The following is a 55,003-nucleotide window of genomic DNA, read 5'->3' as shown; positions in this document are numbered from 1 at the left end:
ATGCCGCCCATGCCGCCCATGCCACCCATGTCGGGTGCGCCGCCGCCAGCCGGTTTCGGCTCGGGCTTTTCGGCGATCATGGCTTCGGTGGTGATCAGCAGCCCTGCGATCGAGGCTGCATCCTCAAGCGCGGTGCGCGTCACTTTGGCCGGATCGATTACGCCGAACTTGAACATGTCGCCATAGTCTTCGGTCTGCGCGTTAAAGCCAAAGTTCAGATCATCGCTTTCGCGGACTTTACCAGCCACGACAGCGCCGTCGACGCCAGCGTTGTCAGCGATCTGACGCAGCGGAGCTTCCAGAGCGCGGCGCACGATGGCGATACCGGCTTCCTGGTCGCTGTTGGCACCTGCGAGATCGTGCAGGATCTTGGCAGCCTGAACCAGCGACACACCACCGCCCACAACGATGCCTTCTTGAACGGCAGCGCGGGTTGCGTTGAGCGCGTCATCGACGCGGTCCTTACGCTCTTTCACTTCGGTTTCGGTCATGCCGCCAACGCGGATGACAGCCACACCACCGGCGAGCTTGGCCACACGTTCCTGCAGCTTCTCACGGTCGTAATCCGAGGTGGTTTCCTCGATCTGGGTGCGGATCTGCGCAACACGTGCGTCGATCTCGGCCTTGTCACCAGCGCCGTCCACGATGGTCGTGGCTTCTTTGGTGATCGTGACCTTTTTCGCGGTGCCCAGCATGTCCATGCCGACATTTTCAAGCTTCATGCCAAGATCTTCCGAGATCACTTGACCACCGGTCAGGATCGCGATGTCTTGCAGCATCGACTTGCGACGATCGCCAAAGCCCGGAGCCTTAACGGCTGCGATTTTCAGGCCGCCACGCAGCTTGTTCACAACGAGAGTCGCAAGCGCTTCGCCTTCGACGTCTTCGGCGATGATCAGCAGCGGTTTTTGCGACTGGATCACTTGTTCCAGCAGCGGCACCATCGGCTGGAGCGAGCTGAGTTTTTTCTCGTGCAGCAGGATCAGGCAGTCTTCCAGATCCGCAACCATTTTGTCGGGATTGGTCACGAAATAGGGCGACAGATAACCACGGTCGAACTGCATACCTTCGACGACTTCAACCTCGGTCTCCATGCCTTTGTTTTCTTCGACGGTGATCACACCCTCGTTGCCAACTTTTTGCATAGCGTCCGCGATGAAACGACCGATGGTTTCTTCGCCATTGGCCGAGATCGTGCCGACCTGGGCCACTTCGTCCTGGTCCTTGACCGGACGCGAGGCGGATTTGATCGCTTCGACCACTTTCGAAGTCGCCAGATCAATGCCGCGCTTGAGGTCCATCGGGTTCATGCCCGCGGCCACAGCCTTGAGACCTTCTTTGATGATGGCTTGTGCCAACACGGTCGCGGTGGTGGTGCCGTCGCCGGCCTCATCATTGGTGCGCGAGGCCACTTCTTTGACCATCTGTGCGCCCATGTTTTCGAACTTGTCGCTCAGTTCGATTTCACGCGCAACCGACACACCGTCTTTGGTGATGCGCGGCGAGCCGAAGCTTTTTTCGATGACCACGTTGCGACCTTTAGGGCCCAGCGTAACTTTCACTGCATCTGCGAGAACGTTGACGCCCTTAAGCATCCGGTCGCGTGCATCGGTGGAGAATTTGACGTCCTTGGCTGCCATGTCTTTTGGCTCCTTGACTGAGAATTTCGTTGGAAATCAGGGTATCTGCGAAAGGCTCGGGCCTTACGAGATGATACCCATGATGTCGCTTTCTTTCATGATGAGAAGTTCTTCGCCGTCCAGCGTAACTTCGGTGCCCGACCATTTGCCGAACAGGACGCGGTCGCCCGCCTTTACGCTCGGCGCGATCAACTCGCCCGAATCTTTGCGTGCGCCTTCACCAACCGAGACGATTTCGCCTTCAGCCGGTTTTTCTTTTGCGCTATCGGGGATGATCAAACCACCTTTGGTTTTTTCTTCGCCTTCAACGCGTTTGACAAGCACGCGGTCATGCAGCGGTTTAAATGCCATCTGGCTCACTCCCTAAGGTTCCAGGTTCAAAGATTTTAGCACTCCTCTACGTCGAGTGCTAACGATGGCGGAGTTAGTCACTGCCCCCCCGGTCTGTCAACACCCGAATGGCGAAAATTTTGCGCGTCTGGTAAACAGCTTTGTCACTTTGCGCGGCGCGCGCCGCGTGGCACTGTGCGGGCATGATAAACCTTCGCCCCCTGCGCCAGTTGCTGGCCCCCGTTTTAATGCCCATGCTTTGGGTGGCCCTTGCCTTGCCCGCCAGCGCGCAATGCACCGGCAGCGATATTTTCGACGCTTTGCCCAAGGCCGAACAGGCCCGGCTAGAGGCCGCAGCCCATGCCGTGCCGTTTGCGCAAGGTCTGGTGTTCGCTGCCACCAAAGGCGATCAGAAAATCACGCTGGCGGGCACCTATCATCTGCCGGACTCGCGCCACACGCAGTTGGTTGCGCGGGTGCAGGATGCGCTGAAACGGGCCAGCGTGCTGTTGGTCGAGGCAGGCCCCGATGAAGAGGCGCGGCTGCAAAAGGCGATGATGGCCGATCCGACGCTGATGTTTTCAAAGGGCAAGACGCTGCCCGAACTGCTTTCACCCGCCGATTGGGATCTGACCAAAACGGCACTGGCGGCGCATGGCATGCCCGCCTTTCTGGCCGCCAAAATGCGCCCGGCTTTCGTCGCGATGACGCTGTCGCTGCCGCCCTGTGCGGTCAAGGATATGGGGGCAGGGGGCAAGGGGCTGGATAAGGTTCTGATGCAGGCCGCCCAAACCAACGAGGTCACGATTCGCGCGCTGGAGCCGTGGGACACCGTGTTCACGTTGTTCAATTCAATCAGCGAAAAAGATTCGCTTGAGATGCTGCGCTCGGCAGTGATCGGCGCGCCCTTGGCCGATGATATGGGCGTCACGATGGCGGATCTCTATTTCCGTGGCGAGCCGCGCATCATCTGGGAACTGGCGCGCGAGCAGGCGATTGCGGGGGGCATGTCGCCCGATGAGGTCGAACGGCAAATGAAGCTGTCCGAAGACCTCTTGATGGTGACGCGCAACCACAATTGGCTGCCCAAGATCGAGGCCGCCGCCGCCAAAGGCCCGGTCGTTGTTGCCGTGGGCGCGTTGCATCTGTCAGGCGATCAGGGCTTGCTGTATTTGCTGCAACAAGACGGCTACACGATCACACGCCTTGATTGAGCCACGCGGCGCGCAGGGCAGGTGACAAAGCTGCCATGCGGCCCTATAAAGCGCGCAAAATCACGCCCAATCCCAAGGATTCTTTCATGAGCACCAAAGTTTTCGGCCACAAAGCCCCCGACACTGATTCCACCGGATCGCCCATCGCTTGGGCGTGGTATCTCTCTGAGGTCAAAGGTATTCCGGCTGTGCCCTGCCTGCTGGGCGAACCCAATACCGAAGCCGCTTTCGTGATCACGCACTGGGGCCTGGACAAGCCTGAAATCATCTCGGACGTGGCTGAGGGCGACAAAGTGGTGATCGTGGACACCAACAACCCCGCCGAGCTGCCCGCAGGCATCAACAGCGCCGATATCATCCAGATCATCGATCACCACAAGCTGGCCGGCGGGCTGGAAACCAAGGGGCCAATCGACATCACGATGCGCCCGCTCGCCTGCACCGCCACAATCATGTATGACCTGATGGGTGACGATATTGCCAAGGCCCCCAAGGGCATCAAAGGCGCGATGCTGAGCTGCATCATCTCGGACACGCTGGAATTCCGCTCGCCCACCACCACCGATCACGACCGCGCCGTTTGCGACGCGCTGGCAAAGGATCTGGGCGTCGAGATTAGCGATCTGGCGGCCAAAATGTTTGAGGCGAAATCGGATGTTTCGGAATTCTCCGATGCCGAATTGCTGCGCATGGATTCCAAGGAATACGCCGTCGAGGGCACCAAGTTTCGCGTCTCGGTGCTCGAAACCACCGCGCCGAAGATGGTGCTGGATCGCAAGGATAGCCTGATGGCGTCGATGGGTGATGTGGCGCGCGAAGACGGCGTCGATCAGGTGCTGCTGTTCGTGGTGGACATCCTCAACGAAGAGGCCACCTTCCTGATCCCGAACGACCTGGTAAAAACCGTCGCCGAGAAAAGCTTTGGCACCACCGTCTCGGGCGACACGGTCGTTCTGCCCGGCGTGATGAGCCGCAAAAAGCAGATCATCCCGTCGCTGAAACTCTGACGCGACGCGGCGCTGCCCACACCCCCCCTAAACCCAACATAGAAAGGCCCCGTCATCCATTTGGCGGGGCCTTTTCACGCCCCAAACCCGCCGCCCCCTTCGCTCTTGCCCAAATATCCCGGGGGAACCTGCGCAGCAGGTGGGGGCAGCGCCCCCGGGCCCAACGCATCCGTGGCTTTGCCTTCGCGCCGTTGCGTGCCATATGCTGTGTGTCAAAGATCCGGGCATCGCCCGGCCAATCCACCGCTTGCACAAAGGCCGCCCATGACCCAGATCGTTCAATCGCTCGCCGAGATTTCCAAACCCTATGACGCGCTGTTTTGCGATCTTTGGGGCTGCTTGCATAATGGCGTGGCCCCGTTCCCCGAGGCGGTCGCCGCCCTGCAAGCGTTTCGCGCGTCAGGCGGCAAGGTCGTGCTGCTGACGAACGCACCCCGCCCGGCAAAATTCGTGATCGAATCGCTGGAGCGGATGGGCTGCCCGAAAGATGCCTATGATCTGGTCGTCTCGTCCGGTGATGCGGCGCAGGATGCGATGTTTGCGGGGGCTGTCGGGCGCAAGGTCTGGCATCTGGGGCCGTCAAAGGATGACGGGTTCTTCACCGAGATTCCGGCGGAATGGCAGGGTCAGGCCGATATCGAGCGCGTCGATTTCGACGATGCCGAGGGGATCGTGTGCACGGGCCCGTTTGATGAGATCAACGAGGTGCCCGAAGATTACCGCGCCAAGTTCCTTCTGGCGAAAATGCGTGACCTGCCAATGCTTTGCGCCAATCCCGATGTGGTCGTGGATATGGGCGACAAGCGGATCTATTGCGCGGGCGCGCTCGCGGTTCTTTACGAAGATATGGGTGGCGAGGCGATGTATTTCGGCAAACCGCACCCGCCAATCTATGACATGGCGCGGCGCAAGCTGGCGGCGATCGGCGGGGTCGAGGACGGGCGCATCCTCGCGATTGGCGATGGCATCAACACTGACGTGCCCGGCGCTGCGGGCGAGGGAATCGACTGTCTGTTCGTGACCGGCGGTCTGGCGCATGACCAGTTCGGCGCGGATCAGAAAAACCCCGATCCCGAGCTTGTGCGGGCCTGGCTGGGCGCGCGTCAAACCGATCCGCGCTATACGATTGGCACCTTGCGCTGAAAATCCACGTGGTAACTTTGTTGCGCGCTTGATCCGCTTCCGGTAAATAAGTTGCGCGGGCATCTTGCGCGCGCGCTGCTGCATGTGCTATGCCGCAGTGCAACATAACTTCAGGCTGGGACCGATGGATATGCTCGACAATATGCCCCGCGGCACGATCTGTATCGAAGATCTCGAAATCGGGATGCTGCGCTATCTGCGCAAGGAAGTCACCGACCGCGATATCGAGCTATTCGCCGAGGTCTCGACCGATCACAACCCCGTCCATCTTGATGACGCCTACGCGCAAGACACGATCTTTGAGGGGCGCATCGCGCATGGGATGCTGACGGCGGGGCTGATTTCGGCGGTGATTGGCGAACAGCTTCCCGGCCATGGCACGGTCTATCTGGGCCAGTCGCTCAAGTTCATGGCACCGGTGCGGCCGGGCGATGTGGTTTATGCCGAGGTCAAAGTCACCGCGATTGATCACAGCCGTCGTCGTGTCACGCTTGAAACCCACTGCGCGGTGGGCGATACGGTGGTGCTGAAAGGCGAGGCGCTGGTTCTGGCACCCTCGCGCAAGTTCGACTGATCCGGCCCCACGCCGGAAGGCGGGGTGATGGAACGCTACTCAGACTGGAAATCGCTGCCGAAACCGGCTCGGGGGGCCTCGGTTGCGATGGGCAATTTCGACGGTCTCCATCTTGGCCACCAATCGGTGATCGATCAGGCGCGGGACCGTAACGCCCCCTTGGGCGTGATCAGTTTTGAACCTCATCCGCGCGAATTCTTTGCTGCCCGCGCGGGCAAGACGGTCGCTCCGTTTCGCCTGATGAACCCAGAGGCGCGGGCCAACCGGCTGGCCAAGCTGGGCGTCGATTACCTGTATGAACTGCCCTTCAACGCCGAACTGGCCGATCAAACTGCCGAGGCCTTCGCACGTGACGTTCTGGCAGCGGGGCTGGGGGTAAGCCATGTGGCCGTGGGCGGGGATTTTCGCTTTGGGAAGGGCCGCGAAGGCTATGCGGCGATGCTGGTCGATCTCGGGCAGCGCTACGGGTTTGATGTGACCATCGCGCCTTTGCTGCATGTCGATGGGGTCGAGGCGTCATCGACCGCGATTCGCACAGCCCTGGCCGAAGGACGCCCGCAAGAAGCCGCCGCGATGCTGGGCCATTTCCACCGTATCGAAGGCGCGGTGCTGCATGGCGAGAAACGCGGTCGCGAGCTGGGCTATCCGACGGCGAATATGTCGGTGGCCGGCCTGCATCTGCCCAAGCTCGGGGTTTATGCGGTCAAACTCGATGTGCTGAGCGGTCCGCATCAGGGCGGCTATCACGGCGCGGCCAGCCTTGGTGTGCGCCCGATGTTTGGCCAGAACACACCTAATCTTGAAACCTATATCTTTGATTTCAAAGGTGATCTTTACGGCGAGCACATTTCGGTCGCCCTTGTGGATTATCTGCGCCCCGAGATGAAATTCGACAGTCTTGAGGGGCTGGTGGCGCAGATGGCGCTTGATTGCGAGCGGGCGCGGGCTGTGCTTTAGCGGCTTGTCACGAGCGGTTTGTCACGCGGGTTCAAGTTTCCTCACGAATTCGGGAACCATCCTGCGCGCGTGCACGTTGAGCCCCGGTCAACAGGAGGACAGATTATGACCCATTCCACCGCACGCCCCAACCGCTGGGCGCGCAATTTGCTGGGCGCTGTTGCGCTTGTTTTTGCAGCCAGCCCCAGCTTTGCCGAATATATTGAGGTGCCCGCAACTGGCTCGGTTGCTGAGGTGGCGGATCGCCTTGAGGCGGCAGCGCAAAAGGCGGGGGCCACGGTGTTTGCACGCGTCGATCATGCTAGCGGCGCGGCGGCTGTCGATATGGAACTGCCTGACGCGACGCTCGTGATTTTTGGCAACCCGATGCTGGGCACGCCTGCGATGCAGCAAGATGTGCGTGCCGGCGTCGTGCTGCCGCTGCGCGTTCTGGTGGCGGATGAGGATGGCAAGACCATGCTGATCTATCAAAGCGTCGATGCGATGTTTGCGGACACCGATGTCGATACAGACGCCGAATTCGCCAAGAAAATGACGGGCGCTCTGGATAAATTGACGGCGGCTGCGGCCAAGGAATAAGCGCTTTGGCAGGGTTTAAGCGATCCCTGTTTGGGGGCGCACAGAGGCGTGTTCATCGCGCCGCTGCGTGCCCCCTTTCCATTTGCGCGCATTTCGGTCAGGTTCCGCGCCATGAACAAATTGCGCCCCGAATTCTGGACCAAACCGCTTAAATCGCTCAATCCCGCCGAGTGGGAAGCGTTATGCGATGGCTGCGGCAAATGCTGCCTGAACAAGCTGGAATATGAGGACACGGGCGAGCTGGTGTTCACCCGCGTCGCCTGTCGATTGCTTGACGGCGAGACCTGCCGTTGCACGCAATATGACATTCGCCACCAATTCGTGCCCGAATGTGTGACGCTGAAACCCGCGAGCATCGCCGATATCGCTTATTGGATGCCCAAGACCTGCGCCTATCGGCTGCGATTTGAGGGCAAGCCGCTGGAAAGCTGGCATTATCTGATCTCGGGGTCATACGAGACGGTGCATGAGGCGGGGCAATCCGTGCGTGGTTGGACTGTGCCGGAATTTGAGGTACCCGAGGAAGATTGGGACGACTACACGATTGAGGATCTGTCATGAATTTTGCCTCCGACAACACCGCTGGCGCGCATCCCGATGTGATTGCCGCGCTCGGCGCGGCCAATCACGGGCATGTGCCCTCATACGGGGCCGATCTGCTAAGCGATGGCGTTCAGACCCGCATCCGCGAGATTTTTGAGGCCCCCGAGGCGCGCGTCTATCTGGTGGCAACGGGCACGGCGGCCAATGCGCTGTCTTGTGCGGTGCTGACCCAGCCTTGGGGCGCGATTTTCTGCCATCGCAACGCCCATATCGAGGAAGACGAGTGCGGCGCGCCGGAGTTCTATACAAACGGCTCCAAGCTGGTGCTGGTGGATGGGGCCGATGCCAAGATGGACCCGACGGCGCTGGAACGCGCGATTTCGCACACGGGGCGCGGGGGCATTCACAACGTGCAGCGCGGGATGGTGTCGATCACCAACGCGACCGAGGCGGGCGCGATCTATGCCCCCGCCGAGGTGGCGGCGCTGAGCGAGATCGCCAAGCGCTTTCACCTGCCGGTGCATATGGACGGGGCGCGCTTTGCCAATGCGCTGGTCGCCGCCGGATGCACGCCGGCCGAGATGACGTGGAAGGCGGGCGTGGATGTGCTGTCTTTTGGCGGTACGAAAAACGGCTGCATGGGCGTCGAGGCGGTGGTGATCTTTGATCCCAAACGCGCTTGGGAATTCGAGCTGCGGCGCAAGCGTGGTGGGCATCTGTTTTCCAAGCACCGCTTTCTGGCCGCGCAGATGCAAGCTTATCTGACCGATGATCTGTGGCTTGATCTGGCGCGCCATGCCAATGAGATGGCGGCCAAGCTGTCGGCAGGTCTTCAGGCCATTCCCGGCGCGAAACTGGTGCATCCGACGCAGGCCAATGCGGTTTTCGCTGCCTTCCCGCGCGGTGCGCATAAGCGCGCACAAGGGGCGGGGGCCTATTATTATCTCTGGCCATTCGATCAATCGCTTGAGGGGGACGAAAGCGTCGCGCTGGCCGCGCGATTGGTGTGCTCTTGGGCCACCACGCCTGAGGAAATCGACGAATTTCTCTCCCATCTAGGCTAAGACGCCGCGCCAGACATGAGCCATAAAAAACGCGCCGCAGATCGTCTCTGCGGCGCGTTTCGTATGTTCAGGGCAGGGCGCGATCAGCCCTTGATCAGCCCCATGCTTTCAAGCTTGAGGATCACCTGATGGGCGCAGTGATCGACATCCACGTCCTTGGTGTCCACGACCAGCTCGGCATTGGTGGGCGCTTCGTAGGGGTCGGAAATACCGGTGAACTCCTTGATCTTGCCTTCGCGGGCCAGCTTATACAGCCCCTTGCGATCACGCTTTTCGCATTCCTCCAGCGAGGTTGCGACATGGATTTCGACGAAAGCCCCGAACGCCTCGATCATCTCGCGCACGCTGCGCCGCGTTGCGGTATAGGGCGCGATCGGCGCACAGATCGCGATGCCGCCATTCTTGGTGATTTCGCTGGCGACATAGCCGATACGCTCGATGTTGAGGTCGCGGTGCTCTTTGGAAAAACCCAGCTCGCTCGACAGGTGTTTGCGCACCACATCGCCATCGAGCAACGTGACCGGACGCCCGCCCATCTCCATCAGCTTGACCATCAAGGCGTTGGCGATGGTGGATTTGCCAGACCCCGACAGGCCGGTGAAGAACACCGTAAAGCCCTGCTTGGCACGGGGCGGAGAGGTGCGGCGCAGTTCGTTCACGACCTCGGGGAACGAGAACCACTCGGGAATCTCCAGACCCTCGCGCAGACGACGACGCAGCTCGGTGCCCGAGATGTTGAGGATGGTGACATTGTCGCGATCTTCGATCTCGTCATTGGGTTCGTATTGGGCGCGTTCCTGCACATAGACCATATGTTTGAAATCGACCATTTCGATGCCGATATCGGCCTGATTGGCGCGGAACAGGTCTTGCGCATCATAGGGGCCGTAGAAATCCTCGCCCGCCGAGTTCTTGCCCGGACCCGCGTGATCGCGCCCGACGATGATATGGGTGCAGCCGTGGTTTTTGCGGATCAGGCCGTGCCAGACCGCCTCACGCGGGCCGGCCATGCGCATTGCAAGGTTGAGCAGGCTCATCGTGGTGGTCGATTGCGGGTATTTGTCCAGCACCGCCTCGTAGCAGCGCACGCGGGTGAAGTGATCGACGTCGCCGGGCTTGGTCATGCCCACAACGGGGTGAATCAGCAGGTTGGCTTGGGCCTCTTTGGCGGCGCGGAAGGTCAGTTCCTGATGCGCGCGGTGTAGCGGGTTGCGGGTCTGGAACGCCACAACCTTGCGCCAGCCCATCTTGCGGAAATAGGCGCGCAATTCGTTGGGCGTGTCGCGGCGGCCTTTGAAATCGTAATGCACGGGGGGCTGGATGCCGGTGATCGGGCCGCCAAGGTAAACCGGACCCGCCTGATTGTGCAGATAGTTCACCGCCGGGTGGGCCAGATCATCGGCACCAAAAACCTTTTCGGCCTCATGCGATTTGTTGGGCACCCATTTGTCGGTGATCGACAGGATCGCAAGGATCACGCCCTCTTGGTCGCGCAGGGCAATGTCCTGACCTTCCTCAACGCCCTCGGCGAATTTCTCCGAGACATCAAGGTTGATCGGCATCGGCCAAAGCGCGCCATCGCTCAGGCGCATGTTATCGACGACGCCGTTGTAATCTTCTTCGCTCATGAAGCCTTTGAGCGGATTGAACCCGCCATTCATCAGCAGTTCCAGATCGCAGACCTGACGCGCGGTCAGATCCCAGCTTGGCAGTTCTCCCGCCTCGACCTTCAGCTTCTGCGCCGACTCATAGGAGACATAAAGTTCGGGTATCGGGGCGTGAATGGGAGGCTGGCTCATAATATGATCTGTCCTGCTGCTAGAGATGCGGTCTGGATTGAAATCCACACCCGCGCGGCTTAGCCCCGAAGGACGCGCGATTTCAAGCAAAACTGTGGCCATTGAGCAGAAGTTTCAGGCTAATTCGCCCGTTTCGCTGCAACTGTGCCTATTTTGGCGACTATCGCGGCGGTAGAGTGCGGAAGGCAATTTTCTCCGGCGGTCCGGACCATTCAGGGTGTTCGACCTGCGCGGCGCGCAGTGCTGCACGAAACCGCCGGATCGCCCCCAGTCCCGGCAGGCGCGCAATAGCCCGACCGCTGCGCTCACTTCAAGGGGCGGGCAGCGGCGCGATGGTGATGGGGGTGCCGTTGGGCACGCGCGACCAGATTTCGTCCATCTGATCGTTGCTCACGCCGATGCAGCCATTGGTCCAGTCATGTAGAAGGTGCAACGATCCCAGCGCGCCCCAGCCGTTGGGTAGGCCATGGATCATGATGTTGCCGCCCGGATCAGCGCCCGCCGCCTTGGCACGCGCGCGGTCCTCGGCGTTGGGATATGAGATGTGCAGGCTAAGATGGGCAACTGAACCAGAGTTGCGCCAGTCAATCACATACGTGCCCTCTGGGGTGCGTTCATCACCCTCGCGCAGCTTGTGTCCCCGGTCCCAGTTTGCCCCCATCACGATCGGGTAGCTGGCTAACTCTCGGCCCTCGCGCAGCAGCACCATCCGCCGTTCGGCTTTCGATACTAGAATGCTGTCGGCCTGCTCACCAAGAGGGGCAGGGGGCGGCGGAGCGTTCGCGCCCAGCCGCGCCATCACCTTCGTATATCCTACTCCGGCCACCGCCAGCAGCCCTGCCACAAGCAAGATTGTCAGGGTTCGGCGTATCCTCATCTGCGCGGTCTCGGACTATTCCGCTTCGCCCTGCTCGGCCAGCCATTTCTCGGCGTCTAGTGCTGCCATGCAGCCCATCCCGGCACTGGTGACAGCTTGGCGATAGGTGTGATCGGTCAGATCGCCCGCAGCAAACACGCCTTCAACCGAGGTGCGCGTCGAGCCGGGATCAACCCAGACATAGCCGCCCGAATGCAGTTTCAGCTGCTCGGTAACCAGTTCGGACGAGGGCGCATGGCCGATTGCCACGAAAAACCCGTCACAGGGCACGACCTTTTCCGCACCATCCACGGTGGATTTCACCCGAACGCCGGTCACGCCCAGCGGGTTCTCATCGCCCAGAACCTCCTCGACGGCGTGGTTCCACAGCACTTCGATCTTGGGGTTCTTGAACAGGCGCTCTTGCAGGATCTTTTCCGAGCGCAGCGTGTCGCGGCGGTGGATCAGCGTCACCTTCGAGGCGAAATTGGTCAGGAACAGCGCCTCTTCGACGGCTGTGTTGCCGCCACCGATCACCACGACCTCTTTGCCGCGATAGAAAAACCCGTCGCAGGTCGCACAGGCCGACACGCCAAAGCCCTTGAACTTCTCTTCCGAGGGCAGATCGAGCCATCTCGCCTGCGCCCCGGTGGCGAGAATCACGGCAGCCGCCTCATACACCGTGCCCGAATCGCTTTGGGCGATGAAGGGGCGCTTGGACAGGTCCAGATCGGTGATGATATCGGTGATCACCTCGGCCCCCATCGCTTTGGCGTGGGATTCCATTTTCACCATCAGATCGGGGCCTTGGATTTCCGTCTCGCCGGGCCAGTTTTCGACCTCGGTGGTGATGGTCAACTGCCCGCCGGGCTGAATCCCCTGAACCAGCACCGGCTCCAGCATCGCGCGTGCGGCATAGACCGCCGCCGTATAGCCCGCAGGCCCCGAGCCGATGATCAGAACCTTGGTTTTTTTCGTCTCGCCCATCGCGGCCTCCATCATAGTTGTTGATTGGATATAGAGCGCGAAAGACGCGGCGAAAAGCCCTGCCATGCGTGACGAATTGCCCTTGCTCTTGGCGGCGCGAAATTTTATTGCGCATGTTCGCCCTCGCAGGTAAGTTCCGCAACAAGCGACGAAGGATTGTTTCAAAATGCCCACTACCCGGCTCGACGATATCGACCGCAAGATCTTGGCCGAGCTGCAGGGCGATGGTCGCATGACCAATGTGGAACTGGCCAGGCGCGTCGGGATTTCCGCGCCGCCCTGTCTGCGTCGGGTGCGCACGCTGGAAGAGGCGGGCTATATTCAGGGCTACCATGCCGATGTGAATCCGCGCGAGCTGGGCTTTGAGGTGCAGGTCTTTGCGATGGTGCGGCTGCAAAGTCAGGCCGAAAGCGATTTGTCGGCGTTTGAAGGCCGTTGCCGCGACTGGCCGCTTGTGCGCGAATGCCACATGCTTAACGGCGAGATCGACTTTGTTCTGAAATGCGTCGCCCCCGATCTGTCGAGTTTCCAGACCTTTCTGACGGGGCAGTTGACGGCGGCGGAAAACGTGGCTTCGGTCAAAACCAGCCTCGTGATCCGCTGTGCCAAGGACGAACCCGGCGTGCCGTTTGATGTGCTTGAAGAACGCTTGGCAAAACGCGCCTGAGCGCGGTTATTTCGAACGGCTAGCGCGCCTCAAGGCGCAACCAAATCCCGTCACGCCCGCGCACGGTGAGATGGGCGACCGGCACCGGCTTGCGTCCGGTCACGGGGGTTATGCGGAACGCGCGCACGATCATGGACAGCAGCAACGGCCCCTCGGCCATCGCAAAGCCCGCGCCGGGGCAGGCCCGCGCGCCGGTCGAGAACGGGATATAGGCGCAGCGCTGCCCATTTTTGCCATTGGGCGTGTCCCAGCGCGCGGGATCAAAGCCGTCGGGATTGTCCCAGATCCGTTCGTGGCGGTGCAGATGCCACGGGCTGATCACCACCTGTGAGCCCGGCTTGATGGGGCGATTGCGAAAGGTCTCGGGGCATTTCGACTCGCGCACGAACATCGGCACGGGGGGGTAAAGCCGCATCGTCTCGCGAAACACGGCCCGGCTAAGCTTTAGCTTGTTGAGGATTGAAAAATAATGGATTTCATCGGCCAGAACCGTTTCGGCCTCGGCCGCGATCCGGTCTTGCCAATCGGGGTTAGTGGCGAGCAAATACAGCGACCACGCCAGCGCCGAGGCCGAGGTTTCATGCCCGGCGAGAAAAAAGATCGCGACCTGATCGACCATTTCGGCGGTGTCAAAGGTTTTGCCCGTTTCGGGGTCGGGCGTGGTCATGATTTTGGTGGCCAGATCGTCGGGGGCCGTGCCTTGCGCGATCTGCGCGGCGCGCTGCGTCGTCAGGCTTTCGATTAACGCGCGGATACGGCGGGCGGTGCGTTTCGTCTGGCGGGAATGAAAGCGCGGAAACCAGCGTGGCAGCGGCAGCAGCGCGCCCAAGTTGACCACAGGCGAGGCCCGTTGATGGGATTTGAATTCGGCAAAAACGGCACTCGCGGTTGCATCCTCAATCGGGATCGAAAATAGCGTGCGAAAGATGATATCAGCGGCGGCGTGGGAGGTTTCCGTTTCGATATCAATCTCTTGCGCGCCAATGTTCACGCGCATCCGATCCACGCAGGCCACACCCGCATCCCACATTGCCGGGAAGGTCTCGCGCAGCTTGCCGCCCTCGAATGCGGGATCAATGATGCGACGTTGGGCCAGCCATTGATCGCCATTGGTGATGAATACGCTGTCGCGCAACAGCGGCTTTAACCCCTCGCGCACGCGGTCGGATTTCGGGAAATCCATCGGGCGTTCCTTGAGCACAAGATCGACCAGTTCGGGATCGTTGCACAGATACGAGCGGAAAAACGGCGTGCGAAACTCGGCCATCCACGCGCGGTAAAGCCGCGCAGGCTGCGCCGAGAGAATGTCGGATTTGAACAGCCGGAAATAGCGCCAAAGCGAGACGCGATCAGGGCGGGGCGTGGGTTTGGGCGGCAGGCTCATGTGGTGTTGGTAAAGCGGTTTGCGCGCGTTGTAATTACGCTTTTCGACGCAGCCCGTCCGGCAAAGCGCGCGCCCAACGTTTGCGGCCCGGCGGTAAGGCGGAAATAGTCGTAATCACCGGGGCGATCAAAGGCGCAAAGATATTGAAAATGCAGCCGGAAAAAGCGCCAACGCAATTCGCGCCACCGCGCGGGCGAAAGGGTTTGCGTGAAGGCTGCCGAGATCACCAGCGGGTGGATTTGTCCCGCAGGCGCCACGCCCGATACCGCCACCGGATCACAGAGCGCAAACGCGCAACCATCGCCGGGCGCGGTCACGTCGAGCCAGAAAAGCTCGGGGCGGGTGGAAAGATAGGCGAGATCGGCGCGCAGGCGTGTGGCGCGGGGTAGGTAGCTGACCATCGGCACGACTTGGCCAAGCGAGAGGAAGGACAAAACGGGGGGCGCTGCCCCCCCTTGGCCTGCGGCCAATTCTCCCCCGGGATATTTTCCCAAGAGCGAAGGGGGCAGGCGGTTTTCGCGGATTAGATCGGCGAGGATTGAAACCGCCAGATGCGTGCCCGAGCTGTGCCCGACGACCAGAACCTCGTCCCAATCCTCGGTCATAGCGTGTTCGATGCGGGTGGCGAACGCGGCCATCCGGGCTTCGAGTTCGGGCGGGTTGGCGCCCCCCCGGCGCGCGGTGAACGCGTAGTCATGCATCAGGTAATAGGCGAAAAACTTGCCGTCATATTTGCGAAACCACCGCAGGGTGAGCGCGAGGGTCGCGGCGGTGAGGGCGGTGGAAATGGTCCAGATGGGTGTGGAATCTGGTAGTATTTTCCAAAGGATAGCGGATATAGCTAATCCAGTTCCGATGCCGATCAGCGCCTGCAGGATCAGTGCGAAGATCGGATAGAGCGCGGCAATCACCGGCCCCTTGCGCAGCCGCATCAGGCCAAACAGCGCGCCGGAAAAGATATAGGTCGTGGCGGTCTGGATCAGTTGGCCATAGGTCGCAGCGATGGATTTGCCCATCGAATCGCGCACGATATCGGACCAGACAAGCACCTCGATATCGGCCTCGACCGCTGCGCCATCTTGCGTTGAACTGACATGCCAGCCATAGGGCCCGCCCGATGACTTGGGCGAGAGTGCGATGTCATAGCCAGAGATCGCAGCCTGCGCCGCGCCCTCTTTGCGATAAAGCTCGCGGTAGCGGCGGGGGTGAATCGGGTCATAGCCGGGGATGTAGAACACCCGGCGTTTGCGCACCTGATCGGAGCCGTGATCTTGCATATCTGCCCTCATCTTGGTGCCAGATTAGCGGGCAAGCGCGGCGAAAGTAAGGAAATTCAGCGTTTTGGAGCCATCCAGCGTGCGGAATTGGCCTCGATTGCGGCGACGCGTTTCTGGGTTTTGGGATGGGTCAGCAGCCACGCCGGAACGCCTGCGCCTGCGTTTTTCGTCAGCGCGTCGAGCTTGTGAAACAGCGAGATCTGGGGCTGCGTTCCGATACCCGCCTTGATCAGCAGGGCTGAGGCGAATTCATCGGCCTCGAACTCGTCGCGCTGGCTCAGGCGCGCGGCCAAGGCGGTCGTGATCAGGTTCGCGATCCAGACGCCTAAAAACGGGATCATCCGCCCCAGTACCGTCATCAACACTGCCCGCAGCGCATTCTGGCCTGAAAAATCTATCATCCTGCGGCGCGAATGGCCCAAGGCGACATGGCCCAGCTCATGCGCGACGACCGAGGTGATCTCTTCGGCCGTGACCTCTCCGGCGCGGTATTTCGCCATGAAGCCTTCGGTGATGAACACCCGCCCGTCGGGCGCGGCCAGCCCGTTCACGGGCTCGACCTGATAGACATGCACGGGAACTTCCGCCACCTCAAGTGCTGCGGCGAGCCGGTCCAGCAGCGGTGCGAGCCGCGTGTCGCGCAAACGGCGTGAATTGGCATCAAGCTGGCGTTTGAGTTGCCAGCTTGAGAAATGCCACATCGCAAAGCCGTAAAGCGCAAGCAGCAGAAGGGGGAGAAAGCGGATCATGGGTTAGATATGGTTCCTCGCGCGGGCGTGATCAAGCTTTGGGGGCGGCGCGCGCAGCGTTCCAAAGCCACCAGCCAAATGCCAGCGCCGCAGCGCCTGCCGCCATCAGACCCAACGCGTTGCCCGCAAGCTGGGCCGCAGCATCCAGATTTGCGCCAAAGGTGATGCCCAGCCCGACATAGAGCGTGACCCAAACCGCTTCGCCGGCCAGATCGGCCAGCGTAAAGCGGCGACGGCGAAACCCGGACGCCCCGGCGGCCAAGTTCACCCATGGCCCCAGCGCCGAAAACAGCCAGCGCGAGAAAAACACCGTCACCGCGCCGCGTTTGCGCAGGGCCGCCATTGCCTTGGCCACCAGTGCGCCGCGTTTGCTGTTGGGATGGGGCAAAAAGCGTTCGGCGCGCTGGCCCAAGGTGAAGCCGACCTGATCGCCCAGCACTGCGCCGCTATAGGCGGCCCCCATCACCGTCAGCAGCGACAAATCGCCCGAGGCCACGAAGGCCCCGCTTGCAATCATCATCAGCGACGAGGGCACAGGGAGCGCGAGGCAGGACAGAAAGGTGGTCACCCCCAGCAGCCAAGGCCCATAGACCGGAACAAGCGAGAGCAACCAGTCGCTAAGATCGCCCAGCGTCATTGGGGCGCGTCTGCGTCTTGTGGCGCTGTGGCTGCGGGCAGCCCGGCGGCGAGGCGGTCAAGAAGTGCCTCAACGGATTGGTTGGTGGCTGTGGCGATGCGATCAAGGGTCGGGCGGCCAGAGCCAACCAGAGCGCGGCTGTTTTCAATGCGCAAAATCGCCTCGACCTCGGGGATCGGCAGATGCCAGCTGCGCGCAATATAGCCCGGTGTCATCCAGGGTTCGGGGATTTGGCGGTGATGGGCGGAGTCGGACCAATAGATCGCGCGGCGCACGAAGCTGACGGAAAAGAACAGCGCCGCGATCAGCGCCACCGTAAACCCGATCGAGGCAATCCGGTGATGCGCCCAAAGATAGCGCAGCTTGGTCATCCCAGCTCCTTCATCGCGGCCGTGATGCCCTCAAGGGTCAGCGGGTGCATCCGGTTGGCGAAAATCTCGCGGATGAGGGCAATAGATTGCGTGTAATCCCATTGCCGCTCGGGCAGCGGATTGAGCCATGTGTGATCGGGCCATTGCTCGCGCGCGCGGCTTAGCCAGACATGGCCAGCCTCGTCATTCCAATGCTCATTCGCGCCGCCGCGATGGGTGATCTCGTAGGGTGACATCGACGCATCGCCCACGAAAATACATTTATAATCAGGGCCGTAGCGATGAAGCACGTCCCATGTGGGCGTCACTTCCCCCCAGCGCCGCGCATTGGATTTCCACACGCCCTCATAAAGACAGTTGTGGAAATACCAGTGCTCGAGATGCTTGAACTCGGCGCGTGCGGCGGAAAACAACTCCTCCACCAGCTTCACATGCGCGTCCATCGAGCCGCCGACATCGAGAAACAGCACGACTTTCACAGCATTGCGCCGCTCGGGGCGGGTCTTGACGTCGATATATCCGGCCTCGGCAGAGGCACGGATCGTGCCGGGCAAATCCAGCTCGTCCTCGGCCCCGTGACGCGCCCATTGCCGCAAGCGTTTCAGCGCCAGCTTGATGTTGCGCGTACCCAGCTCGACGCTTTCGTCAAAATCGCGAAATTCGCGCTTGTCCCAGACCTTTACGGCGCGCTGATGGCGGCTTTTATCCTGCCCGATCCGCACGCCTTCGGGGTTGTAGCCATAGGCGCCAAAGGGCGAGGTGCCCCCGGTGCCGACCCATTTGTTGCCGCCCTGATGGCGGCCCTTTTGTTCCTCAAGGCGCTTTTTAAGCGTCTCCATCAGCGCCTCAAAGCCGCCCAAAGCCTCGATCTGGGCTTTTTCCTCGGGGCTGAGATGTTTTTCCAACTCGCGGCGCAGCCACTCTTCGGGCAGATCGACGGCGTTCAGGACATCATCGGGCGTGATCGCCTCTAGCCCCTTGAAGGCGGTGGAAAAGGCGCGGTCAAAACGGTCGAGAAAGCGCTCGTCCTTGACCATCGTGCAGCGCGCGAAATAGTAGAATTGCTCGATATCGTAGGTGCAAAGACCCGCCGATAACCCCTCGAGAAAGCTGAGATATTCGCGCAAAGAGACGGGAACACCGCCGCTGCGCAAAGCTTGAAAGAAGGGCAGGAACATCGCCCCGCCCCTCAGGCCCAGATCCGGTTGATGACGATCGTGACAAAGATCCCGACCAGCGCCAGAGCAATCGCATGCACAGCCGCATATTGCGCGCGGTCCAGCCCGTTGCCATTGCGCTTGCGGGCGCGCCAATCGCCCAAGATCGCGCCAATCACGATCCCCGCCAAAACATACATCGCGCCCTCCCGGCATCGAGCGGGCAGGGCCCGGCTCAGTTCACGCGCGCGCCCGCATCGGCTAGCGCGGCCACTTCGCTTGCACGGCGTTTCACCGCCGCGTCAGAGCCAAAGCCATAACGCGCCCATTGCGCCATGTCGAGACGGGCTTGGTTGGATTGGGCGGCATTGCCAAGCTGATCGTAGCCCTCGGCACGGATCATATAAAGCGTGGCCATCAGCGCGGCGTTTTCCCCTGAGATCGCGGGCGAGAGCGAGCGGTTCACCAGTTGGATCGCATCCTGCGCGCGCCCCGAAGCCAGCGCGAAGGCCGCCATCTGCATATCGACATGGGCGGCCTGAATGCCCGCACCGGGAGTGCGGCGATAAATGGCACCAGCTTTCATAAAGGCGCGGAGCGCGGCTTGCGGATCGGTTTTCAAGCTGAGCCGCCCAAGCGCGAACCAAGCGAATGCCGCGCGGCTGTCGGTCCAGCCCTGAGCAGCGGCGATCTGGGTCGCTTGCGTGGCGGCAGCGCGCCGACCGCGCTCGCTTGACGATGCCCCAAGAGCGCGGGTGATCGCCTTGACGTAGCTGCGCGGCGTCGGATCGTCGCGCAGGCCACGCATCTGGCCACCGCGCGGATTGGTGCGCGCCAGCACGCCGGGCAGGGCGGCCAACACTTCGGGGCGGCTCATGCCGGAATGCAGCGCCGGATCATAGGTTGCACGCAGTACGGCTATGTCAAAGCGCGTCAGCACCGTGTGGAAATTGTCGTCATTCCAGACCGTGTCGGGCAGACGATACAGGTCATTGACCGGCCCCAACCCTTGGCTGATTTCCTCATGCAGGCAGTCGCGAATTTCCTGCGGCGTTGCGGGCTCGGGGATGAAAACGGTCGCATGCTGGCGCTGGGTCAACTGCGCCCAATCGGTGCGCGCGGTGCCGCGCGAGGCGCGGTAATCGGCCCAGTCGGTGACGTTGGGGGCCACGAAACACGCGACGTTAGGCACCGCGTGGCGCATCTTGGCTTTGGGTACGAATTGCACATTGATCGTGTTGGTATTTCCCGGCTGCGTCGTCACGTTCAGCCCGGCTTCACGCTGCAAACGGCTGACCAGACGGCTCAACTCGGTTCTGGCCACGGGCGGCGCATTGCCTGATAGCGTGATCGAAACCGGCCCTTCAAAGCGGGTGAAGCGTGGCAAGGCACGCCCGGATTCCAGATAAAAGCTCAGCTCCATGAAATCGCGGCCCAGATGGGTATTGTCAGGCAGCGCGGCGCGGGGCACGGGAGCGGACAGGCCCGGAACCGGATCGGCCAGCGGCAGATCAATCGTCGCAGTCGAGGCGCGCGCAGCCGTCACCTCGGGCTCGCTCTGCATACACGCAGAGAGCGAACTCGCGATCACGAAACCGCTAAGCACAGACAGAATTCTCCCCGACCGCTTGGCAGCATGGCGGGGCCGGGCGGGCTTTGCGGTGGCAGCCGCAAAGCCCGCCGCGGACGGCAGACATATATCGCGCATGGCAGTGCGCCTTCCCAGGTTTTGAGTGCCCAGACTAGGCAGATTACATTAAGTTCTCCTAGTAAATCTTTGCTCTGCAATCGGAAATTTTTGTGGCGCTCCCAGATATAGTGTCCAGCCCCGGTCGCACACACGCCTTATTGTTGCCACATTTTCCGCTTGATCCCGCGATTGGCCCCGATCTGGAAACGGAACGGTCACGAAATCGCGAATCGTCGTGATCTCGGCTGGGGATTCGGAAACAGACTGTCGCGCAGATCGAAACGTGTTTTTTCACGCAAACGCGAGATTGACGTGAGATTTGTCGCGGTGGGGGTCTTGGTCGCGACGATTTCGGCAAGGCCGCGCGTGAGATTTGGCGAAATGCGGCAGGATTGGCCACAATCTGGCAACACTGCCGCGCGCTTATCCCAGAATGTCGCGTGCGATTTGTGCGAAGATGGCGGGGCCGATTGCGATCAGATCGTCGGGAAAGTCGTAATCGGGATTGTGCAGCGCGGGATGGGTTTCGCCCGCGCCAAGACACAGCAGGGCCGATTGGGCGCTGTGCCCGAACAGCCCGAAATCCTCGGATGCGCGCATCGGGACGCCGTCCTCACCACAGGGAATGCCAAGCGTCGCCAGCGCGTCTTGGGCGATCTTCACCGCCTCGGGGGCGTTGAGGGTGGCGGCAAAGGGCTCGACGATCTCGATCTCAAGGCCGAGCCCGTCTTGCGCCGCCGCTTTCCGCGCAAGGTCGCGCACCTGCGTCTCAAGCGCGGCCAGCGCAGCGTCTTGCGCCGCGCGCAGCGTGACATGCAGCAGCGCTTCGCCGGGTGCCACGCCAAATGTCGGCTCGCCAAGCTGGGCATGCGTCACGGTGAGCAGGCGAAAGCTGTCATCCAGCGCGCCGCCCTGCGCCAAATCAGGCAGGGCGCTGAGCAGCCGCGCCAAGGCGGGGCCGGGCGAGAGGCCCGTGTCTGGCGTCGCGGCATGGGCGGTCTTGCCCGAAAGACGGATCGCCAGCCCAAGCGAGGCGCAATTCATCAGCCCTGCGCGTAGCCCGACATGGCCCAGCGGCAGACCCGGCAAGTTATGGATCGCAAAGGCAAAATCCGGGGTGATCGCGGCAAAGGCAGGATCACTGAGTACCGCGCGCGCGCCGGAACCGATCTCTTCGGCGGGTTGGAACAGCAACACGACACGCCCCGATTTGGGCGGGCCGCGCGAGATGAGACGACCCAGCCCAAGCAGCATCGCCATATGCCCGTCATGGCCGCACAGATGCCCCTTACCTTGGATGTCAGAGGCCCAAGGCAGATCGGAGGTCTCGGCAATCGGCAGCGCATCGAGTTCAGCGCGAAACAGAACCGTGGGGCCGGGGGTGGCGCTGTTGAAGACCGCTGCCACGCCATGCCCGCCCAGCCCGGTGATCACCTGCGCGGGGGCGAAGGCGCGCAGCGCTTCGGTTATAGTCGCGGCGGTCGCACCCTCATCGCCCGACAGTTCGGGGCGGTGATGCAGGGCGCGTCGCAGCGTTGTCAGATCGGCTAGATCAGTGGGGGTGAGCATGGACAAATTGGCGCGCCATTACAGCGCGCCCCCTAAATCACACGCGCGCGCGACGACGGCCCGAGCGCCCGCCGCGCGTGCTGGCCCCCGCCGCCACCGAGGCCTCGGCCAAAGTCGCGCCCTCTTTCATCGCCTCAAGAATGCGCGCGAACCGGATCCAGTCGGCACCGTTATCATCGTGGTTCATCAGCAGATTGGCGGCGCGCACGGCCTCCATTTCCGCCGGGCGCACCGGGTTCATGATCGCGCTGGTCATCCCTGCGCCAATCGCCATCGGCAAAAAGGCGGCGTTGATGCCATGCCGACCGGGCAAACCGAACGAGATATTGGACGCGCCGCAGGTCGTATTCACGCCCAGCTCATCGCGCAGCTTGGCGACAAGTTCGAACACCTGACGCCCCGCCGTGGCCTTGGCCCCGATCGGCATCACCAGCGGATCGACCACGATGTCATGCGGCTTGATGCCAAAATCAGCCGCGCGCTGGACGATCTTTTTGGCCACCGCAAAGCGCACCTCGGGATCGTCGGAAATACCGGTATCGTCGTTCGAGATCGCCACCACCGGCACGTTGTATTTCGCAATCAACGGCAGCACGGTTTCAAGGCGTTCTTCTTCACCGGTCACGGAATTGACCAGCGGGCGACCCTCGCAAGCCTCAAGCCCGGCTTTAAGCGCGGCGGGAACCGAGCTGTCGATGCACAGCGGCACATCGACCAGCGCCTGCACCCGCGTGCACAGTTCACGCATCAAGGGCGGTTCGACAAAGTTGTTATCGGCATAGCGGGGATCTTTCGCCATGCGGTTGGTGAACACGGCCCCCGAGTTGATATCGAGCACCGAGGCCCCGCAGGCCACCTGTTCAATCGCGTCGCGTTCGACAGTCGAGAAATCGTCCAGCTCCAGCTCGGCGGCGAGTTTTTTGCGCCCGGTGGGGTTGATCCGCTCGCCGATCACGCAGAAGGGCTCGTCAAAGCCGATGGTGACGGTCTTGGATTTCGATTCAAGGACGGTGCGGGTCATTCAGGGTCTCTCTGTTGGGCAATCCAATTGGCTGAGGTGGTGATACCGCCCAGCGGAAAGAAATGCACGGATTGGATATTGGTGGGGCGGTTGGCGGCCAGATCGGCCAGCAACTCGGTCGGTTCAAAGGGCAGCAGCAGCTTGGTCACATCGCGGGCGCGCTTTTGCAGCACTTTCAGCGACGGGCCGACGCCGCAGGCAATGGCGAATTTCACCAGCGTTTGCAGCTTGGCGGGGCCAGCAATGCCCAGATGGATCGGCATGGTGATGCCATTGGCGGTCAGCCGCGCGGCCCAGTCGCGGATCGGGCCAGCCTCGAACGCGAATTGCGTGGCAATCGCCATCACAGCATCGCTGCGATTGGCGAAATCCTGTTTCAGACGTAGCGCGGCCATCACCTCGGCCTCGCCACCTGCGGGGTCGATATCGCGGTTGCCTTCGGGGTGGCCCGCAACGTGCAGACGCTTGAATCCGTCAAATGCGCTGGTTTCGATCAGTTGCATCGCGCAGTGGAAATCGCCCACGGGTTGCTTGACGCCGCCGCCCAAGATCAGCGCCTGCGTGACGCCAGCCTCACCCGTGTAACGCGCGACCCAATCGCGCAACTGCGCGGCGTCGCGGATGATGCGGGCGGGGAAATGGGGCATCGGTTCGAACCCCTCATCATGCAGGCGGCGCGCGGTGGCGAGCATCTCGTCGAACGGCGTGCCCTCGATATGGGCGATATAAACGCGGGTGCCGGGGCGCAGCAGATCGCGAAAACTCTCGACCTTGGCAGCCGTGCGCGGCATCACCTCAATCGAGGCCCCTTCCAGCAAAGCCGCCATCTGGCCATTGCGCGGCGCGCGCGCTGCCTCTCGGCGGAAATTTACCAAAGCCATTCGCGTCTCTCCCTTACGATGACGGGGTGTTCCAACCGTCATTGGCAATCAACTCACGCAACCGCGTGTCGTCATAGTCCGAGAGAATACGCGCCAGCGCTGCCTCGGCCGCCTCCGCATCATCGCCCGGCTCTTCGCCCGCAGCCACTTTGCGCCACTCGGCCAGATAGCTGTCACTGTCACGCGCCCCGATCTTCATCGCGGCGCGGTCAATCGCCTGCTCAAAACGCTCGGGCAGGGGCTTTTTGACCCCGCGCCGTCCCTTGCCCGCAATGATTTGGGCCGGGATGTCGCGCCAATAAACAAGGGTGATCTGTGCCATATCGACTCTCTCCTATGCCCAAGTGTGCGCAGGTTTTGCGCCCGCGCGCGGTGCGATTTCGACATTCCGTCGCAAAGGACCGACGCGCAGGGCCTGTCTAGCAGCTTGCATGGCAGGCGGGCTACTGTCCGGGATCGGAAAAATTCGGGGGAAAAAGATGAGCGGCGCTCAACTGCGCCCTAGCTATCGGCCCAATCGGGTTTGCGTTTCTCGATGAAGGCTTGCAGGCCCTCTTCGGTGTCGCGCCAAAGCATGTTTTCGACCATCACGGCGGCGGTGTGTTCATAGGCCTGCGCGAGATCCATGTTCGCCTGATCGTAAAACGCCTGTTTGCCGATCTTCACCGCCGCGCCCAGTTTCGCCGCCAAGGTCTCAGCCAGCTTGTCGGTCTCGGCGTCAAGCGCGTCATGGGGCGCGATGCGGTTGATCAGCCCGACCTCGCGGGCGCGGCCAGCATCAATGAACTCGCCGGTGGTGAGCATCTCAAACGCCACCTTGCGCGGCACGTTGCGGCTTAGCGCCACCATTGGCGTGGAACAAAACAGCCCGATATTGACGCCGTTCACGCCAAACCGCGTGCCCTCGGCTGCCACCGCCAGATCGCAGCTTGCCACCAGTTGGCACCCCGCTGCCGTGGCAATCCCATGCGCCTGCGCAATCACCGGCTGGGGCAGGGCGGGGATCATCTGCATCACCTCGGCGCAGCGGAAAAACAGATCGGCGAAATAGGCGCGGCCCTTGTCGGCGCTTTCGCGTCCGCGCTGCATTTCCTTCAGGTCATGGCCCGCGCAAAACGCCTTGCCCGCGCCTTTGAGCACCACGACCTTGATCGTGTCATCGCTCGCCAGCTCAGAAAACCGCGTTTTCAGCGCCGCCAGCATCGCATCCGATAGCGCATTCAAGCTGCCCGGCGCGTTCATCGTCAGATGTGCCACCGCGCCTTTGTCGTCCCGGATTACCAGATCGCTCATTGAATCTCCTCCTCTTTGGGGCAAACACTAGGACGGCAACGGGAGAGAGGGAAGAGAGTATGGGGCTGGTTATGGATCGCGCGGAACTGGCGGAGTTTCTCGATCAGGCGTTTCCGCAGGTGAAGGGCGATTTCGCGATTGATGCGCTTGATGAGGACGAACTGGTGGTGCGCCTTTGCGTGGCCGAGCGGCACTTGCGCCCTGGCGGCACGGTCTCGGGGCCAAACATCTTTGCGCTGGCTGATGTCGGCATCTATATGGCGATCCTTGCGCGGCTTGGCCCGGTGGCGCTGGCGGTGACGACCAATGCCAGCATCGACTTCATGCGCAAGCCGGTCGCGGGGGTCGATCTGGTCGCGCGGGTGCGGTTGCTAAAACTGGGACGCGTGCTGGCGGTGGGCGAGGCGTTGATGTTTTCAGACGGTGATACGCGTCCGGTGGCGCGCGCCAGCATGACCTATTCGATCCCGCCGAAGTAACGTTATCGTTACGATGTTGCCCGATCACAAATTTTTAAGATAGAGGGTAGTTTCTAATATATTCAATTGGATACGGAGGAAGTAATGAGGTTCATTTCGGTCACAATGACTGTGATGCTGTTGTTGGTCGCCGCATGTGCGCAAACCAATATTCAGCCAATGGCACAGGATACGTTCAAGGTCTCGACCATGGCCGCGCCTGCATGCGGTCCGAACGGAGCGCGTAATGTCGCGTTTAAGACGGCTGCCATTGAGGTCATCCGTCGCGGCGGTGACAAATTTGTTCTCATCGGCGATGCTGCACAGTCGGATTTCTGGAGTGGAAACCACAATCAGTCTATGGTCGTGAAATTGGTTCCCGAGGGCAGTGCCGAAGCGCGCAATGCGCTTTCCGCGCGACAGCAGCTAGGTGCAAACTGGCAAGAGATCCTTGCGAAAGGCGCGCCGACCACCTGCGATTAAGATGACCCCGACTCGAGGTCCTGAGGGGCCTCGAGTTCAAATTTGGCTAGGGTGAGGTGGGGTATTTATATACCTATTTTGTAACGCTTTGTATTTGCTTAATTAAATTACGCTAAAGGGGGTTGATGTATGCGCTTAAATCGTCGAAAAGCCGCCATCAGAATTCGAGAAACCCCTACAAGGGCCGTTAAAAATGAAAACCTACACCGCAAAACCCGCGGAGATCGAAAAGAAATGGGTCATCATCGACGCTGAAGGCGTCGTGCTGGGCCGTCTCGCCTCGATCGTCGCAATGCGTCTGCGTGGCAAGCACAAAGCCACCTTCACGCCGCACATGGATATGGGCGACAATGTGATCATCATCAACGCCGATAAGGTACAGATGACGGGTCGCAAGCGCGAAGACAAAACTTACTACTGGCACACCGGCCACCCCGGCGGGATCAAATCGCGCACCGCGCGTCAGATCCTTGAGGGCGCGCATCCCGAGCGCGTTGTGATCAAAGCCGTGGAGCGCATGATCTCGCGCAACCGTCTGGGCAGTGCGCAAATGTCGAACCTGCGTGTTTACGCTGGCACCGATCATCCGCATGAAGCGCAACAGCCTGAAGTTCTCGACGTCAAGTCGATGAACAAAAAGAACACCCGGAGCTGATCATGTCTGACGATATCAAGACTCTCGACGACCTGAAATCGGTCGTATCCGGCTCTGACGCTGCACTGGCGTCCGACACCGAAACCGCCGCTCCGCGTGAGCCCGTGCGCGACGCGCTGGGCCGTTCCTACGCGACCGGTAAACGTAAAGACGCGGTCGCTCGCGTTTGGATCAAGCCGGGTACGGGCAAGATCGAAGTGAACGGCAAAGAGATGCCGGCTTATTTCGCACGCCCCGTGCTGCAGCTGATCGTGAACCAGCCCTTCGATGTGGCCAATGTTCGCGGTGAGTTCGACGTGTACGCCACCGTCGCCGGTGGTGGCCTGTCGGGTCAAGCTGGTGCGGTCAAGCACGGCATCTCCAAAGCGTTGCAGCTGTATGAACCCAGCTTGCGTGCCGCGTTGAAAGCCGCAGGCTTCCTGACGCGCGACAGCCGTGTGGTGGAACGTAAGAAATACGGTAAGCGCAAAGCACGCCGTAGCTTCCAGTTCTCCAAGCGCTGATCTTTCAGCCAATATCTTTGCGGAAGCGCCTCCATTCGGGGGCGCTTTTGCGTTTCATATGGGCGGCGCCAGGCGGTGTTGCTGGTAAGGGGGGCGCTGTGTCGCTAACCTGACAGGACAAAGCAGGGGGTCACATGTCGCGCGTATTTACCGGGCCGGACGGGCAGGATCGGTGTTTCTGGTGTGAGGGCTGGGCGCCCTACATCGCCTATCACGACGAGGAGTGGGGCTATCCGGTCAGTGACGATATCCGCTTGTTCGAGAAGATTTGTCTCGAAGGGTTTCAGGCAGGCTTGAGTTGGCGCACGATCCTTGCCAAGCGCGAGAATTTCCGCGCCGCGTTCGATGGGTTCGATTACAACAAGGTTGCGCGCTACACCGAGGCGGACGTTTTGCGCCTGCTCGGGGATGCGGGCATCGTGCGTCATCGCGGCAAGATCGAGGCAGTCATCAACAACGCGGCGCGCGCGCAAGCCGTGGTGGCGCGCGAGGGCTCGCTTGCCAAATGGATCTGGTCTTTCGCGCCCGAGCAACCCGAACATGCGCCGGGTGACGTGCCCGCCAAGACACCCGCCTCAGAGGCGCTGTCCAGGGCGTTGCGCAAGGATGGCTGGAAATTCGTAGGCCCGACAACCGTTTACGCCTTTATGCAGGCGATGGGGATGGTCAATGACCACATGCCGGGTTGCGGTCATCACGCGCGGGCCGAGGCAGCCCGCGCGGCGTTCCTGCAGCCCTGAGCCGCGCTTAGCTGGAGGGGCCGATCTTGGCCAGCAGCCCGTCAATATTGGGGTCAAATCCTGCGATCTCTTGCGCCTTGCCAGCGGTGTCCTTGTAAAGAACGTAGGGCGTGCCGCCGATGCCCTGGGCCTGCATCCAGGTGTTGTTGGCCGTGACTTTCGCGACCGCATCCTTATCCGACATATCGCCTTTGATGCTGCCTTCTTCCTTGGCCGCGTCGAAGTTTTTCTCATCCGTGGCAAGTGCTGCGGCGGGGTCTTTCGCGGCCATGATTGCGGCGGCTTTGGGCATCGAATCTGCCTTGAGGAAGCCGGCCTGAATGACATGGACCTTCACCTTGCCCGCGCTCACGGCGGGTTTGAGCGCGTCATAGGCTTTGTGGCAATAGATGCAGTTGGGATCAAACAGCACCCACATCTCTTTCGGCGCCGATGCCTTGCCCCAGAGGTAGCTGTGGGTCTTGTCGAGGGAGGCGAAATTCGCCGCCGCATCGGGCGGTTGCGGCAGCATCTGCTTGGCTTCGGCTTGCGTCATGTTCTCGCCATCGCTCGAAACGATCATGCCCTGTATCACGTATTTCCCGTCCGGCGTGGCATAGAGGATCGCGTTTTTCTGCGGGCCAAGCGAGACGGCGAGGCCGATCAGCCCGGCCGGGGCCTCAAATGCGCTCAGAACTTTAGTCGTCCCGCCTGTCAGCTTGTTAAGCGTGGCTTGCACTGCGTCAGGCACATCGACCGATTTCGGCATCGGGGCCGGGGCCGGCGTGGCGGCGGTGGCCGCAGGTTGCGTGGCGGTCTGCGCCAGCGCGGGCAGGGCGGCAAGCGCGCCGATCAGGCCTAGCGAGACACCAAGCGCGGGCAGGGGGCGCGTCGCGCGATAGAGAGAAAAAAGCATATAGGTTTCGACTTTCGTTTGCGATTGCAAGGTCGGTCGCCGCGAGGGGCAACGCTCCCCTCTCTTGGTAGACTGGTGCGCGCTCACGGCAATGCACGATCTGATGAGGTGGCGTTGAGGGCGGCTCGCCCGGCAGAGGGCCGCCCGGAAAAAGCAAAGGGTGCGCAGACCCCTGCGCACCCCAATAGGTCATGTGATAATCGTAGAGATCAGGCGGCGTTGGTGCGGCGCGGGCGGCGGCGTTTGCCCTGACCGTTTGCGCCCGCCGGGCCGCCGTGATTGGCCTTGGGCGCGCCGAATTTCTGACCGCCCCCGTTACCGCCATTGCCACGACGTCCGCCGCTGGCTTTACCCGCCGATTTGCCGCGCTGGTTGCGCGTCGAGGGGCGGTTGACGGCGTTGGGACGCTCGCCCGAGGCCGTTGGGATCTCGATCTTCATCAGCTTTTCGATCTGCACCAACAGGTCCACATCTTCGGGCGTGCAGAACGACATCGCCTCACCCTCACGACCCGCGCGCGCGGTGCGTCCGATACGGTGAACATAGGCGTCAGGCACTTCGGGCAGATCGAAGTTGATCACATAAGACACGCCGGGAATGTCGATCCCGCGCGCTGCCACATCGGTGGCCACCAGCACGTTGATCGAGCCATCGCGGAACGCCTTGATCGCGCGATCGCGCTGGCCTTGCGATTTGTTGCCATGGATCGAGGCGGCGTTATAGCCATCAGCGACCAGCCCCTTCATCAGCTTTTCCGCGCCATGTTTGGTGCGCGAAAACACCAGCGTCAGCGCATCCATATCTGCGGACAGGATATCGCGCAGCTTGTTGCCTTTGGCCATTTTGCCATCAAGGTAGTGCACCGATTGGGTGACCTTGTCGGCGGCTTTGCCGGGGGGCGTGACCTGCACGCGCTCGGGGTTGACCAGATAGGCGCGCGAGAGCTCGTCCATCTGTTTGGGCATCGTGGCCGAGAACAGCATGGTCTGGCGCGGCGTGCCCAGTTTCGGTGCAATCCGGCGCAGCGCGTGGATAAAGCCCATGTCGAGCATCTGGTCGGCCTCATCCAGCACCAGATAGCGCACGGTCGACAGATCCACCGCGCGGCGGTCCATCAGGTCGATCAGACGGCCGGGCGTGGCGACGAGAATGTCATTGCCGCGATGCATCAGCCCGATTTGACGGTTGATCGACTGGCCGCCCACGACGGTTGCGACCTTGACTTTGGTGTCTCCGGTCAGCGTGCGCAGGCTGTCGGCGATCTGGTTGACCAGCTCGCGGGTGGGGGCAAGGATCAGCGCCTTGACGGTTTTCGGGGCGGGCTTGCCGGGTTCGGCGAGCAATTGATCAATCAGCGGCAGGCCGAAAGCCAGCGTTTTGCCGGTGCCGGTCTGGGCCAAGCCCATCACGTCACGCCCACCAAGGGCAAGCGGGATCGCGCGCAGCTGGATCGGGGTGGGTTTGGTCAGGCCGTTCTTGGTGAGGGCTTCGATCAGGGCCGGCGCAAGGCCGAGAGTGGTAAAGTCGGACAAAATAAATCCTTTGGCGCAAGCCGGACTGGCGCGCGCAATGTGCTGCACGTCCCGATCATGCGGGAGGCGGGCAACAGGGTTGGTGGCGCGCGGCGCATCTCGCCGTTTGCCTTGAGAACCCTGCGTGATGGGGAACGGAAGTTTGGCGGTTGCTGATGCGCCTTAAGGGAGGGGCGCAGGCTTACTCACGCGGCAGCGCAGCAACCATTGAGCGTCAAATGGGGGAGTTTGAGCGCAAAGTCAAGCCCCTGCGCGAGCGGTTTACAGTTGGGGCCGCGCGGCATCGCGTGAAAACGGATGCCGCGCGGGCGCGGATCAAGCAGCGTCCAACGCGGCGATAATCGCGCCGAAATCAGCGGCCTTGAGCGAGGCCCCGCCGACCAGCGCGCCATCGACATTGGAGACGGCGAAGATCTCGGTGGCATTGGAGGGTTTGACCGAGCCGCCATAAAGCAGCCGCATCCCGTCGCCCTCAGCGCCAAAGCGTTTGACCAAGGCGTTGCGCATGAAGTCATGGACCTCGGCGATCTGTTCCAGCGTCGGCGTGCGCCCGGTGCCAATCGCCCAGACCGGTTCGTAGGCCACGACGGTATTGGCGGCCGTCGCATGATCGGGCAGCGAGCCTTTAAGCTGATTGCCAATAATCGTTAGCGTTTCGCCCGCGTCGCGCTGGCTTTCGGTCTCGCCAACGCAGATCACGGCGATCAGACCGCCCTCGATCGCGGCCTCGGCCTTGGCGCGCACCATCACATCGCTTTCATGGTGATCAGCGCGGCGTTCGGAATGCCCGACAATGGCGTGGCTGCCTCCGGCATCGGCGATCATTGCCGCCGAAATATCACCGGTATGCGCGCCCGAGCCCTTCATGTGACAATCCTGCGCGCCCACATCAAGGCTTGCGCCTGCCACCTGCGCCATCGCCGAAATCAGCGTCGCGGGCGGACATAGCAGAACATCGCAGAGCGGCGAGGGATGTGCGGCGACCAAAGCCTCAACCTCGGCCAGATCCGCCTTAAGCCCGTTCATTTTCCAATTGCCAGCGGCCAGTTTCGTGCGCATGCGCTCTCTCCCTCAATGATTATGCGGGCAGATTAGGGCAGGGCGCGGGGCAGCGCAAAGGGCAAAAACGCGCAGAGGCTTAGGCCTTGGCGTCTGCAGCGTCCATATCGGCGAATTTGATCGATTCACCGCAGCCGCAGGCCTCGACGACATTGGGATTGCGAAACTTGAAGCCGCTTTCAAGCAAGCCCGTTTCGTAATCAATCTCGGTGCCCAGCATGAACATCTGCGCCATCGGGGCGATCAGCACGCGCGCGGGGCCATTTTCCACCACGATATCCATCGGGCCTGCCTCGGCGGCGATTTCCATCGTGTATTCCATGCCCGCACAGCCGCCCTTTTTGACGCCAATGCGAAAGCCAGCGGCGTTTTCACGCGCCATCAGCTTGGCGATTTGGGCCACGGCGGCGTCGGTCATCGTGACGGGGTCTTGTCCGGGAACGTTGAACATGGGGGCTCTCCTTGTGAGTCAAATCTAGTTCGCCGAGGGCAGAATTCCAAGGGGGGCGAGGTGGGTCATCAGCGCAAGCGTGGCGTAAGCGCCGCCCAAAGCCCAACCAAACGAGGCCAGCGTGCCGATGATGACATATTCGCTTTTGGGATTGGCACCGTCTTTCGACACCGCCTCAAAGCGCAGGATCGACTTGGCCGCGATCAAAAAGCCAATCGCACCGGGTTGACCGGCCAGTACCAGCAAAAAGATTACGCCGCGTTCAAGCTGGCCAATCAGGCGACCGCCTTCGGGGAGCCCCTCGGGCGGGGCTTTGTCGTCAAAACGCGCCATCAGCAAGCCAACCGCAAAGCCGCCTGCGCGGATCGTCACTATCCCACCGGAAATCAGCGCCAGCGTGCCGGGCAGCCAGCTTTGGCCCGCCCAAAGCGCGTTGGCAAACAGGCCGGGGAAGGCGGCGGCAATGGCGGCGGTGGCGATCAGATGCGCGCCTTGATCGGTGATAAACGCCATCAATGCGCGGTTTTTGGGGGCAAAGGTTTTGGCGATGTCGATCAGAAAATGGCTGAGCCCGACAAGGATCAGCGCGGCGAGAAAGGCGGCAGAGAACTGCAGCAATGCCAGAGCGCTCAGCGCGATAAGAATCGCCAGGTGAGTAGCGAAAACGGGCATGTCACGACGCGCTTTGCCTGCAACCATCGCATTGCTTTGCAACGCGAAATCGGCCAACACATGGGCGCAGATCAGGGCGGTGAAGGTTTCTATCATGCGCGCTCCTCAATCATCTGCAACGCCGCGAGGATCGCCTCATAGCCCGCGCCGTGCAAGGCCTGAGCCAGCGATTGGCGGGTAATGCCGATCTCGGCGCTCGCGGCGGTCTGGGTGGGCGGATCGAGGCGCAGCATCGGCACCATCGCGCGCGCCTGCGCCTGTGTCCAGCCCTGCGAGATGTGGTCAAACAGGCGCAGCGCCGCGCCCAATGCACCGCCCCCGGCATAGGCGATGCGCGGCCCCTCAAGCGTATCAAGCAACTGCCCCGAGGCGGTAAAAACCGGTCCGTGCGCTGCGTTCAGATCCGCCGTGTCGGGTAAGCTGCCTGCGCCCCGCGCAATCGCGATACGGGTTGAAAGCTCGGGGCCAAGCGCGCGCAGATCGGCGCGGATCAGCAACGCAAGACGGGCCTGAAAACGCGGCGCGTCCAGCGCGATTTGCCAGCCATCGCCGCGATTGCGCGCAAACCGGGTTGCGCCAATGGCTGGGCTCAAGTCGCCACACGCCTGTTTCACAGCCCCAAGGGCTGCATCCAGCGCGTGGCTTGAGAGGCGAGACGAGGCGACAAGGTCGCCGGTGAGGACGCTGATGTGGCTCATATGCAGGTTGTAATGCCTGCATGTTGTGTAATGCAAGTTATTTTACCTGCGAAAAGAAAAATGCAGGCTATAAAGCCTGCATTTCTTTGCCGTATGAATGATGCCTTAATCCAGCGTGGGGTAATCCGTGTAGCCTTCGGCCCCGCCACCATACAGATGATCGCCGTCCAGCGGGTTCAGATCGGCCCCCGCCTTGAAGCGCTGGGGCAGGTCGGGATTGGCGATGAACAACCGCCCGAACGCGACTGCTGCCGCGCCCTCATTCAGCGCCGCCTCGGCCATCTCGTGGCTATAGCCGTTATTGGCGATATAGGGCGCGGTAACGCGATTGCGCAGGGCTTCAATCGCCCCTTCAGGCCAGTCGCGCGGACCGCCCGTTTGCCCCTCGATCAGGTGCACAAAGGCCAGATCCTGCGTGTTCAGGAAATCGACCACGGCGGCGAACAATTCGGGCGTATCGCTGGAAATCCCGACATTGTTTGCATTCGACCACGGCGACAGGCGGATGCCCACGCGCCCCGGCCCCCAGATGCCAATGACCGTTTCAACCACCTCGCGCAGGAACCGCGTGCGGTTCTCGATCGAGCCACCATAGCTGTCGGTGCGCGTGTTCGACGTATCGCGCAGGAACTGGTCGATCAGATAGCCGTTGGCGGCGTGGATCTCGACCCCGTCAAAGCCAGCGCGCTTAGCGCATTCCGCCGCGTTGCGATAATCTGCAAGCGTGGCAGCAATTTCCTCAACCGTAAGCGCATGGGGCACGCGCGTTTCGACGAATCCGGTGCCATCAAAGGTCTTCGCGCCCGCCGCAATGGCCGAGGGCGCAACCGGATCGCGCCCGTCCAGCAGTTGAGGCACGGAAATGCGCCCGACATGCCAGATCTGCGCGACGATCTTGGAGCCCGCGCCATGCACCGCATCGGTGACCTTGCGCCAGCCCGCGACCTGCGCGTCATTATAAATGCCCGGCGTCTAGGCATAGCCCTGACCCATCGGCGAAATTTGCGTGCCTTCCGAGATGATCAAACCGGCGGTGGCGCGCTGGCGGTAATACTGCACCGTCAGATCGGTCGGTGCCAGATCGGGGGCGCGGTTGCGCGTCAGCTGGGCCATGACGAAACGGTTGGCAATCTCGATCTGGCCAAGCGTGGTGGGGGTGAAAAGCATATCGGTCATTATGCGCCTTTGTCTTTGCGTGGGGAGGTCTTTGTTGTCCCCTCGAGATGGGGCGCGTGGCACATGCGGCAAGGCGGTCCCTTGCGCGAGAGGGGTGTACAAAAATGCAAGGGACGGCGCGGATCGCCCCGCACCGTCCCGCAAAAAAAGCGCATCACAAAAAGTTACATAAAGCCCAGTTCGAGGCGTGCCTCGTCCGACATCATGTCCATGCCCCATTGCGGATCAAAGGTCATCTCGACATCGACATCGCGCAAACCCCCGACCGAGGCCACCGCATCTTGCACCCAGCCCGGCATTTCACCGGCGACCGGACAGCCCGGCGCGGTCAGCGTCATGATCAGCTTGGCCTCGTTTTCCGGCGTGATCTCAATCGTGTAGATCAGGCCAAGGTCATAGATATTGACCGGAATTTCGGGGTCATAGACGGTGCGACAGGCATCCACCACCTGCTCATAAAGCGGATGATCGGTGGTTGAGGGCTTGATCAGCGGCGTGCCCTCTAGGGGCTCTTCGGGACTGGCGGTCATGGGGTCTCTCTCGCGGTTCGCGGATAACTCGACTGTTTATATAGGGAATGTGCGGCCGGGGTAAAGAGAGCGCGTCATGACGCAAGCGTGAGCCTAGGGTTTATAAGCCGCCCATTCGCGCCAACCGTTCAGCCCGGTCTGCAACACCACCACATTCTTGCGCCCCGCCACGCGCAGCGCGAACGCGGCCTGCGCGCTTAGTGTGCCGGTATTGCAAAACACCACCGTCTTGCGATCAACCGGGATTTCGTCGATGCGATCCAGCACTTCGCGCCATTCGATATTGACCGCGCCGGGGATCGTTTCATGGTCGAATTGCTCGGCATTGCGCGTGTCTACGAATAGCACGCTGTCAAACACCTCGCGGTCGATCTGCTCGGGTAGGATGATGCCGTCTTCATAGCCCGAAAACATCATATACTCGTTCATCGCCTCAATCGCGGGCGCCTCTTGCGCCAGCGCGGGTGTGGCAAGCAGCGGCGCGATAAGCGCAAGGTGCGCGATGATCAGACTTGGTGCGATCAGACTTGGTGCGATCAGAGCGGCACGCATCGGTTTATTCTCTCCCGAATTTCTCCCTGAAACCGCTTTAGCAGGGCAGGGCGCGCGCGTCACCTTGCAACACCGCTTCGCGCCCACTTGACCAACGGGGCGCTTCACGCCAAACCGCTTGCATGTTGCCCGAAGAAAAACTTGCCCAGATCCTTGCCCGTTTCGAATTTCTCGAAGCGCAACTGTCTGCGGGTGCCGATCCGGCGAAAATTGCCCAGATCAGCCGTGAATATTCCGAGCTGAAACCCGTCGTCGCCCAGATTGAAGAGTGGCAACGCGCGCGCGCCGATCTGGCCGAGGCCGAGGGCTGGCTGGAGGACCCCGAGATGAAGGGCCTCGCCGAGGAAGAACTGCCGGAGTTGAAAGCGCGCATCCCAGAAATGGAGCAGGCGTTGCGTCTGGCATTGCTGCCCAAAGATGCCGCCGATGCGCGCCCGGCGATCTTGGAAATCCGTCCCGGAACAGGGGGCGAAGAGGCCGCGCTATTTGCCGGTGATCTGCTGCGGATGTATCAAAAATACGCCGAGAAGCAGGGCTGGCGCTTTGAGCTGATGGAGCTGACGCAGACCGAACTTGGCGGCGTCAAAGAGGCGGTTGCGCGGATTGAGGGCGCGGGTGTGTTCGCGCGGCTCAAGTTCGAATCCGGCGTGCATCGCGTGCAGCGCGTACCCGAAACCGAGGCCGGCGGGCGCATCCACACCTCGGCGGCCACCGTGGCCGTGCTGCCCGAAGCCGAAGACGTTGATATCGACATCCCCGCAGGCGACATTCGCATCGATACAATGCGGGCCTCCGGCGCCGGCGGCCAGCACGTCAACACCACCGACTCGGCGGTGCGCATCACCCATATCCCGACCGGTATCGTGGTGACCAGTTCAGAGAAATCCCAACACCAGAACCGCGCCAACGCGATGGCCGTTCTGCGCGCGCGTCTTTACGAGGCCGAGCGCGACCGCGCCGCTTCTGAGCGCGCCGAAAGCCGTAAATCGCAGGTCGGTTCGGGGGATCGCTCGGAACGCATCCGCACCTATAACTTCCCGCAAGGGCGGCTGACCGATCACCGGATCAACCTCACGATCTACGCGTTGGCGCAGGCGATGGAGGGCGAGCTGGACGAGGTGCTGGACGCGCTGATCGCTGACGACCAGGCGGCCAAACTCGCGGAGATGGAGGGGTGAAGGCGCAAGAGGCGCTGATCGCCGCCACCCGCCAGTTGACGCAGGCCGGAATTGCGGGGGCTGCGGGGGATGCGCGCCGCTTGCTCGCCCATGCTTTGGGAATTGCGCCCGACCGTGTGACTTTGGCGCTGCAAGACCCGATGTCCGAGGGCGCGCAAGCGCGTCTGGACGTGGCAATCATAGCGCGCGCCGCCCATCAGCCCGTCGCGCAGATCACCGGTAAGCGACTGTTCTGGGGGCATGAATTCCGTGTCACCCGCGACACGCTCGACCCGCGCCCGGAGACCGAAACGCTGGTGCAGGCCGCGCTGGAACAGCCCTTTGTGAGCCTGCTTGATCTGGGAACGGGCACCGGTTGCATCCTGATCTCGCTGCTGAAATCCATGCCGATAGCGCAGGGCGTTGGCACTGATATCTCCCCCGCCGCATTAGAGGTTGCGCGCGAAAATGCAAACGTCTTGGGTGTGTCGAAACGGGCAGGTTTTACCGCCTCTGACTGGTTCGATTCGATCACGGGGCGCTTTGATCTGATCGTGTCCAACCCGCCCTATATTGCCGCCGATGAGATGGCAGCCCTCAGCCCCGATGTGCGCGATTGGGAGCCGCAAGGCGCGCTTAGCCCGGGCGGTGACGGGCTGGACGCTTACCGCGCGATAGCGCGCGGCGCGGGCGCTCGGCTGATGGGAGGCGGGCGGATTTTGCTGGAAATCGGCCCGACACAAGGCGCCGTGGTGCGCGACTTGCTCGCCGCTCAGGGGTTTGATCAAATCGCAATCCTTCGCGATCTGGACGGGCGCGATCGCGTGGTCGCGGCCCGTAAACCGACAGAGGTAGAGGACTGCGCGCTGGGCTAAAACACCGGCCAACACCTCGCCCCTTACGCAATTTGTTGCCGATTTTACCCGGAATTTCTTAAAATCCCAGACAAATAGCCGCAGAAAGACATTTAAAGGCTTGAAACCGCGCTCCGCGCATGTTTACTCAATCTTGTGTTTGGTGGAGCGTTTCTCCCCTCGCACGGCTCAGCTTCACACTGCGGGTCTCGGATCAACAGCTGGCTTTTCGCTTGCGCCTGACCCGGACATCCCGCGCGGCACGCGCCCCGTTTCGGGGCCTGACCCCGAAAATGCGCCCTCGCGGCGCCATAAGCCAAAAGAAAACCATGAGATCTTCCAAATCCCGTTCGCGCAACAAGTCGAACCGTCAACGCTCTGTGGGCAATGTCATCAACCGGGTCTTTGACAGCTCCGGTCCCGAGGGCAAAGTGCGCGGCACTCCGCAGCAGATTATCGACAAATATCTGATGCTTGCACGCGATGCCCAACTGTCCAATGACCGCGTGGCCGAGCAGAACTTTCTGCAACACGCCGAGCATTACACACGGATGCTGGGCGAGGCGCAGCGCGAACAAGCCCGCGAGCAAGAGGCGCGCAACCAGCAGCGCCAACAAAACCAGAATACGCAGGGCGACGGCCAGAACAATGGTCAGAATAATGGTTCGGATAATGGCCAGAACAACGGCCAGAACGCGTCCCAGCCTCCGTCGCAAAGCAACCCGACCGCTGAGGCTGCGCGCTCTGATGCAGGCCCGCGCGACACCCGCGGCTCTGACAACAACCGCCGGTCGGATCGTAGGTCAAGCGATGAAAGCAGCGCCATGATGCCGCCGATGCCTGCGCCCGATGAAACAGACTCCGCGCTGGTCGACACGCCCGAAAGCCGCGCCAGTAGCGACGCTGCTCCGGTCGCGGAAAAGTCGGAAAAGCCTGAAAAGCCGGAAAAAGCCGAGAAATCGGAAAAAACCGAAAAGCCCAAGCGCCCGCGCGCGCCGCGCAAACCGCGGCAACCCAAGGCCGAACCCGCGACCACGCCCGAGTCTTCTTCAGAGTAAATGACGAGAGCCAAGCAATAAAAGACCCGCATCTGATGCGGGTCTTTTGCGTTCTGCGCATTTCACACCGGCTTAACTGGCGCCTTTCACAATTCGGGCCAAGCGACAAAACTGCTCGATGCTGACCTGCTCGGCGCGCTCCGTCGGTTTGATCCCAGCCTCTTCCAGTTTGGCCTCGATATCAGGAGCGACCGATTTCAACGAGGCGCGCAGCATCTTGCGCCGCTGGTTAAAGCCCGCTGCCACGACCCGGCTCAACGTCGCGGGATCTGCCGGAAACTGCGGCTCGGGCAGGGCGCGCAGATGCACCACCGCCGAATGAACCTTGGGAGCAGGGGTGAAGGCCTCGGGCGGCAGGCTCATCACGATACGGGCCTGCGCGCGCCATTGCGCCAAAATCGCAAGCCGCCCGTAATGCTTGTCGCCGGGTTGCGCCACAATACGCTCGGCCACCTCGCGCTGAAACATCAAGGTCAGACTGTCCCAAAACGGCGGCCAGCTTGGCGGGGTCAGCCAGCGCACCAACAGCTCGGTGCCGACATTATAGGGCAGGTTCGCGGCCACCTTGATCGGCGGCGTTAAATGCGCCAGCGGATTGATCGCCAGCGCATCGCCCTGAATGACCTCAAGACGGCCCAGGTAGGCTGCCGCAATCTCGGCCAATGCGGGCAGGCAGCGCGGGTCTTTCTCAATTGCCAGAACCTTACGCGCGCCTTCCGCCAGCAACCCGCGCGTCAACCCGCCGGGACCGGGGCCGACCTCCAGCACATCTGCCCCTGACAAGTCGCCCGCCGCGCGCGCGATCTTGGCTGTCAGGTTGAGATCAAGCAAAAAGTTCTGCCCAAGACTTTTCTTCGCCACCAGATCATGGCTGCGCAGCACCTCGCGCAGCGGCGGCAAACCATCCAGCGCGGCCATTAGGCGGGCCTCATTTCATCTAGCATAAAATACTCCCCGCGGAGCGTCCGGCGCAAACCGCAGATGCCTCCGGCGGGAGTATTTAGAGCCAGATGAAAGCCCATTAGATCACGCCCCGCGTGCCGCGCCCATGCGCGCAGCCATCTCAAGCGCGGCAATCAGCGAGGCCGGATTGGCGCGCCCGAGGCCCGCGATATCATAGGCGGTGCCGTGATCGGGCGAAGTGCGCACGAAGGGCAGGCCCAGCGTGATATTCACCCCGCCGTCGAAATCGAGCGTCTTGATCGGGATCAGGGCTTGATCGTGATAGGCGCAGATGACGGCGTCATAGGTCTGGCGCGCGCGGGCGTGAAACAGCGTATCGGCGGGTAGCGGGCCCGAAAGCGCGTAGCCCTCGGCGCGCAGGCTGGCGATTTCATCATTCATCCAGTCCAGTTCTTCGTGGCCCATTGCGCCGCCTTCGCCGGCATGCGGGTTGAGGCCCGCCACCGCGATACGCGGGGTGTCAAAACCAAAATCGCGGCGCAGACCCTGCGCAGTGATGCGCACTGTGTCGCGCAGCAGTTGCGGCGTGAACGCAGTGGGCACATCGGCCAGTGCAATATGGATCGTAGCGGGCACCACGCGCAGCGGCGGCGTCGCATTTGACGACGCCAGCATCATCACCACACGATCAACACCTGCGAGATGGGCAAGAAATTCGGTATGGCCGGGAAAGGCAAAGCCCGCCCCGTCATGCAGCGCCTTTTTGTGAATGGGCGCGGTGCACAGCGCCGAGCCTTGCCCGCGCATCACCAGATCCACGCCGCGCGCGATCACATCGATCACCGCGCGCGCATTGGCCGGATCGGGTTTGCCCGGCTCGGCTGCGGCGGGGAAGGGATGGGGCAGCACCGGTAGGCCCGCGCTGGCATGGGTGCTCGCCTCGCTTGGCTGAGAGATCTCGCGAATTTTGGTGCCGCGGGGCAGGTGCGCGGGATCGCCGATCCATACGAAGGGCAGGCGCGCGCCGAAATGCTCCCAAGCGCGCGCGGCGAGTTCCGGGCCGATGCCCGACGGGTCGCCGCAGCTTACAATCACCGGGCAGTCAAGGGCGCGCGAACTCATTTGCGTACGATCACCGCATCGGCCTCAAGATCGGCCAGAAAGCCATCGGCATAAGCGGCCAGCGCGTTGTTTTCTAACTGTGCGCGGACTTGATCGCGGGTGGGGGCGGTTTCGTCTTTGCCGGGCACGCTTTGGCGATCACACAGCATCACCAGCGTATCCGAGCCACCGCGCGAGAGCACACGGGTTTCACCGACATCCAGTTGCGCCAGAGACAGGCCGATATCGGTGGGCACCTGCGCTTGGGCCACGTTCTCATGGGACACCAGCGCGGTTGCGGGCATACCTTTGGCGATGGTGTAAAGTTCGTTGCAGCGCCGCGCATCGGCCGCGATCTTGGCCGATAGTTTCGCCGCTTGATCACTGCCAGTCGCGCCCAGATTAAAGGTCATATAGCTTAGCGTTTGCGGCCCGCTGGGCGCGCCGCCATCGCCGATCGCGCGTAGCATGAACACCGCCACAGCGCCTTTCAAGGTAATCGGCCCCGTCGCCGTTCCCGGCTTGAGCGCAAGGATCGCCGAGCGCAGTTGCGGAGGCAGGTTGGTGATCGGCATCCAGTCAAGACGACCGCCGCGCGCGCGCGACTCAGTAGCCGAGTATTTGCGCGCCAGTGCGGCAAACGCACCTTCGCCCTTGGCGGCCGAAAGCTGGCGTGCCTGTCCCATCGCGTTGCGCTCATTTCCGGGCGGGGCGGGGATGATCGCCTCGGAGATCAGCACTTTCACCCCTTTGCCAGTGAGCGATTCCGGCATCATCGCGCGGTCAACCGCAGCCTCATTGATGTTCACTTTCGCGGCGAAGCGCGCGCGCACCTGTTCGCGCCACAACATACCGGCGCGCACGAATTCTTTGAACGTCGCGGGATCGACCCCGTTTTTCTGTAGCTCTGCGACGAATTTTTCGGTGTCCAAGTTGGCGCGACCCGCAAATTCTGCCATGCCTTTTTGCAGATCTGCCTCTGTCAGCTTCATGCCGACCTGATGGGAGGAGGACACACGCAAGCGATCCTGGATCAGCGCCTCTTCGGCCTCTTGGCGCGTCGTGCCTGCGGCGTTGAGCAATTGCATGAAGCGCATGCGCTGGTTGATCTCGTAATCGGTGATGCCAAAGCCGTTGACGGTGACCACGGGGGCAAAGCTGCCCCCTGATTGTGCCAAGCCGGGTTGTGCGCCAAACACCAGCGAAATCGCGAGCGTCAAAAGGGTGAGCAATCGGGTCATCATCGTCATGGCGTGCCTGTATCCGTTCATTCGCGTCTTTTTTCGGCCTTCGGTCCTTACGATTAGCGCGCACACATACGGCGCACCGCGCCCCCTTGTGCCGAGCCAAAGCCTACCAGCTGCACCGACAGGCCGAAATCCGTCTCGGGGCTTACACTAGTAGAGGAAGTGAAGCGGCGCGAGAGGGAAAGATCAACCAAAACACATTCGTTGGTGTATTGAAGCCCCAGTTGTGCGCGTGCAGCCCGCTCGGCGGTGAAATCGTAGCGCGTCGAAAAGCTGCTTTGCCAGCCGTTCGCCCACTGCCATTGAGTGTCGAGCCTCAGTTCAGACAGATCGGTATTAAGCGAGCTGTCCGAGGCAGCATCCACCCAAAGATATCCCGCCGCGATCTGATAGCGCTCTGCCGACCACGCGACGCGCATCTCTTCGCGCGAGAATGACAGATCGTCGTCAAACAGCGCACGATTCGTCCATGTCAGCCCCTTGGAGGTGCTGAGCTGGGTCGAAACCAGCCAGTTCGAGTTGATCCCCGACAGGGCCGATCCGGCGCTGAACTGGCTAAGATCGCGCTGGCGGAAGATGCGCCCGGCCAGCACGCCCAGCGACCACCCCGAGGCATCATAACGCGTCCAGCTAACGCCCAGATTAGCGCGCAAGCCGGTTTCACGCATATCTTCGCCCGGAAACCGCAACAGCGAGAACAGATTGCCCTCGTCGAATTCGGGCAGCAGGCTATCTTCATCGGGCGAGGCGGTTAAATTGTTCGGCGCCCAGACGATTTGCGCAATCGGCTCAATGACATAAGAGGCGCGGGTGCTGGATTTCACCCAAGGCCAGCGCAGCTCGGTCGCCAAGGTGGGCTGGTCGCGCAGGATCGTGCTGTCATAGCTTGGATCGGATGCGGTCTGAATGATATCAGCGGCATATTGCGCCTCGATCCCGCCCAGCATACCGCCGGGCAGCAGCCAGTTGCGCTGCCAATTTGCGGTGAACGAACCGCGCAGCATATCGCGCCCATCGGGCACACCATCGAGATCGCTGTCCAACGTCGAATCCGAGGCGCGCCGCGCGCCAAGCGTTGAAAACCGCACCGTCGCCAAGCCGCCAATCGAGGCCGGGCTAAAGCTGCGCACCCATTGCGCGGTGCCTGATAGCATCGGATTGATCGAATTGCTTTCATCATCGCGAATCGAATGGGTGTTGCCAAATCGTGCGGTGATCATCTCGCCCGCGCGCACCCGTTCCAGCGTGATGCCCGACCACAGCCGGTCCTCATCGCTGATGTCATAGTTCAACAGATAGCTGCTGTCGCTCACCAACCGCAATTGCACGCCCAGTTTGAAATCATCGGGCAGGCGCGCGCTGAGATCGCCAAACAGATATCCGCGCGTCTCGTTTGGGATGATGTCATCATCTGACACAGCGCCGCTTAACTCGAGGTTGCCCCAGTTATACGCCTCGCGATAGCGTAGCCCCAACGTCGCGGTGCGCGCGGCCGAGACATAAGGCGTCACGGTCAGATCGCGCGAGGGGCCGAGCGCGAAGAAATACGGCAGCTTGATCCCTGCGCCCAGACTTGAGGTGGTGCGAAGCGACGGGCGCAGAAATCCCGACATCCGTGTGACGCCCGGCGCGGGCATGCGCAGGCGCGGCAGATAGGCGATGGGCATGCCTGCTGCGCGAAACTGCGCATCATAAAAGACGATTTGCTTGGTTTGCGCATCATGCACGACTTTGCGCGCGCGGATTTCCCAAAGCGGGGTGGGGTCGTTAATGCAGACCTCACAAGACGAGGCGACGACCTGTTTCATCACCGTCAAACGCCCGTCTGTGCGTTCGATTGAGGCGGCGGCAAGCTGCAATTCGCGCGCCATTACCATGCGCGCGCTTAGCAAAATGCCGTTGCGCAAATCGGGCGACAGTTCGGCCTGCGAGGCAACGATGATACTGCCGGTCTGGCCGGGCTGCTCCAACCGGATCGGGCCCTCGATAATCAGCTTGTCTTGGGCTTGATCATAGATCACCCGCGTCGCCGTTAACCGGTTGGAGCGGTAATACATCTCGACATTGCCCTGCGCGACAAGGCGGTTTTGATCCTCAATCTGCACCCGGTCGGCCAGCAATGTCGCCAGCTCATCCGAGGCGGGGATCGCGGTCTCATCTGCCGCGCCATTGGTCGCGGTTTGCGCCGCAAGCGAGTCGGCCAGCGCCAACGTGTAGGCCCCAAACAGCCCCCCACCCAGCACCAACGCTCCCAATGCCGCTTTGAGATCGCGCGACCGCATCATCCATCCTCCCGGTGCAATACCAGCGCCAAAGGCAACATCAAACCGATCACCGGGGGGGCCCATGCCGCCAAGATGACGGGAATCTGCCCGTTATCTCCCAGAACCTGCGCGATATTGCGCAAGAAAAACAGCCCCAACCCGGCGGCCAGCGCCATCAGCACTTTTGCGCCTGTGCCGCCAAAGCGAATATGATCCATTGTGAAGCTCGCCGCAATCAACACCATCCCCGCCAGCAACACTGGCAGCGCCAGTTCCATCTGGAACCAGACCTGATGACGACGCGCGGAAAAACCCGCTTGTTCAAGCGCTGCGATAAAGCCGGGCAATTGCCAGATCGGCACCGCTGAGGGCTTGCCGAAACTGTCGCGAATGCGCTCGACCGTCAGATCGGAGGGCAGGGTCAGGCTGGGGGCACGCGTGGCATCGCGCTCGGGGTTGGTGGAGCTGCCAAGGGGCCAATCCTTGACATCGCTCAGCAGCCATTGGCCGGGTTCAAGCTGAGCTTTGGCTGCGTCAATACGCCGGATCGGGCCGCGTTTGGGATCAAAGATCAGGAAGGTGACGTTAAACAACGTCGTGGCATCGGCATTGGCGCGCGTGGCGCGAATGACCGCCTGCGCGAAGGTCTTGCCATCGCTACTCAGCCCCGCGCTTTGGCGCATCCAGACGCCCTCGCGCCCGATCGAGACGGTTTCACCATCGCGGGCATGATAATGCTCGGCCAAAGTCTCGTAGCGGTTTGCGGTGCCGCTGGCCAAAGGGTTGGCAATGAACAGCGCCGCCACCCCGATCAGCAGCGCCACGGCAACAGGTGCCGCCAGCATGCGCAGGGCCGAACGTCCGGAGGCCCGGATCACCACCAGTTCCGACGAGCGCGCCAAGCCGATGAACAGCGCCACGGCCGACAGCATCACGATCAACGGCAAAATATTATACAGCGTCGTCGGCGTGTTCAGCAGCGACAGCAGCGACAACTGCCCCAGCCCCAAATTGGCATCGGAAAACCGGCGCACCTCTTCGACGATGTCGATCAGGAACAAAATGCCCCAGAAACTTGCGCCCACGACAAAAAACGCGCGCAGGAACCGCTTTGCGAGATACAGCGCCAGCGTCATGCGCCGCCCTCCGCCACAGCGCGTGCGCCGCGCACCCGCCAAGGTCGCTGGGACCACCACAGCATCGCGCAGGCGATCAAGCCGCCGCCTAAGGCGGGCAGATACAAGAGCGGCCAAAGGCTGGGATCTCTGGTCGTCACGCTCTCGACGCTGTTTTGCAGCGCCTGCACGGCGATCAGCCCCAGGATCGCCAGCGTGATCTGGCGCCACATCCCAAATCGCGAAAACGTCCCGATCATCATCGCCGCAAAGCCGATCAGCGCAGCGATAGGCGCCAGCAGAGGTTGCGAGATACGCCGGGTCACCTCAAGGCGGATTTGATCGGGCGTGGCACCGGTCAGCGCGCTCAGCTGCGACCCGGCGCGCATCAGTTCCAGCGTTCCGATCTCATCCAGCGCGCGCTTGCGATTACTGTTTGACTGAAGCAACGCCCCGATATCATAAGTGAAATTCGCAAACCGCGTAATGGCTAGCCGGTCGCCGGGCTGCTGTAAGGTCTGCGCCATGCCGTTCAGCATCACCAGTTTCGGCCCACTATCAGAGCGCACGATCAACGCCTTATCGGCGGTGTAAGTCGTGGCGCGCGCGGGATTGCGGCGATCCGCCAGAAACAGGTCTTCCAACTCGCCGAGTTCAGAAATCTTGCGGATATAGATCGTCACGCCCGTCGCGGGGTGCTGGAAACTGCCCTCAGTCAAAAACCGTGCCGAGACGTCTTGCGCCACTTCCTGACGTCGCTCGGCAAGGCGTTCTTTGGCGGCGGGCACCAGCACATTGACCAAAGCGGCCATCATCACCGAGGCGATCAGCCCGAATACCACCACAGATCGCGCCAGCCGCCAGTTCGACGCCCCCGTCGCGCGCATCACCACCAATTCGCTATCCTGATCTAGCCGGTTGACCGCGTAAATTGTGGCCGCAAACGCCGCGACGGGCAGCACGATACGGATCACATAGGGCAGCGTCAGCGCGGTGAATTCCAGCACCACAAGAGCCGTTTGCCCATCCGAAATCAGGCTGTCAAATAACAGCACAGCCCGGTTGACCCAATAAACTGACACCAGCACGAGCGCAAAGAACCCGAACAACGCCATCAGTTTGGACAACAAATATCGGTCCAGTCGCGTCAAATTTCCTACCACCCCTCCCGCAGACAACCGCTGCAGGTTTTGCCCTCTCTCTAGCCTGTCGCGCAGATCAAAGAAAGGTGCCAGTTGGGGCGCTTTTCATTTTCCGGGCGTGGGGCTAGGGTCGCGCGAGATCGTTTTGACAAACACCGCCTGGCATTGGCGCGATTGCGCGCATGATCGGCAAAATTCGGAGAGTTTTATGACCCAACCCGTCGAGATAGCCTTTAAAGAGATCGACATTGATGCGCTTAGCGCCTTTGAGGGGCGGATCGTGTTGAGTGCGGGGGAAGAGGGCAAGCTTGGCCCGACGGGGCGCAAGCTGGACCGGCTGATGAAAGGCGCGCTGCGCCGTGCGCTGGCGTCCAGTAGCTTTGCCAAGCTTTCGCCGGGCGAGTCGCTTGATCTGGGCTGGCCGGTGGGGCTGGCGGCCGAGGCGGTGCAAATTCTACGCCTTGAGCGGCGCGCCGATCAGGCGCAGGCGCGCAAAGCGGGCGGGGCCGTGGGGGCCAAGCTGGGCGAGCGCGGCGCGATCATGCTGGCCGAGGGGGTGAACCGGGCCGCCGATGTCGCCTTTGGTCTGGCGCTGCGCGCCTATCAGTTCAACTATCACACCTCGGGCAATTCCGCCTTTGGCCCTGTCACCGTGATGTCGGCCACCCCCGAAGAGCTCGCCGCGCAAGCCGCGCCCCATGCCGCGCTGGCCGAGGGCGTCTTCTTTACCCGCGATCTGGTCAATGAGCCCGCCAACATCCTGACCACCGATGATTTTGCCGCCCGTCTGGCCGCGATGCATGAGCTGGGCTTGCAGGTGGAAATCCTTGAAGAAGAGCAACTCAAAGAGCTGGGCATGGGCGCGCTTTTGGGTGTCGGTCAGGGTTCGGAAAGCCCCTCGAAAGTCGTGGTCATGCAATGGAATGGCGGCGGCGATGAGGCGCCTTTCGCGCTGGTGGGCAAGGGCGTGGTGTTCGACACGGGCGGCATCAGCCTCAAACCCGGGGCGGGCATGGAAGACATGACGATGGATATGGGCGGCGCAGGGGTCGTGTCGGGCGTGATGCGCACGCTGGCGCTGCGCAAGGCCAAGGCCAATGTCGTGGGCCTTGTCGGGCTCGTCGAAAACATGCCCGACGGCAAGGCGCAACGCCCCGGCGATATCGTGAAATCCATGAAGGGCGACACGATCGAGGTGATCAATACCGACGCCGAAGGCCGCCTCGTTCTGGCCGACGTTTTGTGGTATGCGCAGGAACGGTTCAAGCCGCGCGCGATGGTTAACCTTGCCACGCTGACCGGCGCTGTGATCGTTGCCTTGGGGCACGAGAACGCAGGTCTTTTTGCCAATGACGACAAGTTCGTAGGCGACATACTTAAAGCCGCTAAATCCGAGGGCGAGGGCGCTTGGCACATGCCGCTGCAACCCGCTTATGACTCGCTGATCAAGTCGCGTTTGGCCGATGTGAAAAACACCGGCGGGCGGCCTGCTGGCTCGATCACGGCGGCGGCTTTTCTCAAGCGCTTCGTGAAGGATGACGTGCCGTGGTGTCACATCGACATCGCGGGCGTGGCGCTGCCGCCCGGCGCGACCGATCTGGCCCCCAAGGGTGCGACGGGCTGGGGCGTGATGACGCTGGATCGCCTGATCCGCGATACATTCGAAGGCTAGCATGGGGCAGGTCAATTTCTATCACCTGACCCACTCCACGCTTGAGCAGGTGGTGACCAATCTTGCCTCCCGCGCGCTGGAACAGGGCTGGAAGATCGAGCTGCGCGGGCGTGACCTTGCGCGGCTCGACCAGCTTGATCAACAGCTTTGGCAGATGGGTGAGGCCAGCTTTCTGCCCCACGGCACGGCGGGCGGGCCGCATGACGCGCTGCAACCGATCTTGTTGACCAGCACGCCCGCCACGGACGCGCGCGAGGCGGTGATGGCGGTGCATGGCGCAGAAATTGACGCTGCTGAATCCGAGACGCATAAACGGGTCTGGATCCTGTTTGACGGCAATGACCCAGAGGCGGTGCAACACGCGCGCATCCAGTGGAAGGCGCTGACCGGGGCGGGGGCCAAGGCCGCTTACTGGAGCGAAGAGTCGGGGCGTTGGGAGAAAAAGGCCGAGAGTTGAGCCGATTGGGCCGGGGGGAGATATGGATATTGTAATCGTCTTGATCGCCGCGTTTTGCGCGGGCGTTCTGAATACCATCGCGGGGGGCGGCACGTTTCTGACCTTCCCCGCGCTGGTCTTTATCGGCCTGCCGCCGGTCGTGGCGAATGCGACAAGTGCTGTTGCGGTGTTTCCGGGTTACTTGGGCGGTGCGTTCGGTTTTCGCGCTGAACTTGCGCGCTTTGACAAATCCCGCATGCTTAGACTGCTGGCAGTGACATTTGCGGGCGGTTTGATCGGCTCGCTTTTGCTGTTGGTTTCCTCAAACAAGGCGTTTTCCGTCGTCGTTCCCTTTTTGCTGCTCGCCGCGACGCTTGCGTTTTTGTTTGGCGATCAAATCCGGCGTTGGGCCAGTAAAAACAGTCGCGCGGTGACGCCGTTTGGCTCGGTCGGGCTGCTGCTGGTCAGCATCTATGGCGGCTATTTCAACGGCGGTCTCGGGATCGTTCTGCTGGCGCTGTTCGCGCTCTGGGGGATGGTCGATCTGCACGAGATGAACGGGCTGAAGAACGGGCTGTCATTCGCGCTTTCGGCGATCTCGGTCGCGGTGTTTGCGCTTGGCGGCCTGGTGGAATGGCAGCATGCGATTGGCATGATGGTGGCCTCGACGCTGGGCGGCTATGCAGGCGCGCCGATTGCGCGGATGCTGCCAAAATCGGTTGTGCGCGGCCTGATTGCCGTGGTCGGTTTCTCCATGAGCGCCGTGTTCTTCTGGCGTCTGATCGCGTGACCGGCGGGGCGCTTGCGCCCGTCTTCCCATCCGCCGCCATCCGCGCTACACCCGCGCCCTGATAAGCAGGAGCGCCGAGATGTCGAAATTCAGTTTTACCCTGAACGCCACCGACGGGGCGGCGCGCACCGGCGTGATTTCCACCCCGCGCGGCGAGATCCGCACGCCTGCGTTCATGCCCGTGGGCACGGCGGCGACGGTCAAGGCGATGATGCCGGAATCGGTGGCAGCGACCGGCGCCGACATTCTGCTGGGCAACACCTATCACCTGATGCTGCGCCCCACCGCCGAACGCATCGCGCGCCTTGGCGGGCTGCATAAGTTCATGAACTGGAATAAACCGATCTTGACGGATTCTGGCGGATTTCAGGTGATGAGTCTGGCGAGCCTGCGCAAGCTGACCGAGGAGGGCGTGCGCTTCGCCTCGCATATCGATGGCTCCAAACATATGCTCACGCCCGAGCGCAGCATGGAGATCCAGAAATTGCTGGGCTCTGATATCGTGATGGCGTTTGACGAATGTCCCGCGCTGCCCGCCACGGACGCCGAGGTCGCCAAGTCGATGCGGCTGTCGATGCGGTGGGCGCTGCGCTCGCGCGAGGCGTTTGGTGATCGGCCCGGATACGCGCTGTTTGGTATTCAGCAAGGCGGCGTGACGCGTGAGCTTCGCGCCGAAAGTGCCGAGAAACTCACGGAAATCGGCTTTGAGGGCTATGCGGTTGGCGGTCTGGCGGTGGGCGAGGGGCAAGAGGTGATGTTTGGCGTGCTCGATTACGCCCCCGATATGCTGCCCGTCGACAAGCCGCGCTATCTGATGGGCGTGGGCAAGCCCGATGATATCGTGGGCGCGGTCGAGCGCGGCATTGATATGATGGATTGCGTGCTGCCCTCGCGCTCGGGGCGCACGGGGCAGGCTTGGACGCGGCGCGGCCAGATCAACATCAAGAACGCGCGTCACGCCGATGACCCGCGCCCGCTGGATGAGGGGTGTACCTGTCCGGCCTGCCGCAACTATTCGCGCGCCTATCTGCACCATGTATTCCGCAGCCAGGAGATGATCTCGGGGATGCTGCTGACATGGCATAACCTGCATTACTATCAAGACCTGATGCAGGGTTTGCGCGACGCGATTGCCGCCGGAACTTTGGCGCAGTTCGTGGCCGCGTTTCACGCCAAACGCGCCGAGGGCGATATCGAACCGATCTAGGCCGAAGGGGGCGCTGCCCCCCCCGTCGCCGGAGGGCGACAATTAACAGTCAAAGAGGGGGCGCTGCCCCCGTCGTCGCCGGAGGGCGACAATTAGCAGTCAAAGAGGGGGCGCTGCCCCCGTCGCGCTGACGCGCGCCTCCCCCGGGATATTTCTATCAAGAGGAAGGGGTCAGGAGGTCGTGACGAGGATCACGGCGGCGTAATGGGTCGCGGCGGCGGCCAGAACATGGGAATGCCAGATCGCGCGCGAGAAGGGGATTCGCTCGATCTGGTAAAATAGCGTTCCAAGCGTATAGGTCAGCCCGCCGACCACGATCAGCACCAGCGCGGGCAGGGAAAGCGTCGTGAAAAGTGGCCAAGCGGCCAGCACACCCAGCCAGCCCATTGCGAGGTATAGGATAAAGCCCGAGCGTTCGGAGCGGTGAAAGAAGCCCAGCTTCATCACTATGCCAATTGTCGCCAATAGCCAGACTGCGCCCGTCAGCACCCAGCCCCAAGTGCCGCCCATGCCATTGAGCGCCATTGGCGTGTAAGTCGCAGCAATCAAAAGGTAAATCGCGGCATGATCAAAGCGGCGCAGGATCGCGCGGGTCGGGGCGTGGAGTGTCAGATTATAGGCCGCCGAGAGTGAGAAAGAGGCGATCAGGCCAAGGCTGTAAATTGCGAGTGGCCAGATCCGCCCTGTGGGAACGCTTAGCGAGGCCCAGACGATCAGCGCGCTGACCCCGGCCACGGCCAAGGCCACGCCCAGAACATGCACGATCCCGTCGGCGATATGTTCGCGCGGGGTATGCTTGAGTTGGTATCGTGTCATGGGGGCTCCTTGTCGCCTGAGCCACCCATCTAACAACGATCAGCCGTTTTCCCTAGCGTGACGCTGGGTCGCGTCGTTTTCAGGGTTAACGTCAAAGCCGGTAGATCGCCTCGAATTTCCGGCTCAGATAGTCGAGCAGGGGCTTTTCATCGGGCGCAAAACCGCAGGCGTGTTCGATGGTGTCGCGCGGGGGGCGCAAGCCGCCAAACTGGCGCAGGTTTTGATCGAGCCAGCCTTTGGCCACGCTGGCATCGCCCTTGGCCAATCCGGCGTCGATATCCGGCTCGGCCTTGCGCATCGCTTTGTCTAGGCTGCCCGCATAGACATTGCCCAACGCATATGTCGGGAAATAGCCAAACAGGCCCAACGACCAATGCACGTCTTGCAGGAACCCTTGCGAGGGTTTGGTGACGCTGACGCCGAAATCATGTTTGAAGCGGGTGTTCCACGCCTCTTCGAGATCGGCCACTTCCAGCTTGCCAGCGATCAGATCGCGTTCCAGATCAAAGCGCAGCATGATGTGCAGGTTGTAGTTCAGCTCGTCGCTTTCGGTGCGGATAAAGCCCATCTCGACGCGGTTCACCAGCGCATGGAACGCCTCGGGACCGTCCAGACCGAGATCGCCAAACGCCTCGATCATGCGGGTATACAGCCAGCCGGTGAACGGGGCAGAGCGGCCCAACTGGTTTTCGCAAATGCGCGACTGGCTTTCATGCACGCCCATCGACACGCCATGCCCGAGCGGCGTGAAGCGATAGGCCGGGTCGATCGCCTGTTCATAGGTGGCGTGACCCGTCTCGTGGATCGTGGAGTAGATATTGCCGAAAGGTTCGCTTTCGGAAATTCGGGTGGTGATGCGCGCATCATCGCCCCCGCCCGAGGAAAAGGGATGCACCGACATATCAAGGCGCCCGCGCGTCCAGTCATAGCCAAAGGCGCTGGCGCAAATGCGCGCAAGTCGAAGCTGGGCATTTTCGGGGAAGACCATATCAAGCGGCTGCGGTGAGACCTCCGATCCCAGCACACGGTCGCGCAGGGCGACCAACGGGGCGCGCATCCGGTCAAACATTGCACCCAGCTCTTTGGCCTTCGCGCCCGGTTCGTAATCATCGAGCAGCGCATCATAAAGATCGCCATCCGACACACAGGCTGCTTCTTCGCGTTTCAGGCGCACGACCTCATCAAGCGTGGGCAGGAAGGCGCTGGCATCTTCGTCCGCGCGCGCTTGCGCCCAGATCCCTTGGCTTAGCGAGGTCAGGCGCGCCAGTTCGGTCGCCAGCCGTGCGGGAATACGGGTCGAACGATTATAACTGCGCGCGACCAGATCCAGCATGCGGGCTTGGGCGGCGTCCTTGGCCTCGGCACGCACCAGCCAGTCCTCGATCCGCGGATCGGTGCGCCGCGCGTGCAGCACGCTTTCAATCGCGGCCATTTCCTCGGCGCGCTGATCGCCAGCGCCGCGCGGCATCATCACCTCTTGGTCCCAACCCAAAAGCCCCGAAATATTCCCCAACGCCTCGGTTTCGCGCTGATGCGCGGCGAGTTCCTCAAACGCGCTCATGCCCGTCCCTCCCGAATGGACCGGACGAGGGGGAAACGCGCCATATGACGTGCGCGGATCACCAGCACCCAAGTGATAACGGCGCCCAGTTGATGGATCAGCCCCAGCCACCAGTAATGCACCAGTTCCAGCGCCGTGGATATCCCCAACACCATCTGGAACACGATCATCGCGCTCATCAGCGCGAATGCCTGACGCGTGGCGACATGGGCAGAGCTGCGCGCGCGCCATGCGGCAAACAGGCCCAGCAAGACGACCAGATAGCCCATCATGCGGTGGTTGAATTGCACCAGCGCGGGGTTCTCAAAGAAGTTCGTCCAAAGCGGCGTGTAGTCGAAACTTTCCGAGGGCAGGAACTCGCCATTCATCGACGGCCATGTCGGAAAGGCCAGCCCGGCGTCGATGCCCGCAGTCAGCGCGCCCAGAATGATCTGGAGGAAAACCAGCACGATCAGCACCGTGCCAAGCCCCGTTAGTCGTGACTCGGCGAGGCGGCGTGCTTGCAGCAGTTGCGCTTGGGGTCGACTGAGTTGCGCGGCGAACCACGCGATCAGGCCAAGGATGATAAAGGCCAGCCCCAGATGTGTCGCCAGCCGGTATGACGCCACCGAGGTCATCCGCCCGACCAGCCCCGAAGACACCATCCACCAGCCAATCGCGCCTTGCATCCCGCCTAATATCCCAAGGCTGAACAGGCGCCCCCACCAGCCCTGCGGGATTTTCTTGGTGAGCCAGAAGAACATAAAGCCCGCAAACCAGACGAGGCCAATGATGCGCCCAAGCTGGCGATGGCCCCATTCCCACCAGAAAATGCCCTTGAACTGCGACAGGGTCATATCGGGGTTCATATACTGGAACTGCGGGCTTTGCTTGTAATTGGCGAATTCCGCCTGCCAATCGGCCAGATGCATCGGCGGGATCGCCCCCGAGATCGGCTTCCACTGGGTAATCGACAGCCCGCTATCGGTGAGCCGCGTCGCCCCGCCCACGCCGATCATCGCCACCACCAGCGCGAACATGATGAACAGCCAGACGCGGATCGCTTTGCGCGCGCCTTTGGGTTTGGCGTCGATCATCCCGCCCTTGGGTTCGCTGCGTTGGGGGCCGTCTTGCGCGCCGACCTCCTCGAAAATGCTGCGTTTCTGGCTCATGGCGGTCTCCGGGCTTGTCGTTTGGGCGCAAATTAGGCCGCGCCCGCCGCAGGGGCAAGGGGCAGGCGGCTTTGGCACGCTTGCACCCGTAGTTGGGGCGTGGGAAACCATAAAGGTGGAAGGCTCGGATCAATCCGGCCGGTATTCAAAAGGCGGCAAAAGGATACTCGAAATGTCTCAGATTCTCACTGTAAGCCCCTTGAATAGCACAGATTTTGCGCCCTATGGTGATGTGATCGAAGCCAGCGGCGCACCCGACAAGATCATCAATGCCGGAATGTGCGGGCGCTATCACGACCGCGCGAGCCTGGATTTTTCCGACGGGCGCGCCGGGATCAGCCTGTTTGACGCCAAGGCCCGCCATCTGCCCTATGTCGTTGATATGCTGGAACGTCACCCGGACGGCAGTCAGGCGTTTATCCCGATGACGCAGACCCGCTTTCTGGTGATCGTGGCGCAGGATAAGGACGGCGCGCCGAGTGACATTCAGGCCTTTCTGACGCAGCCGGGTCAAGCGGTGAACCTGCATCGCGGCGTCTGGCACGGGGTGCTTGCGCCGTTCGAGGCGCCGGGGCTTTACGCGGTGATCGACCGGATCGGGGCGGGGGCCAACCTTGAGGAACACTGGCTGGCCACCCCCTATGTGATCGAGACCGTTCCCGCCTGAGGGCCTAGCGCGCAAACCCGCCCGAAAAGCGCATATGGCGGTTCACGTCCTTATATAGCAGATAGCGAA

The 55,003-nt window shown here is 61.8% G+C and carries 57 protein-coding genes and 1 pseudogene (1 of these 58 cut by a window edge); 22 read left to right on the top strand and 36 right to left on the bottom strand.

Annotation, left to right across the window (positions count from 1 at the left end; all coding sequences use genetic code 11):
- Window positions 1–1,640, bottom strand: partial view of a chaperonin GroEL gene (gene groL, locus DT23_RS00285; protein WP_038127050.1) — the 5' portion only. 7 nt of this gene lie to the left of the window's left edge; 1,640 of the gene's 1,647 nt are visible here — the first part of the coding sequence; it begins with the start codon at window positions 1,638–1,640; the stop codon falls past the left edge of the window.
- A gap of 63 nt (window positions 1,641–1,703) precedes the next feature.
- Window positions 1,704–1,991: a co-chaperone GroES gene (locus DT23_RS00280; protein WP_038127047.1), complete on the bottom strand. Its 288-nt coding sequence runs from the start codon at window positions 1,989–1,991 to the stop codon at window positions 1,704–1,706.
- Between the two features lie 182 nt (window positions 1,992–2,173).
- Here DT23_RS00280 and DT23_RS00275 point away from each other — a divergent pair, with 182 nt between their 5' ends.
- The 8 genes from DT23_RS00275 to DT23_RS00240 all read left to right on the top strand — a co-directional run bounded on the left by DT23_RS00275 (window position 2,174) and on the right by DT23_RS00240 (window position 9,051).
- A complete protein-coding gene (locus DT23_RS00275) occupies window positions 2,174–3,184 on the top strand; it encodes a TraB/GumN family protein (protein ID WP_081846858.1) in 1,011 nt (336 codons plus the stop codon).
- A gap of 86 nt (window positions 3,185–3,270) precedes the next feature.
- The gene (locus tag DT23_RS00270; RefSeq protein ID WP_038127659.1) at window positions 3,271–4,191 is read left to right on the top strand and encodes a manganese-dependent inorganic pyrophosphatase; all 921 of its coding nucleotides are present in this window, start codon (window positions 3,271–3,273) and stop codon (window positions 4,189–4,191) included.
- A 264-nt stretch (window positions 4,192–4,455) separates the two neighbouring features.
- Complete coding sequence (locus tag DT23_RS00265; protein WP_038127046.1) at window positions 4,456–5,334, top strand: TIGR01459 family HAD-type hydrolase; 879 nt, start codon at window positions 4,456–4,458, stop codon at window positions 5,332–5,334.
- 130 nt (window positions 5,335–5,464) lie between these two features.
- Window positions 5,465–5,908 (top strand): MaoC family dehydratase, encoded by a 444-nt coding sequence (locus DT23_RS00260; protein ID WP_038127658.1) that lies wholly within the window; start codon window positions 5,465–5,467, stop codon window positions 5,906–5,908.
- Between the two features lie 27 nt (window positions 5,909–5,935).
- Window positions 5,936–6,865, top strand: coding sequence for a bifunctional riboflavin kinase/FAD synthetase (locus DT23_RS00255; protein ID WP_038127044.1), 930 nt, complete (start codon window positions 5,936–5,938; stop codon window positions 6,863–6,865).
- A 105-nt stretch (window positions 6,866–6,970) separates the two neighbouring features.
- Window positions 6,971–7,444 (top strand): DUF302 domain-containing protein, encoded by a 474-nt coding sequence (locus DT23_RS00250; protein WP_051696930.1) that lies wholly within the window; start codon window positions 6,971–6,973, stop codon window positions 7,442–7,444.
- Between the two features lie 111 nt (window positions 7,445–7,555).
- Window positions 7,556–8,005: a YcgN family cysteine cluster protein gene (locus tag DT23_RS00245; protein WP_038127654.1), complete on the top strand. Its 450-nt coding sequence runs from the start codon at window positions 7,556–7,558 to the stop codon at window positions 8,003–8,005.
- Window positions 8,002–9,051, top strand: coding sequence for a threonine aldolase family protein (locus tag DT23_RS00240; protein ID WP_038127042.1), 1,050 nt, complete (start codon window positions 8,002–8,004; stop codon window positions 9,049–9,051). The genes DT23_RS00245 and DT23_RS00240 overlap by 4 nt, the downstream gene beginning before the upstream one ends.
- Window positions 9,052–9,134: 83 nt before the next feature.
- Here the strand turns inward: DT23_RS00240 and DT23_RS00235 are convergent, their stop codons facing one another.
- From DT23_RS00235 to trxB, 3 genes are all read right to left on the bottom strand, one after another.
- Entirely contained in the window at window positions 9,135–10,850 is a 1,716-nt protein-coding gene (locus DT23_RS00235; protein ID WP_038127653.1) for a bifunctional sulfate adenylyltransferase/adenylylsulfate kinase, read from the bottom strand.
- A gap of 310 nt (window positions 10,851–11,160) precedes the next feature.
- Entirely contained in the window at window positions 11,161–11,727 is a 567-nt protein-coding gene (locus tag DT23_RS00230) for a L,D-transpeptidase family protein (protein WP_038127041.1), read from the bottom strand.
- Between the two features lie 15 nt (window positions 11,728–11,742).
- On the bottom strand, window positions 11,743–12,693 hold the full coding sequence (gene trxB / locus DT23_RS00225; RefSeq protein ID WP_156023809.1) for a thioredoxin-disulfide reductase: 951 nt from the start codon (window positions 12,691–12,693) through the stop codon (window positions 11,743–11,745).
- A gap of 166 nt (window positions 12,694–12,859) precedes the next feature.
- Here trxB and DT23_RS00220 point away from each other — a divergent pair, with 166 nt between their 5' ends.
- Window positions 12,860–13,360, top strand: coding sequence for an Lrp/AsnC family transcriptional regulator (locus DT23_RS00220; protein WP_038127038.1), 501 nt, complete (start codon window positions 12,860–12,862; stop codon window positions 13,358–13,360).
- A gap of 19 nt (window positions 13,361–13,379) precedes the next feature.
- Here DT23_RS00220 and DT23_RS00215 read toward each other — a convergent pair whose 3' ends face one another.
- From DT23_RS00215 to DT23_RS00160, 13 genes are all read right to left on the bottom strand, one after another.
- The gene (locus DT23_RS00215; protein WP_038127037.1) at window positions 13,380–14,744 is read right to left on the bottom strand and encodes a cytochrome P450; all 1,365 of its coding nucleotides are present in this window, start codon (window positions 14,742–14,744) and stop codon (window positions 13,380–13,382) included.
- Complete coding sequence (locus tag DT23_RS00210; protein ID WP_038127035.1) at window positions 14,741–16,021, bottom strand: hypothetical protein; 1,281 nt, start codon at window positions 16,019–16,021, stop codon at window positions 14,741–14,743. Before DT23_RS00210 ends, DT23_RS00215 begins: the two co-directional genes overlap by 4 nt.
- A gap of 56 nt (window positions 16,022–16,077) precedes the next feature.
- A complete protein-coding gene (locus DT23_RS00205; protein WP_038127034.1) occupies window positions 16,078–16,770 on the bottom strand; it encodes a M48 family metallopeptidase in 693 nt (230 codons plus the stop codon).
- Between the two features lie 31 nt (window positions 16,771–16,801).
- Window positions 16,802–17,407 (bottom strand): DedA family protein, encoded by a 606-nt coding sequence (locus DT23_RS00200; protein WP_038127032.1) that lies wholly within the window; start codon window positions 17,405–17,407, stop codon window positions 16,802–16,804.
- On the bottom strand, window positions 17,404–17,778 hold the full coding sequence (locus tag DT23_RS18290) for a hypothetical protein (protein ID WP_051696929.1): 375 nt from the start codon (window positions 17,776–17,778) through the stop codon (window positions 17,404–17,406). The genes DT23_RS00200 and DT23_RS18290 overlap by 4 nt, the downstream gene beginning before the upstream one ends.
- Window positions 17,775–18,956 carry a vWA domain-containing protein gene (locus tag DT23_RS00190; RefSeq protein ID WP_038127029.1) on the bottom strand — a complete coding sequence of 394 codons (1,182 nt, stop codon included), beginning with the start codon at window positions 18,954–18,956 and terminating at the stop codon, window positions 17,775–17,777. The genes DT23_RS18290 and DT23_RS00190 overlap by 4 nt, the downstream gene beginning before the upstream one ends.
- 11 nt (window positions 18,957–18,967) lie before the next feature.
- Complete coding sequence (locus tag DT23_RS19785; protein ID WP_164492066.1) at window positions 18,968–19,135, bottom strand: hypothetical protein; 168 nt, start codon at window positions 19,133–19,135, stop codon at window positions 18,968–18,970.
- Between the two features lie 35 nt (window positions 19,136–19,170).
- The gene (locus DT23_RS00185) at window positions 19,171–20,541 is read right to left on the bottom strand and encodes a DUF2927 domain-containing protein (RefSeq protein ID WP_240473510.1); all 1,371 of its coding nucleotides are present in this window, start codon (window positions 20,539–20,541) and stop codon (window positions 19,171–19,173) included.
- Window positions 20,542–21,048: 507 nt separating this feature from the next.
- Window positions 21,049–22,194 (bottom strand): amidohydrolase, encoded by a 1,146-nt coding sequence (locus DT23_RS00180; RefSeq protein ID WP_038127028.1) that lies wholly within the window; start codon window positions 22,192–22,194, stop codon window positions 21,049–21,051.
- A 37-nt stretch (window positions 22,195–22,231) separates the two neighbouring features.
- Window positions 22,232–23,215 (bottom strand): methyltetrahydrofolate cobalamin methyltransferase, encoded by a 984-nt coding sequence (locus DT23_RS00175; protein WP_038127027.1) that lies wholly within the window; start codon window positions 23,213–23,215, stop codon window positions 22,232–22,234.
- Window positions 23,212–24,096: a methylenetetrahydrofolate reductase gene (locus DT23_RS00170; RefSeq protein WP_038127025.1), complete on the bottom strand. Its 885-nt coding sequence runs from the start codon at window positions 24,094–24,096 to the stop codon at window positions 23,212–23,214. Before DT23_RS00170 ends, DT23_RS00175 begins: the two co-directional genes overlap by 4 nt.
- A 13-nt stretch (window positions 24,097–24,109) precedes the next feature.
- Window positions 24,110–24,418: a virulence factor gene (locus DT23_RS00165; RefSeq protein WP_038127023.1), complete on the bottom strand. Its 309-nt coding sequence runs from the start codon at window positions 24,416–24,418 to the stop codon at window positions 24,110–24,112.
- 179 nt (window positions 24,419–24,597) lie between these two features.
- Window positions 24,598–25,389: an enoyl-CoA hydratase gene (locus DT23_RS00160; protein WP_038127021.1), complete on the bottom strand. Its 792-nt coding sequence runs from the start codon at window positions 25,387–25,389 to the stop codon at window positions 24,598–24,600.
- 59 nt (window positions 25,390–25,448) lie between these two features.
- Here DT23_RS00160 and DT23_RS00155 point away from each other — a divergent pair, with 59 nt between their 5' ends.
- The 5 genes from DT23_RS00155 to DT23_RS00135 all read left to right on the top strand — a co-directional run bounded on the left by DT23_RS00155 (window position 25,449) and on the right by DT23_RS00135 (window position 28,228).
- The gene (locus DT23_RS00155) at window positions 25,449–25,868 is read left to right on the top strand and encodes a PaaI family thioesterase (protein WP_038127020.1); all 420 of its coding nucleotides are present in this window, start codon (window positions 25,449–25,451) and stop codon (window positions 25,866–25,868) included.
- An 84-nt stretch (window positions 25,869–25,952) separates the two neighbouring features.
- Window positions 25,953–26,330 (top strand): hypothetical protein, encoded by a 378-nt coding sequence (locus tag DT23_RS00150; protein WP_240473509.1) that lies wholly within the window; start codon window positions 25,953–25,955, stop codon window positions 26,328–26,330.
- Window positions 26,331–26,523: 193 nt separating this feature from the next.
- On the top strand, window positions 26,524–26,985 hold the full coding sequence (gene rplM / locus DT23_RS00145) for a 50S ribosomal protein L13 (protein WP_038127018.1): 462 nt from the start codon (window positions 26,524–26,526) through the stop codon (window positions 26,983–26,985).
- A 2-nt stretch (window positions 26,986–26,987) separates the two neighbouring features.
- Window positions 26,988–27,488 carry a 30S ribosomal protein S9 gene (gene rpsI, locus DT23_RS00140; protein ID WP_038127016.1) on the top strand — a complete coding sequence of 167 codons (501 nt, stop codon included), beginning with the start codon at window positions 26,988–26,990 and terminating at the stop codon, window positions 27,486–27,488.
- Window positions 27,489–27,622: 134 nt separating this feature from the next.
- A complete protein-coding gene (locus tag DT23_RS00135) occupies window positions 27,623–28,228 on the top strand; it encodes a DNA-3-methyladenine glycosylase I (protein WP_038127015.1) in 606 nt (201 codons plus the stop codon).
- A gap of 7 nt (window positions 28,229–28,235) precedes the next feature.
- Here DT23_RS00135 and dsbG read toward each other — a convergent pair whose 3' ends face one another.
- From dsbG to DT23_RS00090, 9 genes and pseudogenes are all read right to left on the bottom strand, one after another.
- Entirely contained in the window at window positions 28,236–29,123 is an 888-nt protein-coding gene (dsbG, locus tag DT23_RS00130; protein ID WP_156023808.1) for a thiol:disulfide interchange protein DsbG, read from the bottom strand.
- Window positions 29,124–29,332: 209 nt separating this feature from the next.
- Window positions 29,333–30,655, bottom strand: coding sequence for a DEAD/DEAH box helicase (locus DT23_RS00125; RefSeq protein WP_038127640.1), 1,323 nt, complete (start codon window positions 30,653–30,655; stop codon window positions 29,333–29,335).
- 315 nt (window positions 30,656–30,970) lie between these two features.
- Window positions 30,971–31,714, bottom strand: coding sequence for a triose-phosphate isomerase (gene tpiA / locus DT23_RS00120; RefSeq protein ID WP_038127013.1), 744 nt, complete (start codon window positions 31,712–31,714; stop codon window positions 30,971–30,973).
- 79 nt (window positions 31,715–31,793) lie between these two features.
- Window positions 31,794–32,165 (bottom strand): HesB/IscA family protein, encoded by a 372-nt coding sequence (locus DT23_RS00115; protein ID WP_038127011.1) that lies wholly within the window; start codon window positions 32,163–32,165, stop codon window positions 31,794–31,796.
- 24 nt (window positions 32,166–32,189) lie between these two features.
- Complete coding sequence (locus DT23_RS00110) at window positions 32,190–32,933, bottom strand: DUF3307 domain-containing protein (RefSeq protein WP_038127008.1); 744 nt, start codon at window positions 32,931–32,933, stop codon at window positions 32,190–32,192.
- On the bottom strand, window positions 32,930–33,535 hold the full coding sequence (locus DT23_RS00105; RefSeq protein WP_038126974.1) for a hypothetical protein: 606 nt from the start codon (window positions 33,533–33,535) through the stop codon (window positions 32,930–32,932). The genes DT23_RS00110 and DT23_RS00105 overlap by 4 nt, the downstream gene beginning before the upstream one ends.
- Before the next feature lie 105 nt (window positions 33,536–33,640).
- Window positions 33,641–34,711 (bottom strand): annotated as a pseudogene (locus DT23_RS00100) (alkene reductase).
- A gap of 164 nt (window positions 34,712–34,875) precedes the next feature.
- On the bottom strand, window positions 34,876–35,241 hold the full coding sequence (locus DT23_RS00095) for an SUF system Fe-S cluster assembly protein (RefSeq protein ID WP_038126968.1): 366 nt from the start codon (window positions 35,239–35,241) through the stop codon (window positions 34,876–34,878).
- 93 nt (window positions 35,242–35,334) lie between these two features.
- Window positions 35,335–35,793, bottom strand: coding sequence for a rhodanese-like domain-containing protein (locus DT23_RS00090; RefSeq protein ID WP_081846857.1), 459 nt, complete (start codon window positions 35,791–35,793; stop codon window positions 35,335–35,337).
- Between the two features lie 122 nt (window positions 35,794–35,915).
- Between DT23_RS00090 and prfA the strand changes: the two genes are divergently transcribed.
- The 3 genes from prfA to DT23_RS00075 all read left to right on the top strand — a co-directional run bounded on the left by prfA (window position 35,916) and on the right by DT23_RS00075 (window position 38,862).
- Entirely contained in the window at window positions 35,916–36,971 is a 1,056-nt protein-coding gene (gene prfA / locus DT23_RS00085; protein WP_038126966.1) for a peptide chain release factor 1, read from the top strand.
- Window positions 36,968–37,825 (top strand): peptide chain release factor N(5)-glutamine methyltransferase, encoded by an 858-nt coding sequence (gene prmC / locus DT23_RS00080; protein WP_038126965.1) that lies wholly within the window; start codon window positions 36,968–36,970, stop codon window positions 37,823–37,825. Before prfA ends, prmC begins: the two co-directional genes overlap by 4 nt.
- A gap of 308 nt (window positions 37,826–38,133) precedes the next feature.
- Window positions 38,134–38,862: a DUF4167 domain-containing protein gene (locus DT23_RS00075; protein WP_038126962.1), complete on the top strand. Its 729-nt coding sequence runs from the start codon at window positions 38,134–38,136 to the stop codon at window positions 38,860–38,862.
- Window positions 38,863–38,934: 72 nt separating this feature from the next.
- Here the strand turns inward: DT23_RS00075 and rsmA are convergent, their stop codons facing one another.
- From rsmA to lptF, 6 genes are all read right to left on the bottom strand, one after another.
- A complete protein-coding gene (rsmA, locus tag DT23_RS00070; protein WP_038126959.1) occupies window positions 38,935–39,780 on the bottom strand; it encodes a 16S rRNA (adenine(1518)-N(6)/adenine(1519)-N(6))-dimethyltransferase RsmA in 846 nt (281 codons plus the stop codon).
- 108 nt (window positions 39,781–39,888) lie between these two features.
- Entirely contained in the window at window positions 39,889–40,887 is a 999-nt protein-coding gene (gene pdxA, locus DT23_RS00065) for a 4-hydroxythreonine-4-phosphate dehydrogenase PdxA (RefSeq protein ID WP_038126957.1), read from the bottom strand.
- Window positions 40,884–42,116 (bottom strand): peptidylprolyl isomerase, encoded by a 1,233-nt coding sequence (locus DT23_RS00060; protein WP_038126955.1) that lies wholly within the window; start codon window positions 42,114–42,116, stop codon window positions 40,884–40,886. Before DT23_RS00060 ends, pdxA begins: the two co-directional genes overlap by 4 nt.
- A gap of 53 nt (window positions 42,117–42,169) precedes the next feature.
- Window positions 42,170–44,398 (bottom strand): LPS-assembly protein LptD, encoded by a 2,229-nt coding sequence (locus tag DT23_RS00055; protein ID WP_051696926.1) that lies wholly within the window; start codon window positions 44,396–44,398, stop codon window positions 42,170–42,172.
- Window positions 44,395–45,513, bottom strand: a complete 1,119-nt coding sequence (lptG, locus tag DT23_RS00050) for an LPS export ABC transporter permease LptG (protein ID WP_038126953.1) — start codon at window positions 45,511–45,513, stop codon at window positions 44,395–44,397. Before lptG ends, DT23_RS00055 begins: the two co-directional genes overlap by 4 nt.
- Window positions 45,510–46,643 (bottom strand): LPS export ABC transporter permease LptF, encoded by a 1,134-nt coding sequence (gene lptF, locus DT23_RS00045; protein WP_038126950.1) that lies wholly within the window; start codon window positions 46,641–46,643, stop codon window positions 45,510–45,512. The genes lptG and lptF overlap by 4 nt, the downstream gene beginning before the upstream one ends.
- Before the next feature lie 199 nt (window positions 46,644–46,842).
- Between lptF and DT23_RS00040 the strand changes: the two genes are divergently transcribed.
- From DT23_RS00040 to tgt, 4 genes are all read left to right on the top strand, one after another.
- On the top strand, window positions 46,843–48,306 hold the full coding sequence (locus tag DT23_RS00040) for a leucyl aminopeptidase (RefSeq protein WP_038127637.1): 1,464 nt from the start codon (window positions 46,843–46,845) through the stop codon (window positions 48,304–48,306).
- Between the two features lies 1 nt (window position 48,307).
- Entirely contained in the window at window positions 48,308–48,763 is a 456-nt protein-coding gene (locus DT23_RS00035) for a DNA polymerase III subunit chi (RefSeq protein ID WP_038126947.1), read from the top strand.
- Window positions 48,764–48,785: 22 nt separating this feature from the next.
- Entirely contained in the window at window positions 48,786–49,532 is a 747-nt protein-coding gene (locus DT23_RS00030; protein WP_038126943.1) for a sulfite exporter TauE/SafE family protein, read from the top strand.
- Window positions 49,533–49,611: 79 nt separating this feature from the next.
- Window positions 49,612–50,739 (top strand): tRNA guanosine(34) transglycosylase Tgt, encoded by a 1,128-nt coding sequence (tgt, locus tag DT23_RS00025; RefSeq protein ID WP_038126941.1) that lies wholly within the window; start codon window positions 49,612–49,614, stop codon window positions 50,737–50,739.
- Window positions 50,740–50,910: 171 nt separating this feature from the next.
- Here the strand turns inward: tgt and trhA are convergent, their stop codons facing one another.
- The 3 genes from trhA to ctaA form a co-directional block, all read right to left on the bottom strand.
- A complete protein-coding gene (gene trhA, locus DT23_RS00020) occupies window positions 50,911–51,555 on the bottom strand; it encodes a PAQR family membrane homeostasis protein TrhA (protein ID WP_038126939.1) in 645 nt (214 codons plus the stop codon).
- A 91-nt stretch (window positions 51,556–51,646) separates the two neighbouring features.
- On the bottom strand, window positions 51,647–53,116 hold the full coding sequence (locus DT23_RS00015; protein WP_038126936.1) for a carboxypeptidase M32: 1,470 nt from the start codon (window positions 53,114–53,116) through the stop codon (window positions 51,647–51,649).
- Window positions 53,113–54,267 (bottom strand): heme A synthase, encoded by a 1,155-nt coding sequence (gene ctaA / locus DT23_RS00010; RefSeq protein WP_038126933.1) that lies wholly within the window; start codon window positions 54,265–54,267, stop codon window positions 53,113–53,115. The genes DT23_RS00015 and ctaA overlap by 4 nt, the downstream gene beginning before the upstream one ends.
- Window positions 54,268–54,439: 172 nt before the next feature.
- Here ctaA and DT23_RS00005 point away from each other — a divergent pair, with 172 nt between their 5' ends.
- Entirely contained in the window at window positions 54,440–54,934 is a 495-nt protein-coding gene (locus DT23_RS00005) for an ureidoglycolate lyase (protein WP_038127636.1), read from the top strand.
- The last annotated feature ends 69 nt before the right edge of the window (window positions 54,935–55,003 follow it).

The sequence above is a fragment of the Thioclava indica genome, from assembly GCF_000714545.1.
Lineage (GTDB): Bacteria > Pseudomonadota > Alphaproteobacteria > Rhodobacterales > Rhodobacteraceae > Thioclava > Thioclava indica.
Note: the sequence above shows the minus strand (reverse complement) of the source record. Positions and strands in the feature narration are given on the sequence as shown.

What these genes read in the sequence shown, in the direction of transcription:
- DT23_RS00280 (WP_038127047.1), bottom strand. Translation starts at nt 1,991, where the DNA reads ATGGCATTTAAACCGCTGCATGACCGCGTGCTTGTCAAACGCGTTGAA.
- DT23_RS00275 (WP_081846858.1), top strand. Translation starts at nt 2,174, where the DNA reads ATGATAAACCTTCGCCCCCTGCGCCAGTTGCTGGCCCCCGTTTTAATG.
- DT23_RS00270 (WP_038127659.1), top strand. Translation starts at nt 3,271, where the DNA reads ATGAGCACCAAAGTTTTCGGCCACAAAGCCCCCGACACTGATTCCACC.
- DT23_RS00265 (WP_038127046.1), top strand. Translation starts at nt 4,456, where the DNA reads ATGACCCAGATCGTTCAATCGCTCGCCGAGATTTCCAAACCCTATGAC.
- DT23_RS00260 (WP_038127658.1), top strand. Translation starts at nt 5,465, where the DNA reads ATGCTCGACAATATGCCCCGCGGCACGATCTGTATCGAAGATCTCGAA.
- DT23_RS00255 (WP_038127044.1), top strand. Translation starts at nt 5,936, where the DNA reads ATGGAACGCTACTCAGACTGGAAATCGCTGCCGAAACCGGCTCGGGGG.
- DT23_RS00250 (WP_051696930.1), top strand. Translation starts at nt 6,971, where the DNA reads ATGACCCATTCCACCGCACGCCCCAACCGCTGGGCGCGCAATTTGCTG.
- DT23_RS00245 (WP_038127654.1), top strand. Translation starts at nt 7,556, where the DNA reads ATGAACAAATTGCGCCCCGAATTCTGGACCAAACCGCTTAAATCGCTC.
- DT23_RS00240 (WP_038127042.1), top strand. Translation starts at nt 8,002, where the DNA reads ATGAATTTTGCCTCCGACAACACCGCTGGCGCGCATCCCGATGTGATT.
- DT23_RS00235 (WP_038127653.1), bottom strand. Translation starts at nt 10,850, where the DNA reads ATGAGCCAGCCTCCCATTCACGCCCCGATACCCGAACTTTATGTCTCC.
- DT23_RS00230 (WP_038127041.1), bottom strand. Translation starts at nt 11,727, where the DNA reads ATGAGGATACGCCGAACCCTGACAATCTTGCTTGTGGCAGGGCTGCTG.
- trxB (WP_156023809.1), bottom strand. Translation starts at nt 12,693, where the DNA reads ATGGGCGAGACGAAAAAAACCAAGGTTCTGATCATCGGCTCGGGGCCT.
- DT23_RS00220 (WP_038127038.1), top strand. Translation starts at nt 12,860, where the DNA reads ATGCCCACTACCCGGCTCGACGATATCGACCGCAAGATCTTGGCCGAG.
- DT23_RS00215 (WP_038127037.1), bottom strand. Translation starts at nt 14,744, where the DNA reads ATGAGCCTGCCGCCCAAACCCACGCCCCGCCCTGATCGCGTCTCGCTT.
- DT23_RS00210 (WP_038127035.1), bottom strand. Translation starts at nt 16,021, where the DNA reads ATGCAAGATCACGGCTCCGATCAGGTGCGCAAACGCCGGGTGTTCTAC.
- DT23_RS00205 (WP_038127034.1), bottom strand. Translation starts at nt 16,770, where the DNA reads ATGATCCGCTTTCTCCCCCTTCTGCTGCTTGCGCTTTACGGCTTTGCG.
- DT23_RS00200 (WP_038127032.1), bottom strand. Translation starts at nt 17,407, where the DNA reads ATGACGCTGGGCGATCTTAGCGACTGGTTGCTCTCGCTTGTTCCGGTC.
- DT23_RS18290 (WP_051696929.1), bottom strand. Translation starts at nt 17,778, where the DNA reads ATGACCAAGCTGCGCTATCTTTGGGCGCATCACCGGATTGCCTCGATC.
- DT23_RS00190 (WP_038127029.1), bottom strand. Translation starts at nt 18,956, where the DNA reads ATGTTCCTGCCCTTCTTTCAAGCTTTGCGCAGCGGCGGTGTTCCCGTC.
- DT23_RS19785 (WP_164492066.1), bottom strand. Translation starts at nt 19,135, where the DNA reads ATGTATGTTTTGGCGGGGATCGTGATTGGCGCGATCTTGGGCGATTGG.
- DT23_RS00180 (WP_038127028.1), bottom strand. Translation starts at nt 22,194, where the DNA reads ATGCTCACCCCCACTGATCTAGCCGATCTGACAACGCTGCGACGCGCC.
- DT23_RS00175 (WP_038127027.1), bottom strand. Translation starts at nt 23,215, where the DNA reads ATGACCCGCACCGTCCTTGAATCGAAATCCAAGACCGTCACCATCGGC.
- DT23_RS00170 (WP_038127025.1), bottom strand. Translation starts at nt 24,096, where the DNA reads ATGGCTTTGGTAAATTTCCGCCGAGAGGCAGCGCGCGCGCCGCGCAAT.
- DT23_RS00165 (WP_038127023.1), bottom strand. Translation starts at nt 24,418, where the DNA reads ATGGCACAGATCACCCTTGTTTATTGGCGCGACATCCCGGCCCAAATC.
- DT23_RS00160 (WP_038127021.1), bottom strand. Translation starts at nt 25,389, where the DNA reads ATGAGCGATCTGGTAATCCGGGACGACAAAGGCGCGGTGGCACATCTG.
- DT23_RS00155 (WP_038127020.1), top strand. Translation starts at nt 25,449, where the DNA reads ATGGGGCTGGTTATGGATCGCGCGGAACTGGCGGAGTTTCTCGATCAG.
- DT23_RS00150 (WP_240473509.1), top strand. Translation starts at nt 25,953, where the DNA reads ATGAGGTTCATTTCGGTCACAATGACTGTGATGCTGTTGTTGGTCGCC.
- rplM (WP_038127018.1), top strand. Translation starts at nt 26,524, where the DNA reads ATGAAAACCTACACCGCAAAACCCGCGGAGATCGAAAAGAAATGGGTC.
- rpsI (WP_038127016.1), top strand. Translation starts at nt 26,988, where the DNA reads ATGTCTGACGATATCAAGACTCTCGACGACCTGAAATCGGTCGTATCC.
- DT23_RS00135 (WP_038127015.1), top strand. Translation starts at nt 27,623, where the DNA reads ATGTCGCGCGTATTTACCGGGCCGGACGGGCAGGATCGGTGTTTCTGG.
- dsbG (WP_156023808.1), bottom strand. Translation starts at nt 29,123, where the DNA reads ATGCTTTTTTCTCTCTATCGCGCGACGCGCCCCCTGCCCGCGCTTGGT.
- tpiA (WP_038127013.1), bottom strand. Translation starts at nt 31,714, where the DNA reads ATGCGCACGAAACTGGCCGCTGGCAATTGGAAAATGAACGGGCTTAAG.
- DT23_RS00115 (WP_038127011.1), bottom strand. Translation starts at nt 32,165, where the DNA reads ATGTTCAACGTTCCCGGACAAGACCCCGTCACGATGACCGACGCCGCC.
- DT23_RS00110 (WP_038127008.1), bottom strand. Translation starts at nt 32,933, where the DNA reads ATGATAGAAACCTTCACCGCCCTGATCTGCGCCCATGTGTTGGCCGAT.
- DT23_RS00105 (WP_038126974.1), bottom strand. Translation starts at nt 33,535, where the DNA reads ATGAGCCACATCAGCGTCCTCACCGGCGACCTTGTCGCCTCGTCTCGC.
- DT23_RS00095 (WP_038126968.1), bottom strand. Translation starts at nt 35,241, where the DNA reads ATGACCGCCAGTCCCGAAGAGCCCCTAGAGGGCACGCCGCTGATCAAG.
- DT23_RS00090 (WP_081846857.1), bottom strand. Translation starts at nt 35,793, where the DNA reads ATGCGTGCCGCTCTGATCGCACCAAGTCTGATCGCACCAAGTCTGATC.
- prfA (WP_038126966.1), top strand. Translation starts at nt 35,916, where the DNA reads ATGTTGCCCGAAGAAAAACTTGCCCAGATCCTTGCCCGTTTCGAATTT.
- DT23_RS00075 (WP_038126962.1), top strand. Translation starts at nt 38,134, where the DNA reads ATGAGATCTTCCAAATCCCGTTCGCGCAACAAGTCGAACCGTCAACGC.
- rsmA (WP_038126959.1), bottom strand. Translation starts at nt 39,780, where the DNA reads ATGGCCGCGCTGGATGGTTTGCCGCCGCTGCGCGAGGTGCTGCGCAGC.
- pdxA (WP_038126957.1), bottom strand. Translation starts at nt 40,887, where the DNA reads ATGAGTTCGCGCGCCCTTGACTGCCCGGTGATTGTAAGCTGCGGCGAC.
- DT23_RS00060 (WP_038126955.1), bottom strand. Translation starts at nt 42,116, where the DNA reads ATGACGATGATGACCCGATTGCTCACCCTTTTGACGCTCGCGATTTCG.
- DT23_RS00055 (WP_051696926.1), bottom strand. Translation starts at nt 44,398, where the DNA reads ATGATGCGGTCGCGCGATCTCAAAGCGGCATTGGGAGCGTTGGTGCTG.
- lptG (WP_038126953.1), bottom strand. Translation starts at nt 45,513, where the DNA reads ATGACGCTGGCGCTGTATCTCGCAAAGCGGTTCCTGCGCGCGTTTTTT.
- DT23_RS00040 (WP_038127637.1), top strand. Translation starts at nt 46,843, where the DNA reads ATGACCCAACCCGTCGAGATAGCCTTTAAAGAGATCGACATTGATGCG.
- DT23_RS00035 (WP_038126947.1), top strand. Translation starts at nt 48,308, where the DNA reads ATGGGGCAGGTCAATTTCTATCACCTGACCCACTCCACGCTTGAGCAG.
- DT23_RS00030 (WP_038126943.1), top strand. Translation starts at nt 48,786, where the DNA reads ATGGATATTGTAATCGTCTTGATCGCCGCGTTTTGCGCGGGCGTTCTG.
- tgt (WP_038126941.1), top strand. Translation starts at nt 49,612, where the DNA reads ATGTCGAAATTCAGTTTTACCCTGAACGCCACCGACGGGGCGGCGCGC.
- trhA (WP_038126939.1), bottom strand. Translation starts at nt 51,555, where the DNA reads ATGACACGATACCAACTCAAGCATACCCCGCGCGAACATATCGCCGAC.
- DT23_RS00015 (WP_038126936.1), bottom strand. Translation starts at nt 53,116, where the DNA reads ATGAGCGCGTTTGAGGAACTCGCCGCGCATCAGCGCGAAACCGAGGCG.
- ctaA (WP_038126933.1), bottom strand. Translation starts at nt 54,267, where the DNA reads ATGAGCCAGAAACGCAGCATTTTCGAGGAGGTCGGCGCGCAAGACGGC.
- DT23_RS00005 (WP_038127636.1), top strand. Translation starts at nt 54,440, where the DNA reads ATGTCTCAGATTCTCACTGTAAGCCCCTTGAATAGCACAGATTTTGCG.